At 37.9% G+C, this 43,848-nt stretch carries 40 protein-coding genes and 1 riboswitch (1 of these 41 cut by a window edge); of the genes, 27 read left to right on the top strand and 13 right to left on the bottom strand.

Features of this window, described 5'->3' with window-relative positions:
• The first annotated feature begins 194 nt into the window (after positions 1 to 194).
• Positions 195 to 368, top strand: a complete 174-nt coding sequence (locus COD92_RS31720; protein WP_176541326.1) for a hypothetical protein — start codon at positions 195 to 197, stop codon at positions 366 to 368.
• Between the two features lie 52 nt (positions 369 to 420).
• Here COD92_RS31720 and COD92_RS00485 read toward each other — a convergent pair whose 3' ends face one another.
• The 3 genes from COD92_RS00485 to COD92_RS00475 all read right to left on the bottom strand — a co-directional run bounded on the left by COD92_RS00485 (position 421) and on the right by COD92_RS00475 (position 3,419).
• Complete coding sequence (locus COD92_RS00485; protein WP_098532159.1) at positions 421 to 1,425, bottom strand: tyrosine-type recombinase/integrase; 1,005 nt, start codon at positions 1,423 to 1,425, stop codon at positions 421 to 423.
• A gap of 90 nt (positions 1,426 to 1,515) precedes the next feature.
• Positions 1,516 to 2,826 carry a nucleobase:cation symporter-2 family protein gene (locus tag COD92_RS00480; protein WP_098532158.1) on the bottom strand — a complete coding sequence of 437 codons (1,311 nt, stop codon included), beginning with the start codon at positions 2,824 to 2,826 and terminating at the stop codon, positions 1,516 to 1,518.
• Positions 2,826 to 3,419: a xanthine phosphoribosyltransferase gene (locus tag COD92_RS00475; RefSeq protein ID WP_098532157.1), complete on the bottom strand. Its 594-nt coding sequence runs from the start codon at positions 3,417 to 3,419 to the stop codon at positions 2,826 to 2,828. The genes COD92_RS00480 and COD92_RS00475 overlap by 1 nt, the downstream gene beginning before the upstream one ends.
• A gap of 124 nt (positions 3,420 to 3,543) precedes the next feature.
• A riboswitch (purine riboswitch) is annotated at positions 3,544 to 3,645 on the bottom strand.
• A gap of 212 nt (positions 3,646 to 3,857) precedes the next feature.
• Here COD92_RS00475 and COD92_RS00470 point away from each other — a divergent pair.
• Positions 3,858 to 4,856: an NAD(P)H-dependent flavin oxidoreductase gene (locus COD92_RS00470; RefSeq protein ID WP_306418577.1), complete on the top strand. Its 999-nt coding sequence runs from the start codon at positions 3,858 to 3,860 to the stop codon at positions 4,854 to 4,856.
• A gap of 48 nt (positions 4,857 to 4,904) precedes the next feature.
• On the opposite strand, the gene COD92_RS00465 is transcribed toward COD92_RS00470, so the two are convergent.
• Positions 4,905 to 5,213 (bottom strand): hypothetical protein, encoded by a 309-nt coding sequence (locus COD92_RS00465; protein ID WP_098532156.1) that lies wholly within the window; start codon positions 5,211 to 5,213, stop codon positions 4,905 to 4,907.
• 316 nt (positions 5,214 to 5,529) lie between these two features.
• Here COD92_RS00465 and COD92_RS00460 point away from each other — a divergent pair, with 316 nt between their 5' ends.
• Positions 5,530 to 6,720 carry a glycine C-acetyltransferase gene (locus tag COD92_RS00460; RefSeq protein ID WP_098532155.1) on the top strand — a complete coding sequence of 397 codons (1,191 nt, stop codon included), beginning with the start codon at positions 5,530 to 5,532 and terminating at the stop codon, positions 6,718 to 6,720.
• Positions 6,721 to 6,809: 89 nt separating this feature from the next.
• Positions 6,810 to 7,754 carry an L-threonine 3-dehydrogenase gene (locus COD92_RS00455; RefSeq protein WP_098532154.1) on the top strand — a complete coding sequence of 315 codons (945 nt, stop codon included), beginning with the start codon at positions 6,810 to 6,812 and terminating at the stop codon, positions 7,752 to 7,754.
• Between the two features lie 225 nt (positions 7,755 to 7,979).
• Here COD92_RS00455 and selD read toward each other — a convergent pair whose 3' ends face one another.
• A complete protein-coding gene (gene selD, locus COD92_RS00450; protein ID WP_098532162.1) occupies positions 7,980 to 9,035 on the bottom strand; it encodes a selenide, water dikinase SelD in 1,056 nt (351 codons plus the stop codon).
• A 173-nt stretch (positions 9,036 to 9,208) separates the two neighbouring features.
• Here selD and COD92_RS33200 point away from each other — a divergent pair, with 173 nt between their 5' ends.
• Positions 9,209 to 9,415: an Rdx family protein gene (locus COD92_RS33200; protein ID WP_342042262.1), complete on the top strand. Its 207-nt coding sequence runs from the start codon at positions 9,209 to 9,211 to the stop codon at positions 9,413 to 9,415.
• 89 nt (positions 9,416 to 9,504) lie between these two features.
• Here the strand turns inward: COD92_RS33200 and COD92_RS00440 are convergent, their stop codons facing one another.
• A complete protein-coding gene (locus tag COD92_RS00440) occupies positions 9,505 to 9,900 on the bottom strand; it encodes an Hsp20/alpha crystallin family protein (RefSeq protein ID WP_255286758.1) in 396 nt (131 codons plus the stop codon).
• Positions 9,901 to 10,088: 188 nt separating this feature from the next.
• Between COD92_RS00440 and selA the strand changes: the two genes are divergently transcribed.
• Complete coding sequence (gene selA / locus COD92_RS00435) at positions 10,089 to 11,504, top strand: L-seryl-tRNA(Sec) selenium transferase (protein WP_098532151.1); 1,416 nt, start codon at positions 10,089 to 10,091, stop codon at positions 11,502 to 11,504.
• A 53-nt stretch (positions 11,505 to 11,557) separates the two neighbouring features.
• Here selA and COD92_RS00430 read toward each other — a convergent pair whose 3' ends face one another.
• The gene (locus COD92_RS00430) at positions 11,558 to 11,698 is read right to left on the bottom strand and encodes a small acid-soluble spore protein P (RefSeq protein WP_098532150.1); all 141 of its coding nucleotides are present in this window, start codon (positions 11,696 to 11,698) and stop codon (positions 11,558 to 11,560) included.
• A gap of 111 nt (positions 11,699 to 11,809) precedes the next feature.
• Between COD92_RS00430 and COD92_RS00425 the strand changes: the two genes are divergently transcribed.
• Entirely contained in the window at positions 11,810 to 12,079 is a 270-nt protein-coding gene (locus COD92_RS00425) for a hypothetical protein (protein WP_098532149.1), read from the top strand.
• 136 nt (positions 12,080 to 12,215) lie between these two features.
• On the opposite strand, the gene sspO is transcribed toward COD92_RS00425, so the two are convergent.
• On the bottom strand, positions 12,216 to 12,368 hold the full coding sequence (gene sspO, locus COD92_RS00420) for a small acid-soluble spore protein O (RefSeq protein ID WP_098532148.1): 153 nt from the start codon (positions 12,366 to 12,368) through the stop codon (positions 12,216 to 12,218).
• A 326-nt stretch (positions 12,369 to 12,694) separates the two neighbouring features.
• Here sspO and acnA point away from each other — a divergent pair, with 326 nt between their 5' ends.
• The 7 genes from acnA (at position 12,695) to COD92_RS00385 (ending at position 20,252) form a co-directional block, all read left to right on the top strand.
• Complete coding sequence (acnA, locus tag COD92_RS00415; protein WP_098532147.1) at positions 12,695 to 15,400, top strand: aconitate hydratase AcnA; 2,706 nt, start codon at positions 12,695 to 12,697, stop codon at positions 15,398 to 15,400.
• A 466-nt stretch (positions 15,401 to 15,866) separates the two neighbouring features.
• Positions 15,867 to 17,594, top strand: coding sequence for a ribosomal protection-like ABC-F family protein (gene abc-f / locus COD92_RS00410; RefSeq protein WP_098532146.1), 1,728 nt, complete (start codon positions 15,867 to 15,869; stop codon positions 17,592 to 17,594).
• A 102-nt stretch (positions 17,595 to 17,696) separates the two neighbouring features.
• Positions 17,697 to 18,233: a TlpA disulfide reductase family protein gene (locus COD92_RS00405; protein WP_098532145.1), complete on the top strand. Its 537-nt coding sequence runs from the start codon at positions 17,697 to 17,699 to the stop codon at positions 18,231 to 18,233.
• 197 nt (positions 18,234 to 18,430) lie between these two features.
• A complete protein-coding gene (locus tag COD92_RS00400; RefSeq protein WP_098532144.1) occupies positions 18,431 to 18,562 on the top strand; it encodes an FbpB family small basic protein in 132 nt (43 codons plus the stop codon).
• Positions 18,563 to 18,628: 66 nt separating this feature from the next.
• Positions 18,629 to 18,772, top strand: a complete 144-nt coding sequence (locus COD92_RS00395; protein WP_098532143.1) for an acid-soluble spore protein N — start codon at positions 18,629 to 18,631, stop codon at positions 18,770 to 18,772.
• A 197-nt stretch (positions 18,773 to 18,969) separates the two neighbouring features.
• The gene (locus tag COD92_RS00390) at positions 18,970 to 19,203 is read left to right on the top strand and encodes a site-specific integrase (protein WP_098532142.1); all 234 of its coding nucleotides are present in this window, start codon (positions 18,970 to 18,972) and stop codon (positions 19,201 to 19,203) included.
• Between the two features lie 494 nt (positions 19,204 to 19,697).
• Positions 19,698 to 20,252 (top strand): recombinase family protein, encoded by a 555-nt coding sequence (locus tag COD92_RS00385; protein WP_098532141.1) that lies wholly within the window; start codon positions 19,698 to 19,700, stop codon positions 20,250 to 20,252.
• A gap of 937 nt (positions 20,253 to 21,189) precedes the next feature.
• On the opposite strand, the gene COD92_RS00375 is transcribed toward COD92_RS00385, so the two are convergent.
• Genes COD92_RS00375 through COD92_RS00365 form a run of 3 tightly spaced genes read right to left on the bottom strand, consistent with a single transcriptional unit; the run spans position 21,190 to position 24,942 of the window.
• On the bottom strand, positions 21,190 to 22,278 hold the full coding sequence (locus COD92_RS00375) for a GerAB/ArcD/ProY family transporter (protein WP_098532140.1): 1,089 nt from the start codon (positions 22,276 to 22,278) through the stop codon (positions 21,190 to 21,192).
• 25 nt (positions 22,279 to 22,303) lie between these two features.
• Entirely contained in the window at positions 22,304 to 23,380 is a 1,077-nt protein-coding gene (locus tag COD92_RS00370; protein WP_098532139.1) for a Ger(x)C family spore germination protein, read from the bottom strand.
• A gap of 26 nt (positions 23,381 to 23,406) precedes the next feature.
• The gene (locus COD92_RS00365) at positions 23,407 to 24,942 is read right to left on the bottom strand and encodes a spore germination protein (RefSeq protein WP_098532138.1); all 1,536 of its coding nucleotides are present in this window, start codon (positions 24,940 to 24,942) and stop codon (positions 23,407 to 23,409) included.
• An 831-nt stretch (positions 24,943 to 25,773) separates the two neighbouring features.
• On the opposite strand from COD92_RS00365, the gene COD92_RS00360 reads away from it, so the two are divergent.
• From COD92_RS00360 to COD92_RS00340, 5 genes are all read left to right on the top strand, one after another.
• Positions 25,774 to 26,781, top strand: a complete 1,008-nt coding sequence (locus COD92_RS00360) for a DUF3231 family protein (protein WP_098532137.1) — start codon at positions 25,774 to 25,776, stop codon at positions 26,779 to 26,781.
• Between the two features lie 272 nt (positions 26,782 to 27,053).
• Positions 27,054 to 27,281, top strand: a complete 228-nt coding sequence (tlp, locus tag COD92_RS00355) for a small acid-soluble spore protein Tlp (protein WP_098532136.1) — start codon at positions 27,054 to 27,056, stop codon at positions 27,279 to 27,281.
• A 128-nt stretch (positions 27,282 to 27,409) separates the two neighbouring features.
• Positions 27,410 to 29,746 (top strand): AAA family ATPase, encoded by a 2,337-nt coding sequence (locus COD92_RS00350; RefSeq protein ID WP_098532135.1) that lies wholly within the window; start codon positions 27,410 to 27,412, stop codon positions 29,744 to 29,746.
• A gap of 20 nt (positions 29,747 to 29,766) precedes the next feature.
• Positions 29,767 to 30,195, top strand: a complete 429-nt coding sequence (locus COD92_RS00345; protein ID WP_098532134.1) for an acyl-CoA thioesterase — start codon at positions 29,767 to 29,769, stop codon at positions 30,193 to 30,195.
• A 45-nt stretch (positions 30,196 to 30,240) separates the two neighbouring features.
• Positions 30,241 to 30,549 carry a hypothetical protein gene (locus COD92_RS00340; RefSeq protein ID WP_098532161.1) on the top strand — a complete coding sequence of 103 codons (309 nt, stop codon included), beginning with the start codon at positions 30,241 to 30,243 and terminating at the stop codon, positions 30,547 to 30,549.
• Between the two features lie 34 nt (positions 30,550 to 30,583).
• Here the strand turns inward: COD92_RS00340 and COD92_RS00335 are convergent, their stop codons facing one another.
• Both COD92_RS00335 and plsY read right to left on the bottom strand, forming a co-directional pair.
• Positions 30,584 to 31,741: a CapA family protein gene (locus tag COD92_RS00335; protein WP_098532133.1), complete on the bottom strand. Its 1,158-nt coding sequence runs from the start codon at positions 31,739 to 31,741 to the stop codon at positions 30,584 to 30,586.
• Between the two features lie 451 nt (positions 31,742 to 32,192).
• Positions 32,193 to 32,792, bottom strand: coding sequence for a glycerol-3-phosphate 1-O-acyltransferase PlsY (gene plsY / locus COD92_RS00330; RefSeq protein WP_098532132.1), 600 nt, complete (start codon positions 32,790 to 32,792; stop codon positions 32,193 to 32,195).
• 367 nt (positions 32,793 to 33,159) lie between these two features.
• Between plsY and COD92_RS00325 the strand changes: the two genes are divergently transcribed.
• The 8 genes from COD92_RS00325 to COD92_RS00290 all read left to right on the top strand — a co-directional run.
• Complete coding sequence (locus COD92_RS00325; RefSeq protein WP_098532131.1) at positions 33,160 to 34,464, top strand: GGDEF domain-containing response regulator; 1,305 nt, start codon at positions 33,160 to 33,162, stop codon at positions 34,462 to 34,464.
• Between the two features lie 13 nt (positions 34,465 to 34,477).
• Positions 34,478 to 35,410, top strand: a complete 933-nt coding sequence (locus tag COD92_RS00320) for a sensor histidine kinase (RefSeq protein WP_098532130.1) — start codon at positions 34,478 to 34,480, stop codon at positions 35,408 to 35,410.
• Between the two features lie 107 nt (positions 35,411 to 35,517).
• A complete protein-coding gene (locus COD92_RS00315) occupies positions 35,518 to 35,931 on the top strand; it encodes a CoA-binding protein (protein ID WP_098532129.1) in 414 nt (137 codons plus the stop codon).
• Positions 35,932 to 36,219: 288 nt separating this feature from the next.
• The gene (gene parE / locus COD92_RS00310) at positions 36,220 to 38,199 is read left to right on the top strand and encodes a DNA topoisomerase IV subunit B (RefSeq protein WP_098532128.1); all 1,980 of its coding nucleotides are present in this window, start codon (positions 36,220 to 36,222) and stop codon (positions 38,197 to 38,199) included.
• Positions 38,196 to 40,634 (top strand): DNA topoisomerase IV subunit A, encoded by a 2,439-nt coding sequence (gene parC, locus COD92_RS00305; RefSeq protein WP_098532127.1) that lies wholly within the window; start codon positions 38,196 to 38,198, stop codon positions 40,632 to 40,634. Before parE ends, parC begins: the two co-directional genes overlap by 4 nt.
• 99 nt (positions 40,635 to 40,733) lie before the next feature.
• The gene (locus COD92_RS00300; RefSeq protein WP_098532126.1) at positions 40,734 to 41,483 is read left to right on the top strand and encodes a hypothetical protein; all 750 of its coding nucleotides are present in this window, start codon (positions 40,734 to 40,736) and stop codon (positions 41,481 to 41,483) included.
• A gap of 162 nt (positions 41,484 to 41,645) precedes the next feature.
• Complete coding sequence (locus COD92_RS00295) at positions 41,646 to 42,095, top strand: MarR family winged helix-turn-helix transcriptional regulator (protein ID WP_098532125.1); 450 nt, start codon at positions 41,646 to 41,648, stop codon at positions 42,093 to 42,095.
• A 30-nt stretch (positions 42,096 to 42,125) separates the two neighbouring features.
• Positions 42,126 to 43,848: the 5' portion of an ABC transporter ATP-binding protein gene (locus COD92_RS00290; protein WP_098532124.1), read on the top strand. It continues 5 nt past the right edge of the window; 1,723 of the gene's 1,728 nt are visible here — the first part of the coding sequence; the start codon lies at positions 42,126 to 42,128; its stop codon lies off the right edge, out of view.

The raw sequence follows: 43,848 nt of genomic DNA, 5'->3' as shown, positions 1-43,848 counted from the left end.
GAAGTGGAAAAAGAAATAGTCTACTCTAATATTACAGGAGAAAGAATGCCTCCGTGCAAATGTACTAGAACAAGAGAACCTAATCTTGATTTGATGGCAAAAGCGATAATTGATTTATACTTTAGAACAAAGGGGCAGAAACTTAGGGAGCGCTAAAAGGATTAAAATTTGAGATACCTACAGAGGTGAACAACATGAAAAAACAAATTAAAATAATACAAACTGTCAGCAAAGAATTAACTGGAATTGTAATTGCTAAATATCTCCTTTCAATTGGACTACCTTATAAAGAAAAGGTAAAGCATGAGAATTTACAATCTCACGAATCAAATACTAATCGGATTAGAATTTTTACGGAAGGTAATTAAGTTTGAAAATAAACAAACCACCAGTCGATTATGATTGGTGGTTTAATTTTAACTATCTTAATTTTCCTCTTTGTTTAACTTTAACTAAAGGGCTATAAAGTTCATGCTGATTTTTTATTACTTGCTCATCAAAATGAACATATTTTCTTGTAGTTGATATTTGAGAGTGTCCGACTATAAACTGAACAGCAAAAATCGAAGCACCTGAAGCAAGCATTTCTGTAATTGATTGTCTTCTGAAATCATGACAAGAAAAATGTTTATTGATGCCAGCTTTTTTTACATATCTTTTTAGGTTTCTTCTAAATGTATCATCTGCCATAGGCTCTCCATACCAGTTTAAAAACAAGTTTTTACTTTCAAAATGTGTTTCATTTTCTGAAATTAGCTCAATAAGCATTTTTATTACTAAACCAGAAAGCGGAATAATTCTTGATTTTTTTCCTTTTGCTTTATCTGCAGGTAGAACTATCCTTCTTCCACTTAAATCAAGATCATCAACAGTAAGACTAATTGCCTCTTTTATTCTTAAACCAGTGTCGTAAAGGAGATACATGATAACCTTGTCCCGAAATTGGGGGTATTGATCTGTATTAGGTGCATTAAGTAATTCCTGTATCTCGGTCTCGTTTAGAGGTTGAAATAATCTTTCGTCCTCCTTTATGAATTTGACCTGTTCAGGAGGGTTAATGTTTACTAACTCTTCTTTGTTTAAAAAGTTATAAAAGGTTTTAAGGAATCTTAACCGAGCATTAGTGGTTTGAATTGATAAACCGTATTCCTTTGTTTTGAAATTAAAGTGAGATTCCCTCAAATAATTAACATATTGTCTTACGAGTGGAACAGTCAGTTGCTCAATAGTAGTAATGTCAGGTTGATATTCCCTTAACCAGTTAATATAAAAATTAAAATGTTCGTGATAACTGGATAAGGTAGGTTGTCTTAATCCTTCAGAATTTTTTGAAGACAAGAAGTAATCATAAGCCTGTTCAAAAGTAAAATATGCAGTTCTTGATTCTTCGTTTACTGTCCTACTTGTTATTCGTTTTCTTTTCATTAACGTCACCTCATAAATACATTTTTGCTAAGAAAATGTAGGCAACGTATCGACGTATTTTAGTTAGTAATATGTTGGATAAAAACTATATTATGCAACACTTTGATTGTTATTGTTTACCGCTTGACTTTGCTGCTTAGGTTTTGCCACATTAAAAATGAGATTGAGCAAAATCGCCGTTAAACTACCTGCAACAATTCCACTGTTAGTTAATATTTTCACACTTTCTGGAAGGGCATCAAATAAATTAGGAACCGCTGTAACCCCTAGACCTACAGCAACTGAGCAGGCAATAATTAATAGGTTTTCCTGAGATGAAAAATCCACTTTGCTTAGCATTTTAATCCCAGAAGCAATAACCATTCCAAACATGGCTACCATGGCACCGCCTAGTACGGAGGTAGGCACAACCGTTGTTAACGCAGCAATTTTAGGAACAAATCCAAGAAAAATCAGAATACCAGCCATTGTATAGATCACATTTTTTGACTTCACACCGGAAAATTGAACAAGTCCAACATTTTGCGAATAAGTTGTATAAGGGAAGGAGTTAAATAGTGCACCTACGATACTAGCAAGTCCTTCTGCACGATAACCTTTTACCAAATCCTGTTCGGTTAATTTTCTTCCTGTAATATCACTTAATGCAAAATATACACCTGTTGATTCAACAAGACTTACAATCGCAACTAGTGTCATCGTAATGATTGGAGCTAGTTCAAACGTTGGTACAGCGAAGTGCAGGGGAGCAACCATGTGGAACCATGATGCCGCTCCAACAGCAGAAAAATCAACTTTGCCTAAAAGTGCTGCCGCAATCGTACCGGCGATCAATCCAAGCAAAATAGAGATTGAACGAATGAAACCTTTAAAAAAGCGATAAAGAACAATGATAAATAATAATGTACCAAATGCAAGACATAGATTTGTTACTGATCCAAAGTCTGGGCTTCCTTGCCCCCCGGCCACGTTATTCATTGCAACAGGAATAAGGGTAATTCCGATAATTGTTACAACTGAACCAGTTACAACAGGAGGGAAGAAGCGGACAAGCTTTCCAAAAAAGGAGGCAATTAGGATAACAATGATTCCGGAAACAAGTATCGATCCATAGATCGCAGACATACCATATTGCCCGCCAATCGCAATGATTGGACCAACTGCCGTAAATGTACAGCCTAGGACGATTGGAAGTCCGATTCCAAAATAACGATTTTGCCATACCTGCAAGAGAGTAGCGATTCCGCTCGTTAAGATATCTAAAGAAACTAAATAAGCTAATTGTTTACCAGATAAATGAAGTGCACCGCCGATTATTAGCGGGACAATAACAGCCCCGGCGTACATTGCTAAAACATGCTGAATACCTAAAGATGCTGTTTTCCATGGACCTTGTTTCATTAGACTAATTCCTCCACTTTTTGATTGATAAACTGAACTTCTCCGTTGGATAGGGAAGCGATCCTTGCTAATGACTCCACTCTATACCCAAATTCTTTCAGTTTTTCTGCTCCTTGCTGGAAAGACTTTTCAATTACAATGCCAATCCCATTTACTTTGGCTCCGCTTTGTTTGACAATCTCTACTAATCCAAGCGCCGCTTGTCCATTTGCAAGAAAGTCATCAATTACTAGAACACGGTCATCTTCATCTAAATACTTTTTAGAGATGGAGATTTCGTTTGTTTCATTTTTAGTAAATGAATGGACAGAAGCCGAAAGTAAATCATCTGTAAGTGTCAATGATTTTCTTTTTCTAGCGAAAACAACAGGAGCATTCATATATAATCCAGCCATTACTGCTGGTGCAATACCAGAAGATTCAATCGTCACGATTTTCGTAATTCCTTCATTAGCGAACCGTGAGGCAAATTCTTTTCCGATCTCATTCATTAGGAAAGGATCGATCTGATGGTTAAGAAATGAGTCCACCTTCAAGACCTGATCTGACAATACCCTTCCTTCCGATTTAATTTTTTCCTCTAGTAATCTCATAATGTTAAATCCCCCTTGAAAAATAAAAAGAGCCCAATGGTCATTGCTCACACTGTAATAGAGTGAGGCAATGACCATTGGGCTCTAATTTCCATCATAAAATAGTAGAAATAAGCACAATAGGCTAATCACATTACCCACTCATAGTCAGATTGTTAATGGCAATCTGGTAGAAACTTGCGGGCCATATTCCCGCGATTATATGAGCGAAACTTATCTTTTATGTAATCACATTATAACATGCTAGAAGGGGAAATCAATCACTTTTTCACCAAAAAACGAACATTAACGAAAAAAAATAGGCTATCATTCGTCTCGGAAAGCACTTTCATTCATTTTTTACTGTTCAAAAAACAAAGATTGAATAGCCATTCATTTTCGAGTACTATTAAAATACAGATATTTAGTCAGAATATTCCAATCGAGGAGGGGTTTATTTTGCAAAAAACAATACCTGAAAGCTGGTGGAACCAACTGCGGCTGCCGGTTATTTCTGCACCGATGTTCTTGGTATCAGGCACCGAACTCGTTAAAGCATGCTGTTTGAACGGAGTGATTGGATCATTTCCTGCACCAAACGCAAGACCAATTGAGGTGCTAGATCAGTGGATGGGACAGTTAAATAAAGAGCTTGCAGAGGCACGAGCAAAAGAACCAGATCGAAAAATTGCTCCGTGGGCCATGAACATGGTGGTACATAGCTCTTATAGCCGCCTGCAGGATGAACTTGACTTAATTAAGAAACATAAACCGCAGTTAGTGATTACTTCTTTGGGAAGTCCTAAACATGTAGTAGAGATTGTTCATGAATACGGCGGACTTGTTTTCTCAGATGTAAGCGATTTAAAGTTCGCTAAAAAAGCGGCCGATGCAGGTGTTGATGGCCTCATCCTCGTAGCAAGCGGCGCCGGCGGTCATGCCGGGCAAATTAACAGCTTTGCGTTTGTTGATATGGTCCGGTCATTTTGGGATGGAATCATCATTCTTGCCGGTTCTATTTCCACTGGTAAGGGAATCTTAGCAGCTCAAGCGGCTGGTGCCGACCTTGCCTATATGGGTACACGTTTTATCGTAGCAACGGAAAGTATGGCTAACGATGATTACCGGAAGATGCTTGTAGAGGCCACTCAAGAAGATTTGATATTAACCGATGCGTTTTCTGGTGTGAAAGCAAACATGCTAATCCCGAGTATTAAGAAAGCAGGGCTTGACCCCAAACAATTAGTCAAAAAAGACCAAGTCAACTTTGATGATATGCAAAAAGAAACAAATGCCAAGGCCTGGAAGGATATCTGGTCTGCCGGCCATGGAGTAGGGGCAATTGACCGAATTGAATCCGCTGCGGATATTATTGGTCGATTGGAACTTGAATATAGGGTGGCACTTCAAAAAATTAATAGCTTTGCTGGAAAATTAACAAATGTGGGGGTGAACTAAAGCGGTGATGGAAAACTAGGATATTAACAGAAAAAAGGAACCGAATCATTAAACGGTTCCTTTTTTCTGTTTCTTGTTATTTTCCTTTTTTGCAACGATAATGACCACTTTATAACCAGGTTTTAATTTCACCTTTTTTTTGCCGTTGCCTGTGGTGACTTGGTAGAGGGTATATTTACGCGGTTCAATTTCCAACCGATCAATTTTTTTAATCGTCTCTTTACGGAAATGTTTATGGATCTTTTTTATTTGCTTCTCCGGTTTTTCACCGTAAAAGAAATCATAAGCATAAATAAAAAGATAGATAAACACAGAACCGATCACAATGTAATAAAGGGCGGAAGTTATGACTGTCATGATAGACATCCTTTCTAAGAAGCAAGTGCACATAGTACAAAGTGTATTATAACGAAAAAGGATGAATTTAGAAATGATTAGTTTGGCTGCTTGAATAAGATATAGGGTGAAATAACCTATTTTAACCCTATGTACTTTAATTTTTTTTTAAAATAATTGTCCATATCTAGTGAACAAGATACCGATAACATGATAAAATACACACTAGAAACCCTTACGCAACAACATTTAAAGCGCTTACTCATGTACACCCAGAGAGGACAATTGTTTTTTTTTTTTTTACAGATCCAACTACAATACTAAGGGGGAATTTTTTGTGTCCAGCCATATTTTAGAAACCTTTTTAAATGAAAATCTCGAAGACTTAAAGGGGAAAGGTTTGTATAATGTCATCGATCCACTGGAAAGTCCAAATGGACCAGTCATTACGATTAATGGCAAGGAATTAATTAACCTTTCTTCTAACAATTATTTAGGTTTAGCAACAGATAAGAGACTTAAAGATGCAGCTAATGATGCCATTAAGAAATACGGAGTCGGTGCAGGGGCTGTTCGAACCATCAACGGAACGCTTAAACTTCATGTAGAGTTAGAGGGAAAATTGGCTGAGTTTAAACATACGGAAGCAGCGATTGCTTACCAATCAGGCTTCAATTGTAATATGGCCGCTATCTCAGCTGTTATGGATGCGAACGATGCGATCCTTTCAGATGAATTAAACCATGCCTCGATTATTGATGGGTGCAGACTTTCTAAGGCAAAAATTATCCGATTCAAACATTCCGATATGGAGGATTTACGTGCTAAAGCCAAAGAAGCAAAGGAATCAGGTCAATATAACAAGATTATGGTGATTACCGATGGCGTATTTTCAATGGATGGTGATATTGCCTTATTACCAGAAATCGTAAAGATTGCAGAGGAGTTTGATTTAATTACGTATGTAGATGATGCTCATGGATCCGGCGTCCTTGGGGAAGGGGCAGGGACCGTTAAGCATTTCGGGCTTTCCGATAAGATTGATTTTCAGATCGGGACCTTATCAAAAGCTATTGGTGTTGTCGGAGGATATGTAGCCGGCAAGAAAAATCTGATTGACTGGTTAAAGGTTCGCAGCCGTCCGTTCCTATTTTCCACCTCCTTGACACCTGCGGATGTGGCAGCATGTAAAAGGTCGATTGAAATTTTAATGGAAAGTACCGACCTTAATATGAAGCTATGGGAAAATGGCCATTACTTGAAAACGGGATTAAAAGAATTAGGGTTTAATATTGGCAATAGCGAAACACCAATCACACCTTGCATCATCGGTGACGAGTCGCTCACACAACAATTTAGTAAACGACTTAATGAAGAAGGAGTTTACGCAAAAGCGATCGTGTTCCCAACTGTACAAAAGGGGACTGGCCGCGTCCGCAATATGCCAACTGCCGCTCATTCCAAGGAAATGCTTGATCAAGCGATTGCTATTTATGAAAAAGTCGGCAAGGAAATGGGCGTTATTTAAACGAAAATAGAGACACTCTACACAATTAAGTAACGTATCCATACATTAATACAGAATTTTTCAGCATAAGTGAAGAGGACGGAGAAACAATGAAGCGGATTTTAATCACAGGCGCATTAGGGCAGATTGGATCAGAATTAACATTAAGATTAAGGGAGATCTATGGAGCAGATCATGTCATTGCTACTGATATTAAGAAGAATGATAGTGAAGCTGCCCATAGTGGCCCCTTTGAAACAGTAGATGTAACTGATTTAAACAAAATGATGGAGACGGCCAAAAAATACAAAGTTGATACAATTATGCATTTAGCTGCGCTCCTTTCAGCAACAGCCGAAGCAAAACCTGTATTTGCTTGGAATTTGAATATGGGCGGGCTGATGAATGCTCTTGAAACGGCGAGGGAGCTGAAAGCCCAATTTTTCACACCTAGCTCAATTGGAGTGTTTGGACCATCCACACCTAAAAATAATACTCCACAGGATACCATTATGCGGCCGACTACGATGTATGGGGTCAATAAGGTTGCCGGAGAATTGCTAGCCGATTACTATTATCACAAATTTGGCGTCGATTCACGCGGATTGCGTTTCCCCGGCTTAATCTCACATGTTACCCTTCCTGGAGGGGGAACAACGGACTATGCTGTTGAAATTTATTACGAAGCAGTTAAAAACGGAAAATATACTTCCTATATTAATAAAGGTACCTTTATGGACATGATGTACATGCCGGATGCATTGAACGCCATTATCGACTTAATGGAAGCGGATGGATCTAAGCTCAAGCACCGTAATTCTTTTAATGTCACAGCGATGAGTTTTGCACCCGAGGATATTGCTGCAAGTATCGCTAAGTATATACCAGGGTTTGAGATTAACTATAAGGTAGATCCCGCTCGGCAGAGTATTGCCGAGAGCTGGCCAGATTCGATTGATGCTAGTACGGCAAGAGAAGAGTGGGGCTTCAAATATGAGTATGATTTGGATAAAATGACGCAGGATATGATCGAGAAGCTGCAATATAAATTGTAGATTATCGAAACCTGAGCCAAAATGGCCCAGGTTTTTTATTTTGTTGTCGTGTTATGCTCGTTTTTTTGATTTTATGGCTGATTTTAGCCAAGTATGGCCCATTTCTACTTGTGTTTGGCTGATTTTATTAATGTTTGGCTCATTTTCATAATTTTATGGCTGTTTTCCAATAATAGGAAACGAATCTCTCAAAAAAGAAACAGCGAGCCTGATCAGCTTCGCTGTTTATCTTTTTACATAAATAAGTTTTTCTTGTTTCTCTATGACACGGCCAACGATCGCCGCTTGGACAACACCGCTTGCATGCAGTTGGTCCACATAATTTCTTGCTTCCACTTCATCCATGGATACCAGCAAGCCGCCTGATGTAATCGCATCACAAAGGACAAGCTGCTCCTCTGAAGCAATATCCTCATAAACCGTATCATCACTGATCCATTTATGATTGGACTTAGAACCTCCAGGAACAACACCATTTTTCGCTAATTCAACCGCACCTTCTAAAATTGGCACCTGACTCCAGTAAACTTCAAAGCTCACATCACTGCCGCGTGCCATCTCACTGCCATGACCAAGCAAACCAAATCCCGTTACATCTGTTACAGAATGCGGCTGATAATTGGTCAATACTTCAGCTGCCGTCTTATTGAGCATTGCCATTGTTTCTGTAACCAACTGCTCTTGCTCAGGTGTTACTGCACTTCTTTTAATACCAGTGGTTAAGATCCCAACGCCAATCGGTTTGGTTAACACTAGAACATCACCAGGTTTGGCGCCGACATTTTTCCATACCTTGTCAGGGTGAACGATCCCCGTTACAGATAAACCAAACTTAGGTTCTTGGTCGTCAATGGAGTGACCGCCAACCGTAATCGCGCCTGCTTCTTTTACTTTATCAGCCGCACCGCGAAGGATATCGGAAAGCATTTCAGCTCCAAGCTTTTTAATTGGAAAGCCGACAATATTCATAACCGTTTTCGGCTGACCGCCCATTGCATAGACATCACTTAACGCATTTGCTGCCGTTATTTGACCGAACATATAAGGGTCGTCGACAATCGGCGTAAAGTAGTCAACCGTTTGTATGAGAGCAATGGAGTCAGTTAATTTATAAACCCCAGCATCATCTGATGTATCAAGCCCCACAATCAATTCAGGGACAGGTTCTTGTTTAGGTAATTGACGCAAAACTTGCGCCAGGTCCTCAGGACCAATTTTGCAGCCTCAACCAGCTTTTGTCGAAAAAGAGGTTAGGCGAATCTTCTCTTGTTCACTCAACATGTCCACCTCCATTTTCATAGTATACCTCTTTCCGTGTAAATCCGCACCAATCATGCAGAACATTTGCAGAAGGTAAGGGGATACGGTAAAATATTTCTACTATCTAGATATAGGAAAACCGAAATATAGGGGGTGAACATGTGAAAAACTACCATGTTATTGTAGAATTTTGTATGCAATGAAACTACGCACCAAAAGCCGCGAGTTTCGCGGAAGAGCTATTTAACCATTTTTATCGGGACATACAAAAATTAGAACTAATTCCTAGTTCAGGCGGCGCTTTCGAAGTGACCGTTAATGGGGAGAAGATTTATTCCAAGCTTGAAACAGGAGTGTTCCCAGATACTGAAGAAATGATTGAAATTATTAAGACTAAATGACAAAAGCCCTCAAAAAACGAGGGCTTATTTTTATTTGCATAATCATATTATGTTAACCTGGACTGAAAAAATCATCCTTAAACACAGGTTTAAGGTAAAGTAATATATCTGTTTTTTCCTGATCCTTTTGTGGTTTTAGAGATAAAAATCTCTAATCTACCATTTGTAAAAGCCGCTGATATATCCTGCTCTTTGATATAAAATGGAAAATCAATTGAACGTGACCGTTTATAATGGGTTGTGTAAGGGGGGTGTTTCGCTGCCGAGATGGTTAATTTTTTTTCTTCTATATATACTCTTATATCTGATGCCTCAAAATCACTTAAAATCGCTTCAACAATCCACTCTTGATCGGTCTCGAACAAGTCAATTTGAAATTGTGTTTGGTCGTAATAAGCTGTGAGCGGATCCAGAAAATAGTTTTCCAGCCACTTTTCCACTAAGGCAAAATCAAAGGTTTGATTTTGCAGATGTTTTTTCCTCATAATAATCCCCCTTGCTCGTTCATTTTATTCTATCCGAACTTAAAATGTGAACCGGTTATGATATAATAGGAAAAGAAATTTTGCCAACGGACGAGCTACAAAAAGTCGAAGGCAGGCGGCTAAATTGCCCTTATACCATACGAAAAGTCAAACAGCCCGCAGCTAGTTTACAAAAGGAGTTTTTTATTGTGAAAGAATGGTTACGTTCACTACCGGCCATCCATGAGCTACAAAACCATGAGAATTTTCTCGAACTTTATAACGAAAACCAACTTGATCATCCGCAGCTTACAAAACAGCTAAAAGACGTGCTCGATCAAATCAGGGATTCGATACTAAAAGGGCAATGGCAAGGAGCCACACCTGGAACCAATAATTTTACGGAAGAATTGTTTCAAACACTTGAAGAAAATATTCAAAAGCAATACTCCTATACGATAGAAAAAGTCATCAATGCAACAGGGACTATTTTACATACAAACCTTGGAAGGGCAAGACTAAGTGAAAATGCGATTACGCATGTGGTCGAAACGGCAAGAAATTACTCCAATCTAGAATATAGATTGAAGGAAGGGGAACGGGGCTCACGCCATAGTCATGTAGAATCACTCATTAGAGAAATTACAGGTGCTGAAGCAGCAATGGTCGTCAATAACAACGCGTCGGCTGTTTATCTTGTATTAAGGTCATTAGCTAAACAAAAAGAGGTCATTGTTTCCCGTGGACAGCTTGTTGAGATTGGGGGATCCTTTCGCATTTCATCCATCATGGAGGAAAGCGGTGCCATCCTAAAAGAGGTCGGCACGACAAATAAAACCCACTTGTATGACTATGAAAATGCATTGTCACCAGATACCGCTGTAATCATGAAAGTACATACCAGCAATTTTAAAGTGATCGGCTTTACAAAATCAGTTGAAACAGAAGAACTCGTACAGCTAACTAAAAGGCAAGAAAATGTAATCTTCTATGAGGATCTTGGCAGCGGCGCGCTGTATGACTTTAAGAAGCATGGTATAGGCGATGAACCGGTCGTTAAAGAGGTCATCGAAATGGGGGCGGATGTTGTTACGTTTAGTGGAGATAAACTCCTTGGCGGACCACAGGCAGGGATAATTGCCGGAAAGAAAGCTATTATTGACCAATTGAAAAAACACCAATTAGCCAGAGTAGTTCGGGTTGATAAGATGACATTGGCAGCTCTAGAGGGAACCCTTATTGATTATGCCCGAGGGGAAACCGCAATGAGAAATATCCCAACAATTCGTGATTTATTAGTTTCTATTCATCAATTAGACGAAAGAGCACAATTATTCGTTACAAAATTATTACAAAAAACGAGTCAGTTTAATGCTACTATCTTACAAGACTCAAGCCAAGTCGGCGGGGGAACAATGCCGGATGTCTTACTGCCAACCATGGTCATTGCCCTAAAGCATGAAAAGCTTTCAGCAGAGCAGATCGGCAGAAAATTACGAACGGAAACGAAACCTGCCATTATTGCCCGTATTCAAAAGGATGAATTAATTATTGATTTAAGAACCGTTTCTGTTGGGGAAGAAAACCTATTGTTAGATGCAATTGTAAATATTAATCCTGAATAATTCATAAAAACGGGAAGCGCCCAGTTACTATAAACTGGCGCTTCCACTTTTATCTACATATCATGTCCTGCATTATGGTTATTACGAGAATGGTTGCGATTTTTTACTTTCTTAGAACCACTCATAGGTTCTGGCTGGCCTGATTGTTTTGGTGCATTTTTACGCATATCTTTTCCATCATTTTTGTTTACCATATTTCATCCCTCCTATCTGTTAGGATGCAGTCAATAAGTGTTTTTATGCTGAATAAATTGTATTTTTCTGTGCAATTTAACGGTATATAAAATGAAGGAGTGGATTAGAAAATGCAAAAATATCCTTATAATAAAGACAAACAACAAGCTTTTCAAGCAGCACAGCAAGGATACGAAAATGCTCAAGGCCTGTATGAGACGATTGTTAGTGACAGCGCCAGCTACGGTCATCAGCTGAAGCATTTAAAAGATGAAGTAAATGAGGCCTACCAGCAGATCGAAAATGCTCTCGAGGTTGCTTCAGAACATCAGAAAGCACAATTACAACGTTTTCAGCAAGATCTTCAAACAATGGTGTCAGAAGTCAATCAAGAAGACTAAAAAAGCAGGAGGGAGATCCTCCTGCTTTACCATCGTCCAGCTGCAGCGCCTAGGGGCTCGGGGTAATAAGCCATTCCGACAAGAAGGCTCGTCTTATACCTGTCGCCCCTGTTCAAGGCGCTTCCGCTTTAGGTTTCTATTGATTCTTTTTACGTTTTTTGTTGTTCATTCTTTCTTTTGCAGTTAATTCTGGTTCACTGGCAAATTCCTCATTGAAACCGGCGCCTTTTCCTTGACCTTTTGCTGCATTCATCCCTGGAATTACATGATTAGACTTTCGTTTTACCATTCCAATCACCTCCTGTAATTTAATATTTCCTCCTACACATAAATAATGACAAAATAAAAGTTTTTTGCGATAATATTATCGAAAGGGTATTTTTCTAAAATTCTAAATTCACTTGTGTATAGTTGAGATTTACAAAATATTCTGAACAAAATACATAAAAAGCAATAAGAAAAACTTATCAATCACAATAACTTTCTTGTTATTTACTTATATTATAGGTTGTATTAAGATAAGAATTGTGAGAAAAGTGAAGATGAATGGGAAAATTCAAACTTTCAAGACTTTTCGTTAATTTTAGGTATGAAAACGAACAGGGGGAATTACACATGGTAAAAAACGATGTATTTAACGCTCGTTCTTCCTTCGAAGCTAACGGTAAACGTTACCACTACTACCGTTTAAACGCATTGGAAGAAGCAGGTATTGGCAATGTATCTAAATTGCCTTATTCCGTAAAAGTTTTACTTGAATCTGTACTCCGCCAATATGATGGCCGCGTAATCGCAAAAGAGCATGTTGAAAACTTAGCAAAATGGGGAACAGCAGAGCTAAAAGAAGTAGATGTTCCATTTAAACCAGCTCGTGTTATCCTTCAAGACTTTACTGGTGTTCCAGCAGTTGTTGACCTTGCTTCATTAAGAAAAGCAATGGCTGACCTTGGCGGGGACCCTGACAAAATTAATCCAGAAAAAACGGTCGATCTTGTTATTGACCACTCCGTACAAGTTGATGCCTATGGCTCATCTGATTCATTAAGAATCAACATGGATTACGAATTCGAACGTAACGCCGAACGTTACCAATTCTTAAGCTGGGCACAAAAATCATTTAACAACTATCGTGCGGTTCCACCTGCAACAGGGATTGTTCACCAAGTAAACCTTGAATATTTAGCAGATGTTGTACATGTGGCTGAAGTTGATGGCGAACTTGAAACATATCCTGATACATTAGTAGGAACTGACTCCCATACGACAATGATCAACGGCCTTGGCGTACTTGGCTGGGGCGTTGGCGGTATCGAAGCAGAAGCTGGCATGCTAGGACAACCTTCTTACTTCCCAGTACCAGAAGTTGTCGGTGTAAAATTAACTGGAGTGCTTCCAAACGGTGCAACAGCTACTGACCTTGCACTTAAAGTAACTCAAGTATTACGTAAACATGGGGTAGTTGGCAAATTCGTTGAGTATTTCGGACCTGGTGTGTCTTCATTACCACTAGCTGACCGTGCAACAATTGCGAACATGGCTCCTGAATACGGTGCAACATGCGGATTCTTTGCCATTGACGACGAGTCACTTGCTTACATGCGCCTAACTGGACGTGACGAAGAGCAAGTGAAAGTTGTAGAAGAATATTGCAAAGCAAACGGTTTATTCTTTGATCCTTCATTTGAGCCTGTTTACACAGATGTCATCGAAATTGACCTTGCTGAAATCGAAGCAAATCTTTCTGGACCTAAGCGCCCTCAAGATTTAATTCCTCTTTCAAAAATGAAAGAAGAATTCGTGAAGGCTGTTTCTGCTCCACAAGGAAACCAAGGCTTCGGCTTACAAGCAGATGAGCTTGAAAAGTCTGCTGTGGTTAAATTTAATAATGGCGATGAAGCTGCAATTAAAACAGGTGCAGTTGCAATTGCTTCCATTACTAGCTGTACAAACACATCTAACCCATATGTTCTAGTTGGTGCAGGACTTGTTGCGAAAAAGGCTGTAGAACTCGGAATGGAAGTTCCTAAATTCGTTAAAACTTCTTTAGCCCCAGGTTCAAAGGTTGTAACAGGTTACCTTCGTGATTCTGGCTTACTACCATACCTAGAGCAAATCGGCTTTAACCTTGTTGGTTATGGTTGTACAACATGTATCGGTAACTCCGGTCCATTAAAAGAAGAAATTGAAAAAACAATCGCGGAAAACGATCTTTTAGTTACGTCTGTTCTTTCAGGTAACCGTAACTTCGAAGGACGTATTCACCCGCTTGTAAAAGCTAACTACCTTGCTTCACCACCATTAGTTGTTGCTTACGCACTTGCAGGAACTGTAAACATCGACTTTGCTAATGAAGCAATCGGTAAAGATAAAGATGGTAACGATGTATTCTTCAAGGATATTTGGCCATCAACTGCTGAAGTAAATGATGTTGTAAAACGCACTGTTACACCAGAATTATTCCGTAGAGAATACGAGAATGTGTTCGGTGACAACGAGCGCTGGAACCAAATCAAAACTAGCAATGAGCCATTATATACTTGGGATGAAAATTCAACTTACATTGCTAACCCGCCATTCTTTGAAGGCTTATCACCTGAACCAGGTACAGTTGAACCTCTAGCAGGACTTCGTGTTGTCGGCAAGTTCGGTGATTCTGTTACAACTGACCATATCTCACCTGCAGGAGCTATTGGCAAAAACACTCCAGCTGGTAAGTATTTATTAGAAAAAGGCGTTGAGCCTCGTGACTTTAACTCCTATGGTTCCCGCCGTGGTAACCATGAAGTTATGATGCGTGGAACGTTTGCAAACATTCGTATCCGTAACCAAATCGCACCAGGTACAGAAGGTGGCTTCACAACTTACTGGCCAACTGGCGAAGTTACATCTATCTATGATGCATGCATGCAGTACAAAGCAGATGGCACTGGATTAATGGTTCTTGCTGGTAAAGACTACGGAATGGGTTCTTCACGTGACTGGGCTGCTAAAGGTACAAACCTTCTTGGCATTAAAACAGTTCTTGCTGAAAGCTTTGAACGTATCCACCGTTCTAACCTAGTGTTAATGGGCGTGCTTCCACTTCAATTCAAAGATGGCGACAGCGCTGAATCACTTGGTTTAAGTGGTAAAGAAACTTTCGAAGTACAAGTAGACGAAAATGTAAAACCACGTGATTTTGTAAAAGTAACAGCTACTGACGAAGCTGGCAATAAGAAAGAATTTGAAGTTCTTGTACGCTTTGATTCCGAAGTGGAAATTGATTACTACCGTCACGGTGGAATTCTGCAAATGGTTCTTCGTGAAAAATTACAAGCTTAATTAGAAAGCGAAAGCGCCTTGACCAGGGGCGACAGGCATAAGACGAGCCGGCGAGAAGGTTGCTTTTTAACCTTCTTGACGGATTGGCTGTAGACCTCTGAGCCCCTAGGCGCTGTAGCTAAACTATTTTCTAAGTTCCTTAACACCATGTCTAAATAGGCATGGTGTTTTTTCATGTAATGATTGACAAAATTAGCTCATTTTAAATAAAATAGAACTATCAAACGTAAAGGAATGAACAAAGGGCCCATGAAATTTTAATCTTATTTTTCAGTACATTATTCGAAATTTACGAAAATGTTGAACCTGAAGAATAGGATGAGTCTGTCCTTTTTTATGTCCTGATCGTTTATATCTTATCACTGCAAAGAATCCTTCATAGGTTTATTTGTGCTGGATTTTCATGGATATATAACATTAAATGACATAATACTCTCTTTCAGGTTCAAATGAAGGGAGTTTTTTTATGTTTACAAATCAAAAAGTCGTTCTAAAGGTCAGTGGACTAGATAAAAGTTTTCAACTAAGAAAGATACTTGAAAATATCCAATTTGATATAAAAAGTGGCGATCGAATCGGGCTTGTTGGAGGTAATGGCTCCGGTAAAACAACCCTTGCCAAACTCCTGCTTGGCAAACTTCGTCCTGATAAAGGAACCATTGAAAAGTCCGATCACATTAAAATAGGATACTTATCACAGTCTATTGATTTTGAGGTTAGTGAATTCGGACAACATCACTCAAAAAATGGGGAAGACTTATACCAATATACAAAGGAGTTAGGTCTCAATAAGGTTTATGACTGGAACGGAGAACGCCTGTTGCATTTAAGCGGCGGAGAAAAACTAAAACTTGCGCTGTCGGACATCTGGGCCTCGAAACCTGATTTTTTAATTTTAGATGAACCAACTAACCATCTAGATTTTAAAGGAATAAACTGGCTGGTATCTGAATTAGCAAACTTTGATGGACCAGTCCTGGTCATCTCTCATGATCGCCACTTCCTGGATCAATCTGTTACTCAAATATTTGAATTAGCAAATAGCAAACTGCATTTTTACAACGGAAACTACAGTGATTTTCTGATCGAAAAACAAAAAAGGTTCGAAAACCAGCAGCATGCTTATCACGTTCAGCAGCGCCAGATTGAACTAGTTGAATCACAAATGGAGCAATTAAAGTCGTGGTCTGAAAAGGCCCACCGCGATTCAACTAAGAAAGGCTCAGGCCCATCCAAAAGGCAATTTGGGATTAAAGAATATCATCGGGCGAAGGCTAAAAAGCGCGACAGCCAAATTAAATCAAAAATGAAACGCTTGGAAAGTGAATTGACCAAAAATAGAATCGAGAAGCCTTCAGAAGAAACTACCGTTAGATTCCAGTTTGATGCAAGCGGGAAAAGAGGAAAGCGTATTATCGAGGCAAAGAAGCTTGGAATAAGGTTTGGTGACGACACCCTATTCCAAGGTTCACAGTTCTATATTAATCACGGGGAGCGAATCGGTCTTTTAGGCGATAACGGCAGTGGGAAAACAACCTTAATCAAGATGATTTTAGGTGAAGAGACTCGCTTTGAGGGTGAAATTTGGAAAAGTGATTCGCTAAAAATTGCTTATTTGAGTCAAGATGTAGACGATTTGCCTGCTGATAAAAATGCGCTAGAAGCACTTGGGTTTACTGACAGACAAGACATCCTTAGAGCCAGAACCTTATTAGCTAATTTAGGTCTTACGGAACAACATATCTTGAATCCGATTAAGACATTAAGTCTTGGGGAACGAACGAGAGTTAAACTAACTGATTTACTAATGAAAGAATACGATGTTCTCATTCTCGATGAGCCAACCAATCATCTTGACTTAGCGAGCAGGGAACAGCTTGAAAAGACCTTAGCTGAATTCACAGGAACCATCCTCACCGTATCCCATGATTATTATTTTCTTAATAAATTATGTGATCGTCTGCTTGTCTTTGAGGATCAACGGGTTAAACGAGTGGAAAAGACACCGGACGAATATTTAAACCCTGAGAAAGATAATGTGAATAATGGAGAAGATGATTTATTGATTATTGAAAACAAGATTGCGCTAATTTTAGGACAATTATCGATGATCGATCAAAAAGATCCAAAGTATCCAGTTTTAGATCAAGAATTTAACCTTCTTCTTCAACAGAAACGGAATATAAAAAAATAAATTTTTAAAGTTGTCACAACATTGGCATACAGTTATTTTGTTTCAACTGAGTTTATAGTGTAAAATCATTATAGCAGAAGATGAGACAAAGGAGGTTCCGGGATGATTAAAAAAGTGATTGCCGCTGTCGTACTCGTTAGTTTACTGACAGTAGCGATTGTTCAAGCGATGGATAAAAAGACTGATACTCCTAAAACAGCGACAGAAGCATCGGCAGCAAAAGAAGGTCTTTCTATTGGGGCTTCAGCACCTGATTTTGAGCTTAAAACGTTAACCGGAGACACCGTAAAGTTATCACAACTAAAAGGGAAAAAAGTCATGCTGAACTTTTGGGCGACATGGTGTCCGCCTTGTAAAGCCGAAATGCCAGAAATGGAGCAGTTTTCTAAACAAATTGGTGATGATACTGTTATTTTAGCAGTTAATATCGATCCTCAATTAGATGTGCAAGGATTTGTTAATGAAAATAAAATAACGTTCCCAATCCTTCTAGATGCAGAAGACAAAGTTAATGAAGCGTATCAAATTCTTTCTATCCCGACAACCTATTTTATTAATAGTAAAGGGATTATCCAAAACAAATATACAGGCTCGATGAAGCTTGATGTCATGAAAAAATATACCCAAGAATTAAATTAAACAAGAGATGTTGGCATATGCCAATGTCTTTTTTTGTACTTTGAAAATTGTCCAGCTCCAGCGTTCAGGATCTCGGGGTCATAAGCCCCTGTTCAAGGCGTTTCTGCTTTTCGAACAAATTTTCAAAAAGTTGTAATAATTGCAACCGTTTCCGGGAATAATAACTGTTAGAATAGGTAATAAGGAAGGTGATAACAATGAGAAAACCTAGAAAACGCTCATTCGCAGAACTAGTATTAGAAAATAAATCACAATTAATGAAAGACAGTGCTGCTATGGAAAAAATTGAACAGCGATTAGAGGAAAAGCGACTCGGCAAAGCTGAGTAATCACATTTGTTTCCAATCATGCTTCCCCTCCTTATGGGTAAAATGATAATAAGGAGGGATTGAAACATGGGTAATCCGAAAAAAGATTTTAAGCATTTCTCACCTAGCCATTTAGGTACTCAACCAAGAGGTTTTAGTGGCAATAATGGAAAAAAAATGAATGATACTTCTGGGAAGCATGCTCAGGTCATTCAAACTAAAGGCGAATAATACTATGTATATAAGACCCGTCAGGCACAAGCCTTGCGGGTCTTTTTGTTTTAAGTTTCCATTTATTCTCCTGTGATAAATTTTGCTATCGGTAACAAACTATTTCGACTGGTGTTAAAACGTTGGTATAAAAGGCTTTTGGGGTACAAAAGCTATTCATGTTACAGATATATCAACTTTTATAAGGAGGCAGAAAAATGAAATTACAGGACGCTTTGGTAGAGTATTTAAGAGAGTTAAAGACCAATGAATGTACGCCACAAACACAAGAAGCATACAGAGGAAAAGTGCAATTTTTTATCAATAATGTGGGGGTAGAAGATTTGGAATCAGTGACTTCGATACACATTAAACAATACATTAAGAAGCGTCAAGAAGTAAATGTTAAAGCCAGTTCCATTAATACGGAAAATAGAACAAGCGAAAAATAACTTATCTTTTTGTTTAGATTTGATTTAACATTTTATTATTTTTAATCTTTTAAGGTTTTTTTAACGGGATCAAAAAAGGGATTATAATTTGGATTACAGTAAAGTTATAAATGATTATCTCAAATTCAGGATATCCTTGTTTTGCAGTAAATTGATTAGAATTAGAAAATATACTAAGAAATGCTTATATCCATTTTATTCTAAGTTGTCTAATAATAAAAATGAATCATCCTTCAATTATTAAAAGGCAATGTTTAGTTTTTAGTACATAATCAATCTCATAAATCAGGTAACCATAATCAGAAAAATATTCTTACACTTTTCTATATAAGAAAACTTGTATGTTCTGGTAACCACTGGATATTCACAAATTGTTAATTTGGTATCATATCTTTTAAGTTTTGACACCAGAAATATAATGTGATAGAATCAGTATATTGAAAGGTGTCATAACTTAGTGTCATAAATAAACAGCTAGAAGGAGCATAAATAACATGAAAATAGGATATGCAAGAGTATCGACTACTGGACAGGAACTAGAAGCACAGATTGAACAATTAAAGGCTGAAGGGTGTGACAAGATATTCAGTGAGAAATTCACTGGAACAAAAACAGACCGTCCAGTATTTCAAGAAGTGCTTTCAATGTTAGAAGATGGATATACGTTAGTTGTTACTAAGCTGGATAGATTTGCACGTTCTACAGTTGATGGAATCCAAACCATCAAAGCATTGTTTGATAAAGGGGTAAAGGTACACATATTAAATATGGGGTTGGTTGAAAATACACCGACAGGAAGATTAATCTTCAATATAATGTCATCATTTGCGGAATTTGAGCGTGATATGATTGTAGAAAGAACACAGGAAGGAAAAGCCATAGCAAAACAAAGGGAAGATTTTAGAGAAGGCAGACCGAACAAATTTAGTAAAAAACAGATAGAACATGCTCTAACATTATTGAATACTCATTCATATAAAGAAGTAGAATCATTAACTGGAATCAGTAAGAGTACACTAATCAGAGCGAAAAAGAAACAGGAACAATGACAGATACCCAAACAAGGTATCCTTTTTATTGTTGGATATGATAACAGACCACACAGAACACCCATGAGATGTCACAGGATGGATTCTAAATGTGGAACATTTTTTAATAATAGGGTCGAAACGAAACAGGAGCGATCCAAGAGCGAGTGAAGGGGGTGCTTTACAGGTTCTAGATGGAATAAATTTTTAAAAAATTTTGCAATACATATATACAGCAACTAAATTTATTTTATTTACGATACGAGAATTGTTTTGGCATTTAACTTAAAGGGTTTGTTAAAGCCGAATTATAGCCTCCTAAATTTTTAATTGTAGTGTGTTCTATGGAAGAAAAATTATGCCATATTCAATGGCAGTTTCTTCAAGTTATATATGCGGAATTATTATAATAAGGTACAAATGATATTGAAAACAGTGATGGAGATTGTGAAGTATTCCACTAAAACTATCGGGGGCATTACTGGAACAACGATAATGCTTTTTCTTATTGAGGTAAAGCGCCTGTTAGTTTAAGAAGAACATGATTAATCAATCAAATGGTTCTCTTCAATTTTCTTTTCTTATTTGAATCTGTAATTAATATTAAAACTAAGATTCTTAGGCTTATTCCAAGTATAATTGCACCTACCCTCCTTACTCCCATTCCTACAAACCCGCTAATTAACTTCAAACCAACAAAATGCGTTATGATACCTAAATTCACAAGAACCAATGGAGAAATATATAATGATAAGCTTGATTTGTGTTAGAACATCAGTGTGACAAATCCCCGACGCAATAAGGCGAACTAAAACCTCACTTAGTTTAGGATCATCCAGTGTAATTTCTGTGATTTGGAATGGTTCCCCTTCCCAAATGTAACTACTGACCTTTTCTGTTGAATCCTTACGAAACGATCTGCCCAGATTGTATTATAAGTTTCTAGAAGCTTTCTATCCTACTTACTTATTTTATGCTTAATATGAATGTACAAAAAGAGAAAAGGAATATATAGATACACAAAGTAAAAAGCAATGTTTGAATACTTTTCATTCAATTGCTCTATTTGACTCCTCTCTTTGAGCACATTAGCTATAATAAAGAATAGGACCAGTACAATGAACAGACTTATACGTTGTTTCAAATTTATTACTTTCTTAATAGCACGGCAAGCTGCCCATATTTTCACGCTGATATTGGGTAATACAAGAAGTAACCAAATCGAAACAACAATAAATTCGACTCTTTCTATTAGAGGAAATTTTGCAACTTTCATGTGAACTAACGTCGGCCATATCGTATTGGGTAGCTGCCCTTCACTAAAGTAGACAAATGTGATGAGTGCTACTATAAGATATAGAAAGACGCAAAGCAGAAGTCCAAAATGGGCCCATTTTTGTGATCTTTCTGGATTTTTTATGAATGGGTAGAACATGAATAAAGTCTCAAAGCCTAGATACTGAAACACCATAGCTTTAGATGATAATACTATTTCCTTAACAGAGTGATTAAAAAAGGGTAATAAATGATTGAGATTGGCAAATTCTAATGCAAAAAAATTAAGTGGAAACAGTATAACAAAAGGTATGATAGTTCCCCAGAAACACACTCCAGTAATCACGCGGAATCCACCGGATACAATGTAATAAACGAGGACTAGAAGAATGAAGCTTATTTGCCAGGTCTTCATTAAGGGAAACAGCCAAACTTGAACAACCTCAATATAAACAAGGAAAACAATTAACGCCAATACAAGAAAGTAGAAGATTACAAAAATGTTGAACAGTCCGCCAATCCATTTTCCAAAGCAAAATTGGTGAACATGTATGATATCATTATTAGTAATTCCAACAATACGATAGATCATCCAAACTAGTATATGAATGCTTACACCAGATAAAATGATGGAAATCCATGCATCATAACCAGCATCCTTCGTTATATCTCTTTGAAAACCCATGATTCCTACGCCAATAATATTCGAGTAGATCAGAAAGAAAACGTAAAAAGGAGATATTAAATATTGTTCGTTGAGTATAGTTTTCACATAGTTCACCTCGGAAAATGCAGACTTATTCTTCAATACCCGTATTTAGGATGTTAACATTTGTGTGTACAGTGGTTTTTAAATCAGGGTATATGTCCTTAAAACGTTGATAGTCCCAATTTCTTGATGTGACTCTAACCTTGTCTCCCAATCCAAGTGGATCTACGTTGTATCCTTGTAACAACGAAATTAAACGTTGGACTTCTTTATTAAAGTGTTCATTTAAAATCTGTTCCATTTTTAGGCGATTTTTATTGGTGCTTAAATCAAACCAAGATGAGGAATTTTTAACCTCTGCATCGATGGTTAAATCGATCAATATACGTGGAATACCTTCGCTTTTGTCAACCGTATATTTAGTTTTGGCATCCAGACTTGTCAATAAAATATAACCAGCCTTGTTGTGAACCTTAATTTTTGTTTTATATTGTCCACTTTTTGAGCCATCATGTAATATTTTCACAATAAATGACTCCCTTAAATTAATATTATTTACAAACTTACCTTTCTTTAATAAGGCTAACCCGTCAATTTTGACTTGACCTTCCTCCAGGATTAAGTAAGGTAAAAATGGATCCTTCCCCTCAGCATAAAGATTTGTCAAAAATACGTGCAAATTTGTTTTTGGCAAATTGCCCTCTTCAATGTTCTGATTAATTTTATTACTTAAATGGAATGAAAGATTCACCTCTTGACTTGATTTAAGTATTTTTTCAGCTGTGTTTTCGGCTATGCTCAACTGTATTCGACTCCCAACATTCGGGTCTCTGCTAAAATTAATTAAAACATCATCAATCCCTTGTTTTGCAAATTCCTTGCCGAACAATATAAAATCTAATTTTCCTATTTCAACGGGAAATGCAGCTTTTGAATTCATTTTCGGAAGAATATCTTCATACGAATCAGACACGGTTCTAAAGCTTTTTAATTTGGGCATTCCTTTTTCCGCAAATGTAGGATAGATAACCATTCCTTTCACTTTGTCTTTTTCCATATCATATCCAATGGTTTCTATAATCTGAACATCATCAATGATCCTTTGATTTTCACACCCTGATAAGAAGAAAATTAGGATAAAAGTTAACAGAAAAAATGATTTCATACTTCACCTCTAATACCCTTTTCTGATCATTCATCAAAATCACTTTTCTTTTTTTTGTGATTATTTGGATGGTATCTCCAAATTGATTTAGGACGTAAATAACTTGGCCTTTTGGAAGTTTCACTATAAGAGGCACGGATAATGCTGTCCTTCAAATCTTGAGGCCTAAAAGGATAAAATGGAACGGTATAGGGTGTTCCTAGTGATTCTAACCGTGTAAGATGGACGATTAAAAAGGCAATCCCCATAACGATACCTAGTCCGCCCCAAATAGACGCGGCGATAATTAAAGGAAAACGTAAAAAACGTATCGTGTTCGACATTTTATAAATAGGGGTAGTAAAGGAAGCTAAGGCTGATAAGGCTACTATAATGAGTAAGACATTGCTTGTAAGTGACGCCTCAACTGAAGCTTGGCCAATAACAATACCGCCCACTATTCCCAATGTTTGTCCTACCTTAGTAGGTAACCGTACTCCAGCTTCACGTAAAAGTTCAATCGTGAATTCCAAAAAAACCACCTCAAATACCGGCGGAAACGGAACATTATGACGAGAAAAACTAAGTGAACCGAATAAATCGTTTGGAATTACTTCGTAATGGTAAGTTAAAACGGCTATATAAATAGACGTGGCAAAAATGGAGAAAAGGACACTAAAAATCCGTATTAAACGGAAAAAAGATGCAATAATCCATGGTAGAAAGTAATCTTCAGGTGTAATAAAAAAATCTGTTAACGTAGCAGGTCCTGTAATGACATAAGGCGACCCATTACTAAAAACAGCTACCTGTCCCATATTTAGAGCATGAGCCGCCCTATCCACTCTTTCAGTTGAAAGAAGCAAGGGAAACGGTGTCAGGGAATTACCAGTTATTAATTGATGAAGCTGAGATGTATCATAAACGATATCAAAATCAATATCTTGAAGGCGTTGGGTTATGGTATTAACATGCTGCTCATCCGTAATTCCTTCAATATAAGCAATGATAATTCTAGTACGTGATGTAGAGCCAACGCTAATTTCCTTCGTGATCAAATCAAATGTGTTAATTTGCTGCCTTAGTAAATGTATATTTACATCAATATTTTCAACAAACCCAATTAGCGGCCCCACAACACTATACTCATTTTCAACATTATTTTGTTCACGCAAGCCAGCTGTATCATTAGATAAGAGAATTAAAGCAAACCTTTGATCATTTTCCTTCATTTGAAGAATCGCATACCCTTTTAGTAGCTTTGATTCTGCCTCTTTTACATTATCCGTAATCACAATGTCTTCAATTGAGATAATTTTCTTTATGTCATCAATTTTCCCTAGTTTGTCCTGTTCAAAAGGTGTCTCTCGGAAAATCAGTAAAATTTTCAGTTGGAGTTGTTGTTGATCGATCAGTGTATTGTAGTATGAAATTATTAAATGTCCCAATTCATCCGTAAGGGAAAATTGTTTAAAATCACTAGATTTTTTGGCCTTAGCAAACAGTTCTTCAATATCTTGTGAATTCTCAGTTACTGCTTGTTTGTCTTCTTTATCTCTAAGCTTTCGTCTTTTGAAGAACATCTAATCACCTCCCTATTACAAAGGAATTCATATCCTTCTATATTATCTAAAGGCATCCCCATATTTATGTAAATCCGTTTTATAATAAGTGAAAACTTTATCCTCTCCAGTTTACATAATATAAATATAGCTTAGAGTAAGCAAAGGACCATGATCCTAATAGAAATAATCCCTGTAGGGGTAGGATAGGACAGCAAAACACAAATTTACAAAGTTAAAACTTTTTCAAAATAAAAAGAGCCAAGTGTAATTTTTATTATGCATTTAGTATCACCAGTTAAAAACTTCTGAGAAGATAAAATTTATTACTTCTATATACGAATTAACAACCAAGGAAAAAGTATTGATATGTTTTAAAGGGTATAATAACTTTAGTGTTATTGTTTAATAACACTAAAGTTCAATGTGGAGGGATGTTTTTGAATACTTCATTAAGAGTCATAATGACAGCCCTAATTAGAGTGTTGGTTAGAATATATTTCTTAATTGAAAAGATAAGCGTTAAGTTATCTTCATCACTGAGTATGCCAACTTTAACATAGGGGACAGGTATTCCTGATATAGTTCTTACCACATTGTTAAAAAAAGTGAGCACTTTGTGCTTGCTTTTTTAGTTTCTTTTATAACAAAACTGCTCCGTCAATAAAAAAGAATGCTGCCACAGCAACTCCTTGTTCAACAAAAGTCCACTTTTGCTGAACAAGAAAATTGTTTTTTTGCAAACTACCTTTAAGCTGCGAAATAAGATAATTATTCATGAATTAGTTTAGAAACAAATAAAATTTTTGTTATTGGTTAACCTACTTATAAAAAGTTAGGAGAGATAAAAAAATGGAACAGATCAATAACCAAGAAAAAATTAATGCTTCAGAATATGGTATCATCTGGTCGCAATATATTAATGATACTATGTCACGTTGTGTTCTTCGCTACTTGTTAAATGATGCTAAGGATGAAAACACTCGTGGTGTAATTCAATTTGCCTTAGAATTATCACAAACCCATATAGAAAAAGTGAAACAGTTTTTAACTGAAGAAAATTATCCTATTCCAATAGGGTTCACAGATGAAGATGTAACCGTAAATGCCCCTACTTTATTTACGGATACATTTAAGGTTGTTTATTTGCAAATTATGGCGATACACGGTTTGACGAGATATGCTGGTGCAACAAGCGTTTGTATTCGAGAAGATGTCAGAAAATATCTTATTGAATGTACTTCTCAAACGTTGGAATTATATGATAGGGTCACTACCGTCGCTTTATCTAAGGGAATTCTTAGTAAGCCGCCTACATTAAATAACAAACAAAAGATTGATTTTATTAGGAAACAAAACTATATAACTGGTTGGTTCGGAAAGCGAAGACCGATAAATGCAATCGAAATCAGTGGTGCACATCTGAATATGCAAAAAACTATGGTGAAAATGGTTTTAGAGTTAGGATTCAGTCAAGTATGCCAATCTAAAGAAGTACGAGAGTATTTCGAACGTGCTCGAAAACTTTGTAAAAGACACTTTCATATACTAGGTTTAATGTTAGAAGAGGAGAATCTCCATGAACCAAGGATATTTGAATCAGAAGTAACCGATTCAACCGTACCTCCCTTTTCTGATAAGCTTATGCTTTTCCATATAGCAACACTACTATCTGCCGCACTTGGTTATTATGGGGAGGCTTTATCAATGTGTCAAAGAAGAGACTTGTCCGCTGATTACGCTCGAATGAATATGGAAATTGCTTTAATCGCTGAAGATGGTTTGAATATTTTAATAGAAAAGGGTTGGATGGAACAACCTCCTACTGCCGCTGACCACGAAAACTTGGCGAAGGATTAGAACAATGTGGATGCAAAATTGCGAATGTTATTTTTTGGAAAATATTCATTTTTAATTTAGAAAACAATTTTGAATATATACAACTTTTCGTGTTATTTCTGTACATAAAACCCCGAAAATTGCTTGTTTTAGGTATAGATACATGCTACTATTTTTATGAATCTATCACTCTAAAAGCCTATTAAATCAACGTTTAAAACTCCTTGAATAAGTATTTAGGTACAGAAACAAACTATATCTGTACCAAATACACCTTTAGGAGGATTTTGACAATGACTTATAACAATAAACCAAATCCTGATGACCGCAGCGATAACGTTGAAAAACTTCAAGCGATGATTACAAATACTATTGAAAATATGGAAGCTGCCGAAGAATCACTTGCTCTTACAGACAGTGAAACGCAAAAGCAACAAATTCAAGCTAAGAATGAACGTAGACGTGAAAGCATCGATTCTTTCCGCTCTGAAATTAAAGATGAGGCAAACAACCAAGGTTAATTTCTCCTTCCGAGGACCTGTTCATATCCGAACAGGTCCTTTTTTGAGACCTCTCATTTTATCTAGGATAACCTGTTATGGTAAGATAGTGAGTAAAACTTAGTACAAGAATTTTAAATAGAAGAGTGATGATTTTGAATCAATTAGAAAACAACCGTTCCTATTCCAACGAGCAAATCCAAAAGTGGGAACAAGAACTGAATGAAACAGGTTTTATTACTGAAGAGGCAAACTTACTAGCTGCTATCCGTCAGGAAACTAATCCTGTAACATTATCAAAACTGTTAACGTTTGGGGCTTTATCAAGACTCCATGGTCATAAAGATGACTCCATCGCCGCGGTTTGGTTAGAAAAAGCACTAAAGCTAAATCCCCTAAACCAAAAAGCAAAGGAACATACTGTTCAATCCGACTGGAAGAAGATGCACCATTTATTGACACCATTGACGTTTCCGTCCATGCGGGAAACGGATAATCGTACAGCTAAAAAGAAAACAGCAGAAGAGTATATCGAAGTATGTCAGCGATTTTTAGCCGAAGCGGATGAACACCTTCAGGAATTGCAGAAAATGATTGATACTGTCTCAAGAATCGATTTGAAAGAGCTTTTACAAAGATATGAAAGACTTTCCGAACTGCTTTCATCTGCGATTGAGGAAACAGGAAGCTTGTTAAAAGCCGCTGAGGAATACAATCAATCGATAACAGGTGTTTTCCATACTTCGACCTATTATGATGATTTAAAATTACATATGTCTAATTTAGAAGAAATCAAACAGACATGGCTGCAGCAATTTGTAGAGGAAGAGACACCTGCAGCAAAATCAGAGAATGCATTAGATCAGCTGCAAAATATGGTAGGAATGGATTTAGTAAAGAAACGGATTAACGATTTTTACCGGTTTCTTAAGTATCAAAAACAACGGAAGGAACTGGGCTTTCAGATTAAAGATGAGCTTAGTCTTAATATGATTCTAACCGGGAATCCTGGGACAGGAAAGACAACCTTAGCTAGATTATTAGCGAAGATTTATCATGAACTCGGGGCATTGCCAAGGGAGGAAGTCATTGAAACGAATCGCTCGCAGCTCGTTGGTTCTTTTGTCGGGCAAACGGAAGAAAATGTCCGTTCGATTGTTGAACGCTCGATTGGCGGCGTTTTATTTATTGATGAAGCCTATAGCTTAAAACGTGAGGGTCAAACGGGAAATGATTATGGGCAAGCTGCCATTGATACGCTTGTTTCGCTAATGACAAGCAGTGAATATGAAGGTAAATTCGCCGTCATTTTAGCTGGCTATCCGGATGAGATGCGTTCCTTCTTAAATGCGAATCCTGGTCTGCGCAGCCGGTTCCCGCAGTCGAACTTTATACATTTGCCTAATTACTCCAACGATGAACTAATTCATATTGCAGAGTTAGTTGCATCTGAAAATGATTATCTATTAACAGAGGAATCTAAAATTGAAATTCATCACCGTCTTGAAAAGGAACGGGTAGATGATACCTTTGGTAACGCCAGAACGGTCCACAATATTGTTTTGGATGCCATTTTTAAAAAAGGGTCACATAACAACGCAGCCGACGGCGACATTTTAGATATGATGCTGCTTGACCAAGAAGACTTTCAAGCCGAAAATGAGATTATTACGGAATCACCGCAGGAACAACTGAACCAATTAACCGGTTTGACTTCCTTAAAGAAAGAGTTAAAATCACTTATTTCATTCGTCAAGATGCAGCAATTTAGAAGATCGAAGGGCCTCCCTATCGTACCGATACAGCTGCATGCTGTTTTTACAGGAAACCCAGGTACAGGGAAAACAACTGTAGCTAAAATTTACGCGGAGTTTTTAAAGGAATGCGGTATTTTAAAAAGAGGTCATCTCATTGTGGCGAGCCGAGCTGATTTTGTTGCTGGTTATGTCGGACAAACAGCCGGAAAAACAAAGCAAAAAATTAAGGAAGCCTTGGGCGGGGTTTTATTCATTGATGAGGCCTATTCATTACTTAGTCAAACAGCAGGTGACTTTGGAAAAGAGGTCATCGATACTCTTGTGGATGAAATGACAAAACAAAATGAAAATTTGGTGGTCGTTTTAGCTGGCTACCCTAATGAAATGAACCAACTGCTTGAGAGTAATCCAGGCCTTCGTTCCCGTTTTAAAAAGTTCTTCCTTTTCCCTGACTATACGAATGAAGAATTACTTGAAATAATGATTAACTACGCGGGTAAGTTTCAATATCTGCTTACAGAAGACGCTAAAAACTTACTGCTTCAAACAATGGAAGCTGAAAGTTTTAAAGGTAATGGCCGATTTGCTACCAATTTAGTGGATGAAATGATTCAGGCACAAGCATTACGGTTAATGGATGAAGTAGAGGAAGAAGGTCTATTAGAAAAAGCGCTATTACTTGAAGAAGAAGATATCGAAAAAGCACTTGATAAAACTTCAGCATACTAACAATGAAAGGGAGGTTTATAGTGGAAAATTTTTTTGTCTCCACAAGGGAAATCCAACTGTATTATGCGGATACAGATATGATGGGTGTCATTTATCATGCTAATTATTTAAAATTTTTCGAACTAGGCCGGACAGGTTTTATCGAGGACATCGGCTATAGCTATCTTGCCATGGAAGATTCGGGTTACTATGCTCCTGTCTATGATATTAACATTACGTATAAAAAACCATTAAGATATGGAGACAAGGCCTTTGTAAAAACATGGGTAACATTAAATGATGGAATCAAGACCATTTATGCATATACCATTGTAAACGGGGAGGAGGAGGTCTGTGCAGAAGGGACTTCGACCCACATTATTGTGAAAAAGGATACCTTTAAACCGACCTCCTTTAAAAGAGCTTTTCCGGAATGGTATTTGAAATATGAAGAAATAAAGAAAAAATAATCTCATTTTAAGGTTAACCTTTCAACAAGAAATGAGGTGTTGATGTTGGCTTTTGGAATAAATCGACAAGAACTTAACGAATGGAAAAGGAAAATTGATCAGAGCGAAATTGCGTTTTTGACCCATTTTTGGCTAGATGATCGCTTTCCTGGTTGCAAGACCGTCACAAAAGTTGGATGTCTTGATCTTGATAAATTAGCTGAATGGGGTAAAAAGTACGGATTAAGAAAAGAATGGATTCATCACCGCAAGGATGGTTACTCCCATTTTGATTTACTAGGTGAGCGGCAAACCGAAATTTTAGAAAAAGAGGGCTTAATTGAACATATTTGGCAAAAAAACCGGCACACTTGAGGAGTAGGTGATCAAGTGTGCCGGTTTTTTAAATTTATTGGATCCACTGGTACATATGTTTTTTAATTTCATCATATTTGGCTTGGGCATTTTTTAACCCAAAGGTCTCAGCTATTTCAAGGGGAACGACACGAAAGCTTTTGTTTTTCTGACTTGCAACATATGAGGGTGTAAAAACTGGATTGGAAATCTCAATTTTGCTGCCCTCGGCGGCAATCTTTTTTGTGATATCAATCGTGGCTACCCCCCCAATATCCCTATACTTACCGTGCTGTCCAGAAATAAAATTTCCTAATGAATAGATAACAAACGATTTTCTGCCATCTGTTGTTTTAATCCATTCCATTGGTTGGAGTACATGAGGATGGGAGCCAAAGATAATATCCACTCCTTCATTTGCCAGAAATTGTGCTAATTCCTTTTGCTCTTTTGAGGGGATTCGTTGGTATTCATTCCCCCAGTGAATACTCATTACTACCACGTCGGCATTACTTTTTGCCCGTCTGATTTCTGCTTTCATGGCATTTTTATCAATTAAATTAACAAGATAGTCTTTCCCTTTTGGAATCGGAATGCCATTCGTTCCGTATGTATAAGATAAGAAGGCAACTTTAATCCCACTTTTATCGATAATCCGTAATCTTTGACGGTCCATTGGATCAATAAAGCTTCCAACATGGGGTAAACCAATTTGATCTAAGTAGGCAGATTCTGATCGGATTCCCTTTTCTCCTTTATCCAAGGAGTGATTATTGGCGGTTGAAACAATATCCACGCCTGAATGGATCAAGGCATTAGCAACCTGATGTGGACTATTAAACCTCGGATATCCGGAGAGGCCCAGTTCTTGACCTCCTAACATACTTTCTTGATTGGCAGTTAGAATATCAGGTTTTTCAAGGATTGATTTTACCGGATCAAACATGGGATCAAAACTATAATCAGCACCGTTAAAGGCATCTTGATAGACAGGATTATGAATAAGAATGTCACCAACCGCCCCTACGGATATTTTTTTAGTCAGAGTTACATCTCGATTAACATTAAATAATGGCCGTAGCGAATGTTTTTGTACACTATAAATTTTATTTTCCTGATTTGAAGATTGCTTTTGCTGTATGATCAGAACTGCCGCAGTTGTAATACAACCTATAATAATTAACATTGAAGGTAAAATGGCCTTTTTCTTCATAAAGTCTCCTTTAATCAATAGACTAAAAGCAAATTACTTTTGTGCTCCTTGATGATACTATATTATATTTAAGTATAATTTTACATTTATTCTTGCAATTTTCTAAAAAAAGTTTTGAAAGGAATAGGACATGTTTAAAATAACAGAGAGTGCTTACCTGAAATTATCGGAAATTGTTATCCAAGAAAAGATAACAGATGATGAGCAGCTTTTCCTGAGACTAACCATGGGGATTGGCTGAGGCGGACCTAAATTAAATCTGTCTCTGGAAGAGCGGAAGATTGAGGGAGATCGTACTTACCAATTTGACGATCTTACTGTGATTATTCATGAAAAAGATATGGTTTACTTTAATCATACGAAACTGGATTATGTAGCAGATGTATTAGGGAACAAACGGTTTCAACTGTTGCGTATGTGAAAAATGGCTATAAAGAGACATTTTGTCCCTTTATAGCCATTTAATTTTTGGTTCTGTTTTATTAACAATTCGTTTAATATTAGCCCTGTGGCGGTAAATAACGAATGATGCCATCAATAGTACCACAACTAATAAAGGGATGTCCCAATTTTGGACAAATCCTGAAACGACGGCATACAAGACAGCTGTAATACCTGCAACCATGGATGATAAGGATACATATTTGGTTATGTATAAACTAATAAAAAATACCACAATTACCGTCAAAAACATATAAGGTGCTGCTAACAATACGACCCCGCCAGATGTTGCAACTGCTTTTCCACCACGAAATCCTGCAAAAATTGGATAGGTATGTCCCAGAACCGCAAAAATCCCAGCCAACAATGGATTTATATCCAGATGGAAGATCAATGGAAGAGCAGCTGCTAACGTGCCTTTCAGAATATCAGCAAGTGTTACCGCTAATCCCGCTTTAACTCCGAGCGTTCGAAACGTGTTCGTACCTCCTAAATTCCCACTTCCATGCTCCCGAATATCGGTTTTGTAAAATACCTTTCCAACTATTAGCCCAGATGGAATGGAGCCAAGTAAATAGGCTAGGATCAAGACCAAGATTATTTGAACCATTCAAAATTTCTCCTTCAATAAAAGATCCAGTTCTTCTATTTTACCATGGATTTGTGAAAAAGCACTATTCCTTTCCAAGATAAGTTTAAAAGAGAAGTAAAAAAAGTTGGTGAAAATGGTTCTTTAAACCCGCTTTTCATAGAGGAAATTTTTTATTAAGTCAAAAGTAAGGACAAAAAAAGTCAAATTTATTACAAATCAATGGAGAATTTAGGAACGGTTGATAAATCGATTGAATGCCGGGAAATGGGAACCTATAATAAAGAAAAATCTATTGATCATCAAAAGAACCGGCCTTATCCAGAGGGTAAAAGATCGGTTTTTTACATAATTTTTATAACTGACCTATGAAGGAGGTGATGAACCCATGGCAAGAAGTGTTCTGCAATATCTTAAATACCAATACCCGGATATAAGAGTTTTATATGTAGAAGATGAAAGGTTTTCCCGCGAAAAACTCCTACGGGTTTTGAATCGGAGGTTTGCCAATATTCATGTTGCAATTGATGGTGTCGAAGGGTTACAACTCTATCAAAAATATAAACCGGATTTAATAATAGCCGATATAAAAATGAATCAAATGAGCGGATTAGAGATGATAAAAAACATCCGTGCACAAAACGAAAAGGTCCAAGTCATAGTTACCACCGCACATGATGATAATGATATTTTTGTCCAATCGATTGAAAATAATGTCAACCATTTTATTTTAAAACCGATTGATTTGGATTTACTGTTACAAGCTATCCAAAAATCTGTTTATCAGATCCAGCTCGAAAAAGAGCTTGAAAAACAAAAGAATCTTACCCGTACTATTCTTGATTTTCAGGATAATCTCATTTTCGTAATTGAAAACGGAGAGATTGTGGAATGGAATCAAGCCTTTACCAATGTAACTGGTATGGGTATTCACAAAAATAATCCAACATGTTATCAAAGTGAATTTCTGGCAAGTTTTTTTGTCGAGGATCCTCATTATTTTTATCCTAAGGATAAAGGCCGTTGGATGGAGGAGTTTTCTTCCAACGGAAAAAACATGGCAAAAGTTCGTTGGAAAGGACCACTTGGAAACGATTATAACTATGTGATGAAAGCAGGAGCAATCCCAGGTACAAATCAAACCTTATTCGTGCTTACAGATATAACAGATATTGAGAAAGAGAGCCGAGAAAAAGATCATCTAGCTATGCTGGACCCATTGACGAGCAGTTATACCCGTCAGAAATTCAAGGAAATTTTGGCTAGCGAAATGAGGCGTTCCGAACAATTTAATCGGGCTTTCTCACTTATTTTAATGGATATTGATTTCTTTCATACACTCAATGATCAAATAGGTCATACAGCAGGAGATAAGGTGTTAATCACAGTGTCGACCATTGTTCAACAGCGGATTCGTGAGTGCGATATTTTAGCCCGCTGGGGAGGAGAGGAATTTATCCTGCTTATTCCTGAGACAGTTGGACAAAATGCTGTTGTTTTAGCCGAATCAATCCGTTCAATTATTGAACAATATCATTTTCTTAAAATCGGAAAGGTTACCTGCAGCTTTGGAGTTTCTGAATTTGCTCCGGGAAAAACAAAAAGTGAATTACTGGCAGAGGCCGAACACTCCTTAACCTCTTCAAAAAATAATGGACGAAACTGTGTAACATTATACACCAAAGAACATTAAGGGGGCGGCAATTATGATATTTATATATATTAGCTTATCCTTGGTGATTGGTTATATCATTTTGACTATTTGTTTATATGTTTTTAAAAGCCGTGTCCTGCTGAAGAAGCTGAAAGATAGTGAACGATGTTATCGAGATTTAGCGGAAAAGTACGAGGCTATTAATCGAAACCTAGAAAAAAAGATTCAAGATGAAGTAGAAAAAAACAGACAAAAAGATCATCTCCTAATTCAGCATTCTCGTCTTGCTGCGATGGGGGAAATGATAGCCAGTATTGGCCATCAATGGCGCCAGCCCTTAAATAGCTTATCCCTAATCATTCAAGATGTACGAGAGGAATATGAGTTTGGTCAGCTTGATGAAATATATATTGATAAATTCACGAAGGAAAGCATGATTCAGATCAAACACATGTCCCGTACTATCAATGATTTTCGAAAATTCTATAAACCGAATAACGAAAGGGCCCCTTTTTCCATTGGAAGTTCAATTGAGGATGCTTTGTCGATTTTTTCTTCCAGTCTAAAATATTATGGGATTGAGATGGAATTTGAATATCGGGGTGAGCTGATGGCATACGGCTTTCCGAACGAATATAGTCAAGTGGTGTTGAATATTTTAACCAATGCCCGTGATGCCTTTATTCAAAGGGGTATTAAGGATCGAAAAATAACGATAAAATTAAGTGAAACATCAAAATTTATTACAGCGGAATTTACGGATAATGCCGGTGGAATAGAGCCTGAGCTCCTAGATAAAATTTTTGATCCCTATTTTACAACGAGGCCACACGGTACAGGTTTGGGCCTTTATATGACCAAGATGATACTAGAAAATATGAACGGATTAGTTATGGTAGAAAACCATAAACATGGTGCCCGTTTTTGTCTCTCAGTACCAAAAGTAAATGAAGCAGCTAAACCAGAACTAATCTCTGTTTCTTAAGGTAGCTCCTAATTAAATGGGAGCTTTTTATTGTTGCAAGCGTTTTATTTTGGCTTTTATTATCAAAAAGGGTAGAATAAAGATAATAATTCCAAGGAGTGGTAATGATGGCAATTGAAAATCCAAGCCGTGAGGAAATTGGTGCAATTTTGAATAAGGCAAAGAGAATCGCTGTTGTGGGCTTAAGCGACAATCCTGCAAAGGCTTCCTATCAAGTATCACAAGTTATGCAAGATGCAGGCTATGAAATCATACCTGTGAATCCAGCTATCGACACTGTCCTAGGTGTCAAGGCAGTCGCCTCTTTAAAAGATATCCAGGGGCATGTAGATATTGTTAATGTTTTCCGACGTTCCGAACAATTGTTCGATGTTGCGAAAGAATTTGACGAGATTGATGCCGACGTATATTGGGCCCAGCTCGGTCTTGCAAATGAAGAAGCCTATCAATTTTTAAAAGAAAAGGGCTATACCGTGATTATGGATCGCTGTATTAAAATTGAATATGCAATGACAAGATAAAAAGCTGCTATTTTTTAGCAGTTTTTTTCTTTTTTTCCCCCTAAAAACAGCTAAAATTGTATTACAAAAATATGTTGTTTTTAAATACATATTTGCCAAATCGAAATTAATCGCTACAATTAAGCATAGACGCCGCAAGAAGATGTGTTAAAATAAATGTGGCAAACATTAGTTCTATTGGATAAATTTAAAGGATAATGAACTCTTTTAAACGAATGTTTTACTAATTAATTGTGAAAATGGCAGAGAACGCCATTTATGTTTTTTAGGTATGAAAGGGGTATTTTAGTGGCAAGAAATCAGCAAGCTTTTGATTACAATGATGATGCCATCCAGGTACTAGAAGGTCTTGAGGCAGTTAGAAAACGCCCAGGTATGTACATTGGCAGCACTGATTCACGCGGTCTTCATCATCTTGTATATGAGATCGTTGACAACTCTGTCGATGAAGCACTAGGCGGATTCGGTGATCAAATCATTGTAAGAATACACAAAGATAATTCCATAAGTGTTATGGATAAGGGTAGAGGAATGCCTACAGGTATGCATAAAATGGGAAAACCAACACCTGAGGTTATTTTAACTGTGCTCCATGCCGGCGGTAAATTTGGCCAAGGAGGCTACAAAACCAGCGGTGGTTTGCACGGTGTAGGTGCATCGGTCGTAAATGCATTATCTGAATGGTTAATCGTAACAATTAAACGAGATGGCTTCGTATATGAACAACGTTTCGAGGATGGCGGTAAACCTGTCACAACACTTGAAAAACTCGGCAAAACTAATCAAACGGGGACAACGATTCATTTTAAGCCTGATCCGACCATTTTCTCGACAACAACCTATAACCTTGAAACTCTATCTGAACGGCTGAGAGAATCAGCTTTCTTGTTAAAAGGATTAAAAATCGAAATTATTGATGAGCGCAATGATATTCACGAAGTTTTTCATTATGAAAATGGTATTGAGGCTTTTGTTGAATACTTAAACGAAGATAAAGAGACACTCCATCCTGTTGTCAGCTTTGAAGGAGCTCAAAACGGGATTGAAGTAGAATTTTCATTTCAATTTAATGATGGCTATTCCGAAAATGTCTTGTCGTTTGTTAACAATGTAAGGACAAGAGATGGCGGTACACATGAGGCGGGCGCCAAAACGGCCATGACAAGAGTATTCAATGACTATGCCCGCAAAGTTGCTTTTCTTAAGGAAAAAGACAAAAATTTAGACGGTAACGATATTCGTGAAGGATTATCAGCGATTATTTCCGTAAGAATCCCAGAAGAGCTTCTACAATTTGAAGGACAAACAAAGGGAAAACTCGGTACGAGTGAAGCGAGATCGTCAGTAGATTCCGTTGTTTCTGAACATCTTTCCTACTTCTTGGAAGAAAATCCTGATATCAGTTCCTTATTAATCAAAAAATCGATTAAAGCCTATCAGGCCCGGGAAGCTGCAAGAAAAGCCCGCGAAGACGCACGAAGCGGTAAAAAGAAGAAAAGAGGAGAAACCGTCCTTTCTGGAAAACTGACACCAGCCCAATCACGGAATCCGCAAAAGAATGAACTCTACTTAGTAGAGGGTGATTCTGCGGGAGGTTCTGCCAAGCAGGGTCGTGACCGCCGTTTTCAAGCTGTCCTTCCACTCCGCGGTAAAGTCATCAACACAGAAAAAGCGAAACTCTCTGATATCTTCAAAAACGAAGAAATTAACACGATTATCCATGCAATTGGCGGCGGCGTTGGTGCCGATTTTACGGTCGAAGACATCAATTATGACAAAATTGTCATTATGACAGATGCTGATACAGATGGTGCCCATATCCAAGTTCTATTGCTTACCTTCTTTTATCGTTATATGAAGCCGCTTGTTGAAGCAGGTAAGGTGTTTATTGCCCTTCCGCCTTTATATAAAGTAAGTAAAGGCTCAGGGAAAAAAGAAATCATCGAATATGCATGGAACGAGGATGAGCTTCAGGGTGCGATTAAAAAAGTTGGTAGAGGCTATATCATTCAGCGCTACAAAGGACTTGGCGAAATGAATGCAGACCAGCTATGGGATACCACAATGGACCCAGAAACACGGACATTAATCCGCGTTAAGATTGATGATATCGCCAGAGCGGAGCGACGTGTTACTACGCTAATGGGGGATAAGGTTGAGCCGCGCCGTAAATGGATTGAAAGTAATGTAGCATTCGGTTTAGAAGAAGATGATACGATTTTAGAAAATGAAAATATTACCGTCTCCGAGGAGGTTACTGAAGGATGAGCGCACTTGAAAAATTTCGTGACTTACCTCTAGAAGATGTAATTGGTGATCGTTTTGGAAGATATAGTAAGTATATTATCCAAGAACGTGCCCTGCCGGATGCGCGGGACGGATTAAAGCCTGTACAGCGGCGTATCTTATATGCAATGCATGTGGAAGGCAACACATTTGATAAAGGGTTTCGTAAATCGGCGAAGACAGTCGGTAATGTTATTGGTAACTATCACCCACATGGTGATTCTTCTGTATATGAAGCTATGGTGCGTTTGAGTCAGGATTGGAAGGTTCGCAATGTACTTGTTCAAATGCACGGGAACAACGGTAGTGTCGATGGTGACCCGCCCGCTGCGATGCGTTACACAGAAGCAAGACTTTCGGCGATCGCCGCTGAACTTTTAAGGGATATTGAAAAAAATACTGTAGAATTTATTCCAAACTTTGATGATACTTCAAAGGAACCCACTGTTTTACCAGCTATGTTCCCAAACTTACTAGTAAATGGTTCAACAGGAATATCAGCCGGTTATGCCACAGATATTCCTCCACATCATTTGGGTGAAATCATTGATGGTGTGATCATGAGAATGGATCAACCAGATTCAACCGTAGATGAACTCATGACCGTGATTAAAGGACCAGATTTCCCTACTGGCGGGATCATTCAAGGCATAGAAGGCATTAAAAAAGCCTATGAAACTGGTAAAGGGAAAATCATTGTCCGTGGAAAAGCCGAAATTGAAGAGGTTCGCGGCGGTAAGCAGCAAATCGTGATTACGGAGATTCCTTACGAAATTAATAAAGCCAATCTCGTCAAGAAGATGGATGAGTTCCGAATCGATCGAAAAGTTGAAGGAATGTCAGAGGTTCGTGATGAAACGGACCGAACCGGACTAAGAATCGTGATTGAATTAAAAAAGGACGCCCACGCAGAAGGTGTCTTGAATTACTTATATAAAAATAGTGATCTTCAAGTAACCTATAACTTTAATATGGTCGCTATCTATAATAAGCGCCCGAAACTTATGGGAATTCGTGAGTTACTCGATGCTTATATTGGGCATCAAAAAGAAGTTGTGACAAGACGTACTCAATATGACCTCAATAAAGCGAAGGAACGCCAGCATATTGTTGAGGGGCTAATGAAGGCTTTATCGATTCTTGATGAAGTCATTGCCACCATCCGCGCATCTAAGGACAAGCGGGATGCAAAAGATAACTTAATTGCGAAATTTGCCTTTACAGAAATACAGGCAGAAGCGATTGTTTCTTTGCAGCTCTATCGTTTAACAAATACTGACATTACAGCTTTACGTCAGGAAGCAGAAGAGTTAGCCAAAAAAGTGGAAGAGCTTACTAGCATCTTAGCTAGTGAGAAAAAATTATTATCCGTCATTAAAAAAGAGCTCAAAGACGTGAAAAAACGTTTTGTTGATGAGCGCCGTTCTAAGATTGAAGCGGAAATTGAAGAAATTAAGATCAACCTTGATGTCACCGTGCCAAGCGAAGATGTCATTGTCACAGTGACAAAAGAAGGTTACGTCAAACGGACAAGTCAGCGTTCTTTTGCGGCATCCGGCGGACAAGATTTGGCAATGAAGGAATCTGACCGTCTCCTTGCCCAATTAGATATGAATACAAAAGATGTATTATTGCTCTTTACCAATAAGGGGAACTACTTGTTCTGCCCTGTTCACGAGCTGCCAGATATACGTTGGAAGGATCTTGGCCAGCATGTAGCCAACATTATTCCAATTGACCGTGACGAGGAGATTATTCACGCCATTTCCGTTAAAGACTTTGAGATGGATGCTTATCTTGTTTTTGTAACGAAAAATGGCATGGTTAAGAAAACTGAGTTGAAAGCCTACAAAGCGCAGCGCTACTCTAAACCACTTGTTGCCGTAAATCTTAAGGATGACGACCAGGTGGTTGATGTTCATCTAACGGATGGTTCTAGAGAGCTCTTCTTAGTCACTAACTTGGGATATGCTTTATGGTTCCATGAGGAAGAGATCAGTATCGTCGGACAGCGGGCTGCGGGTGTAAAAGGCATTAACTTAAAAGAAGACGATGTTGTCATTGGTGGAAAGCTGATTACTCCAGACAGCAGCGAATCGATTGTCGTAGCTACCCAGCGCGGCGCATTAAAACGCATGAAGTTAAAAGAGTTTGAAAAAGCAACTCGTGCGAAGCGTGGTGTCGTCATTCTAAGGGAGCTTAAAGCAAAACCGCATCGGATTACCGGCTTTGTCATCGCAAATGAACAAGACTTAATTATTATCGAGACAGAAAAAGGCTACTCTGAAACGCTAAAAACAGCGGATATTAGCTTTAGTGACCGTTATTCTAACGGCTCATTTATCCTTGATGAGGATGAGAACGGCAAAGTAACAAACGTTTGGAAAGTATCCGTACCAGCAGCGGTAACCGAATAAAAGGATTAGAGAGCCTCCTAGGAAATTAGGAGGTTCTTTTCATTTTTTTCCCAAAATTGGACATACTAAGTAAAACAAAAGGATGTGGAGGGAAACTGGATGAAAAAAGAGATGCTGCTAGTAATCATTTCGTTTTTTCTTATATCGCTATCGACTATAACAGGGGTTTATGCGATTGAAGAAAAAAACAAAACGGTGACCATTTCCAAACAGGAGGCTGATTTGACTGGTGATAGACAAAACGAGACCATCTTCCTAAAAGGGGTACCTGATCAAGATGAAGAGACCAATTTACAAAATATTTATATCGAAATATCGGCGTCAAATGGCAGAACATACAGCCTCCCATTAGAAAGTGGTACTAAGGCATCGCTGAAGATGGTAGATTTAAACCATGATGGATTGAAGGATTTATTTGTAAACGTATTATCAAATGGAACCGAGGGCACTGTTAAAACCTATTTGTATACCTTAAAGGATTTTGTCCGAACCGAGTTAACGGTTCCTGAACCGCTCGAGATGGATGCAAAATTTAAAAATGGGTATAAAGCAGAAATTAAATTAGCCAACTCTGGAAAATCCTATCTGTTTGATTTAAAAAAGCGCAAAGAATATTACAAAAAACTCGGTTTTTATTATAGAGGAAAATTAAATGAGCCAACGGAACTTACAGTAAACACTTATAACATTGTGGAACCGATTCACATCGACAAACAAAGAATCGGATTAAAGGGACAGCAGAAGGTGACAGGGATCGCAAATGCGGATACAATCGCTTTAGTTGAGTCAATTTGGTATTATGATCGTGGACACTGGAAACTTTTTAAAGCAGATGTTAAACCATCATAATGGCTAAAGTTTGGTGTGAACAGCATTCAAAACACAGGAGATATCTTCTGTGTTTTTTCTTTTAATTAAAAATTGACGAACATCCTTAAACGAAATATACTTAGGTCTATAAATAATTAAGTTGCCTAACTATTAGTCTGGTAAATAAAAGAGGTGATATAAATGGCTGGTAATGAAAGTGAGACGGCTCAAAAACTAATTAAAGCCTTTCAGCAATTCCGCAAAACTGGAAGAAATGAAAAGAAAATAGCTGGTTTTAACCCAAGTGAATACAGGGTACTGTTCCTAATTCAACGCGCCAATGAGAACAATAGTGAGATGAAGGTTTCAGAAATTAGTCAGAAATTGAGAGTGACCCCGCCAACCGTAACACAAATCATCAATGGTCTAGAAAAGGATGGTTATATTGAACGGACCATCAATCCTGTAGATCGTCGGGCTGTAAAGATTAGCCTGACGGAGGCTGGTCTAAAAGCAACAGAACAAGCCAGAAAGACATTTAATGAAATCATTTTAGGTTTAATCGAGTACCTAGGAGAAAAGGATAGCGAGCAGCTAGCGGAACTACTCTTTAAGGTACACGATTATTTCAATCAATTAGACAACCAATAAAATTTAACATGAAAATGGAGAGGGTTCTTCTTGTTAAAATTAATCAAATATCTTAAACCATATCAGATTCCGATATACCTCGTCCTTGTGCTTGTCCTTTTACAATCCCTATCAGAATTATACTTACCAACACTCATGTCTGATATCGTAGACAAAGGGGTCGTGACTGGTGATTCCCACTATATTTGGAAAATCGGCGGATTTATGCTGTTGGTAGCAGCAGGCGGTATGATTTGTTCGATAGCCGCCAGTTTTTTCTCAGCTAAGGCAGCATCCGGCTTCGGAAGATTATTACGAAGCAAGGTCTTCTCGCATGTGGGGAATTTTTCCTTAAGCGAGTTTGATAAACTAGGGACAGCATCGCTTATTACAAGAACAACGAACGATATTACGCAAATACAGCAAGTGATGATTATGATGCTAAGAATGATGGCGGCTGCACCAATGATGTGTATTGGCGGCATTATCATGGCGTATTCAAAAGATGCCAAACTCACTCTGGTCCTTGCGGTTGCAATTCCCTTTCTGATTGCAGCGATCGTGGTGATTGCTAGAAAAGGAATTCCGTTGTTTAAAGCCATGCAAGTTAAATTGGATAAACTTAATCGTGTTTTACGGGAGAATTTAACTGGCATTCGGGTTATTCGTTCCTTTAACCGGGTAGAGCATGAGAAAAAACGCTTTGATGAAGCGAATTGGGATTTAACACAAACTGCCATTAGGGTTAATAAAATTATGGCGGCGATGATGCCAATCATGATGGTGGTCCTGAACCTTACCACGGTAGCGATTATTTGGTTCGGCAGTCACCGGATCAGCAATGGTTATATGGAAGTAGGGGATATGATGGCATTTATCCAATATGCGATGCAGATCATGTTCTCGTTCATTATGCTATCAATGATGTTTGTTATGATCCCGCGAGCTTCTGTTTCAGCTGTCAGGATTAATGAAGTACTTGAGACAGTGACCGATATTAAGGACCCAGCATCTGCTGCATCCACTAATGGCGAAAAAGGCCATGTTGAATTTAGGGATGTTACCTTCAGCTATCCGGGTGCTGAAATGCCAGCTATTTCTAACATTTCTTTTTCAATGCATCCTGGTGAAGTGACGGCAATTATTGGAGGTACCGGTTCAGGTAAATCAACCCTTATTAATTTAATTCCACGTTTTTATGATGTTGATAGTGGTCATGTGCTGGTAGACGGAGTAGATGTTCGCGAGATGACACAAGAACAGCTTCGACAAAAAATTGGTTTTGTTCCCCAGCAGGCTGTTCTCTTTACTGGAACGATCTCTGAAAATATCCGCTATGGGAAAGAGGATGCCTCAGATGAAGAAGTCCATCATGCGGCAGAAATTGCTCAGGCAAACGAATTTATTTCATCGATGCCTGAGAGTTTCGATTCGATTATTGCCCAAGGAGGAACAAATGTTTCGGGTGGTCAAAAACAGCGCCTATCAATTGCGCGGGCCCTTGTAAGAAAACCGGAAATCTATATTTTTGATGATAGTTTCTCAGCATTGGACTTTAAGACTGATTCAAAGCTCCGTACAGCCTTAAAAAAAGAAACCGTTGATTCTACAGTCTTGATTGTGGCGCAAAGGGTAAGTACGATAATGGATTCCGATCGAATTATTGTATTAGATGATGGAAAAGTTTCCGGAATTGGCACACATAAAGAACTCATGGAATCTTGTTCAGTTTATCGTGAAATTGTAATGTCACAGCTGTCAGAGGAGGAAATTG

The organism is Bacillus sp. AFS037270 (assembly GCF_002585305.1).
Note: the sequence above shows the minus strand (reverse complement) of the source record. Positions and strands in the feature narration are given on the sequence as shown.

Bases quoted from the DNA above. Each gene is read 5' to 3' on its own strand.
- COD92_RS31720 (WP_176541326.1), top strand. From the start codon at position 195: ATGAAAAAACAAATTAAAATAATACAAACTGTCAGCAAAGAATTAACT.
- COD92_RS00485 (WP_098532159.1), bottom strand. From the start codon at position 1,425: ATGAAAAGAAAACGAATAACAAGTAGGACAGTAAACGAAGAATCAAGA.
- COD92_RS00480 (WP_098532158.1), bottom strand. From the start codon at position 2,826: ATGAAACAAGGTCCATGGAAAACAGCATCTTTAGGTATTCAGCATGTT.
- COD92_RS00475 (WP_098532157.1), bottom strand. From the start codon at position 3,419: ATGAGATTACTAGAGGAAAAAATTAAATCGGAAGGAAGGGTATTGTCA.
- COD92_RS00465 (WP_098532156.1), bottom strand. From the start codon at position 5,213: ATGACAGTCATAACTTCCGCCCTTTATTACATTGTGATCGGTTCTGTG.
- COD92_RS00455 (WP_098532154.1), top strand. From the start codon at position 6,810: ATGAAGCGGATTTTAATCACAGGCGCATTAGGGCAGATTGGATCAGAA.
- COD92_RS00440 (WP_255286758.1), bottom strand. From the start codon at position 9,900: ATGAGGAAAAAACATCTGCAAAATCAAACCTTTGATTTTGCCTTAGTG.
- COD92_RS00430 (WP_098532150.1), bottom strand. From the start codon at position 11,698: ATGGTAAACAAAAATGATGGAAAAGATATGCGTAAAAATGCACCAAAA.
- COD92_RS00425 (WP_098532149.1), top strand. From the start codon at position 11,810: ATGCAAAAATATCCTTATAATAAAGACAAACAACAAGCTTTTCAAGCA.
- sspO (WP_098532148.1), bottom strand. From the start codon at position 12,368: ATGGTAAAACGAAAGTCTAATCATGTAATTCCAGGGATGAATGCAGCA.
- acnA (WP_098532147.1), top strand. From the start codon at position 12,695: ATGGTAAAAAACGATGTATTTAACGCTCGTTCTTCCTTCGAAGCTAAC.
- abc-f (WP_098532146.1), top strand. From the start codon at position 15,867: ATGTTTACAAATCAAAAAGTCGTTCTAAAGGTCAGTGGACTAGATAAA.
- COD92_RS00405 (WP_098532145.1), top strand. From the start codon at position 17,697: ATGATTAAAAAAGTGATTGCCGCTGTCGTACTCGTTAGTTTACTGACA.
- COD92_RS00400 (WP_098532144.1), top strand. From the start codon at position 18,431: ATGAGAAAACCTAGAAAACGCTCATTCGCAGAACTAGTATTAGAAAAT.
- COD92_RS00395 (WP_098532143.1), top strand. From the start codon at position 18,629: ATGGGTAATCCGAAAAAAGATTTTAAGCATTTCTCACCTAGCCATTTA.
- COD92_RS00390 (WP_098532142.1), top strand. From the start codon at position 18,970: ATGAAATTACAGGACGCTTTGGTAGAGTATTTAAGAGAGTTAAAGACC.
- COD92_RS00385 (WP_098532141.1), top strand. From the start codon at position 19,698: ATGAAAATAGGATATGCAAGAGTATCGACTACTGGACAGGAACTAGAA.
- COD92_RS00370 (WP_098532139.1), bottom strand. From the start codon at position 23,380: ATGAAATCATTTTTTCTGTTAACTTTTATCCTAATTTTCTTCTTATCA.
- COD92_RS00365 (WP_098532138.1), bottom strand. From the start codon at position 24,942: ATGTTCTTCAAAAGACGAAAGCTTAGAGATAAAGAAGACAAACAAGCA.
- COD92_RS00360 (WP_098532137.1), top strand. From the start codon at position 25,774: ATGGAACAGATCAATAACCAAGAAAAAATTAATGCTTCAGAATATGGT.
- tlp (WP_098532136.1), top strand. From the start codon at position 27,054: ATGACTTATAACAATAAACCAAATCCTGATGACCGCAGCGATAACGTT.
- COD92_RS00350 (WP_098532135.1), top strand. From the start codon at position 27,410: ATGATTTTGAATCAATTAGAAAACAACCGTTCCTATTCCAACGAGCAA.
- COD92_RS00335 (WP_098532133.1), bottom strand. From the start codon at position 31,741: ATGAAGAAAAAGGCCATTTTACCTTCAATGTTAATTATTATAGGTTGT.
- plsY (WP_098532132.1), bottom strand. From the start codon at position 32,792: ATGGTTCAAATAATCTTGGTCTTGATCCTAGCCTATTTACTTGGCTCC.
- COD92_RS00325 (WP_098532131.1), top strand. From the start codon at position 33,160: ATGGCAAGAAGTGTTCTGCAATATCTTAAATACCAATACCCGGATATA.
- COD92_RS00320 (WP_098532130.1), top strand. From the start codon at position 34,478: ATGATATTTATATATATTAGCTTATCCTTGGTGATTGGTTATATCATT.
- COD92_RS00315 (WP_098532129.1), top strand. From the start codon at position 35,518: ATGGCAATTGAAAATCCAAGCCGTGAGGAAATTGGTGCAATTTTGAAT.
- parC (WP_098532127.1), top strand. From the start codon at position 38,196: ATGAGCGCACTTGAAAAATTTCGTGACTTACCTCTAGAAGATGTAATT.
- COD92_RS00300 (WP_098532126.1), top strand. From the start codon at position 40,734: ATGAAAAAAGAGATGCTGCTAGTAATCATTTCGTTTTTTCTTATATCG.
- COD92_RS00295 (WP_098532125.1), top strand. From the start codon at position 41,646: ATGGCTGGTAATGAAAGTGAGACGGCTCAAAAACTAATTAAAGCCTTT.